We start from the raw sequence: 57,671 nt of genomic DNA on the forward strand, positions 1-57,671 counted from the left end.
GAGACTTCCCGGGGCCGCGAACACGCAGCGCCGCAGGCGCTGCAAATCAAACACAGCGCATGCGACGTAGTCGCGAGTCTCAGCAGCTGCGCGGCCCACAAAGCCGCGAGCCTCCCCGACCCACCCCACAAGCGGACCGGAAACAGGCAACTATCCCGGGCGCTGCCTCAACAACCTCGCAACGACCGAGACGCACCCAACCCGCCGGGGTGCGAGTCTTACGAGCACCGTTCGCGGCCCGTCTCGCACCCGAGTGACCGAAGCGCATGCGACGCAGTCGCGAGTCTCGGTCGCTCGGGTGCGAGACTTCCCGGGGCCGCGAACACGCAGCGCCGCAGGCGCTGCAAATCAAACACAGCAGATTAAACACAGTGCTCGCGCAAGTACGCCAAGTCCTCCGCGAGTCCGTCAGCGGGAGTCTCCAGGACCACCGGCGCGTCCGCGGTCCGGCACACCTCGGCCAGCAACTGCGGGTCGATGGTGCCGTCGGCGAAGTTGGCGTGCCGGTCGGCGCCGGAGTCGAATTCGTCGCGCGAGGAGTTCAAGTGGACCAGGTCGATCCGGCCGGTGATCGCCTTGATCCGGTCGACGACGCCGATCAGCTCCTCACCGCCCGCCCAGGCGTGGCAGGTGTCCAGGCAGAATCCGGCGCCGTAATCGCCGACCGCGTCCCACAGCCGGGCGATGGAATCGAAATGCCTGGCCATGGCGTGATTGCCGCCCGCGGTGTTCTCGATCAGGATCGGCACCGCGAAACCGCCTTTGTCCTGCTGACGCTCGAACAGTTTGCGCCAATTGTCGATTCCGGTCTCCAGCTCGGCGTCGGAACGCACATGGCCGCCGTGCACCACCAGACCGAACGCGCCGAGTTCGGCGGCCGCCTTCGCCTGCTGGGCCACGGCGTTGCGCGAGGGCATGCGCAGCCGGTTGTTCAGGCTCGCGACGTTGATCTGATAGGAGGAGTGCACCACGACCTCGATCGGACTGGCGAGAATCTCCTCGGTCCGCGGATGCGGGGTCGGTTTGTCCCAGCTCTGCGGATCGACCACGAACATCTGGATGACGTCGGCGCCGAGTCTCTCCCCGAAGCCGATCGGGTCGCTGTCGAGCCGGACGTGTGCTCCAATGCGCATGCGGGCCACAGTACTGGCTGCTACCGACGACAATCGAGGTAGCGCCGCGACTGTTGCATCCCGATGGCTCATCGAGATACATGGGTAGTGTCCGCGCGCTCGACTCGAGAAGGGGGTGTACCGGTGTTGCAGACCGGCGATATCTTCGCGGGCTACGTCATCAAACGCGTTCTCGGCCATGGCGGCATGGGCACGGTGTACCTCGCCCAGCATCCTCGGCTGCCCCGCCTGACGGCACTGAAACTGCTGAAACGCGAACTGTACGCCGACACCGACATCCGCCGCCGCTTCGAACGCGAGGCCGATCTGGTGGCGCGGCTCGATCACCCGAACATCGTCACGGTGTTCGATCGCGGCGCCGAGGACCGGCAGCTGTGGATCTCGATGCAGTACGTGCCGGGCTCGGACGCCTCCTGCGCGGACGTCGACGTGCTCGCGCCTCGGCGCGCGGTGCAGATCGCGGCCGACACCGCCATGGCGCTGGATTTCGCGCACGCGAACCAGGTGCTGCACCGCGACGTGAAACCGGCGAACATCCTGCTGGCGAAGGCGCCGATCGGGCAGCCGGAACGGGTGCTGCTCACCGATTTCGGGATCGCGGGCGTCCGTGGGGCGGAGAGCACGATCGGCTCCGGCACGATCACCGCGACACTCGCCTTCGGCGCTCCGGAGCAGCTGGTCGGCGGGCCGCTGGACGAGCGTGCCGATCAATACTCGCTGGCGTGCACACTGTTCTGGATGCTCACCGGCGCGCCGCCCTATCCGGGCGCCAATCCTGCCGCCGTGGTGAACAGCCATCTCTACGCGCCGATCCCGGTGCTCAGTCGCGCACGTCCCGGCCTGCCGCCCGCGCTGGATCCGGTGCTGGCTCGCGCCATGGCCAAGCGGCCCCAGGATCGATTCGCCAGTTGCGGCGAGTTCGCCACCGCAGCGAAACATGCCCTTGCCGAACCTCACGCCGAGCATCGGACGGCGCCGCACGGCATCCACCCCGACGGGCGCCCGACCGCGCCGACATACCACACGGCCGCGCCGGTTCCGGCGCCGCGGCAACAGCCGATACCGCGGGAAATCCCTCGGCCGTCACCGCGCCCGGCTTTCCTGCCGCCGCGCCGCCCGGTGCCGCCCGGTCTGATCGAATTGCCCGACTTGCCCATGCGCCCGGGCTCGGCGCTGCGACCGCACCAGCAACCTCCGGACCCTCGGCCGCCGCCGGGCGGTCCGGCGCATGTCGATCGCCCGCGCGTCACCACGCTCGACGAGCGATAGGCGAGGCGCGACTACTGCTATGGTTTCGATGTTTTCCGTGGTCGGGCCCATCTCCGGCCATGCGTTCTTTTGCTGTACGCCTGTTCGCCGGTGGGTCCCGGCGGGTGGCGGGAAGTGGAGCAGTCATGCTGGCCAGCGGTGACGTTTTCGCCGGCTATGTCATCGAGCGGCAACTCGGCCGCGGTGGCATGGGCTCGGTCTATTTGGCGAAACATCCGCGGCTGCCGCGGATGACCGCGCTGAAGCTGCTGAATCGGGAGATGTTCTTCGACAAGGAGGTGCGGGCGCGGTTCGAACGGGAGGCGGATCTGGTCGCCCAGCTCGATCACCCGAACATCGTCACGGTCTACGACCGTGGGCTCGAGGACGAGCAGCTGTGGATTTCGATGCAGTACGTCGACGGCATCGACGCCGCCTCGGTGGAACCGAAGTCGCTGCCGCCCGAGCGTGCGGTGCAGATCATCAAGGAGACCGCCGACGCGCTGGATTACGCGCACGGCAACGGCGTGCTGCACCGCGACGTGAAACCCGCCAACATCCTGCTGGCCCGCTCCGGCGCCGGTCGCGGTGAACGGGTGTATCTCACCGACTTCGGCATCGCGCGGCTGCGCGACGACACCGGTCATCTCACCCAGACCGGGACTTTCACCGCGACGCTGGCCTATGCCTCACCCGAACAGCTCACCGGCGCGTCGCTCGATCACCGCTCCGACCAGTATTCCCTGGCCTGCTCGCTGTTCTGGCTGTTCACCGGCACCGGCCCGTTCTCCGCGACGAACCCCGCCGCGGTCATCCAAGGGCATCTGCAGGGCACGCCGCCCGCGCTCAGCGGCGTCCGGCCGGGCCTGCCGTTCGCGCTGGACGGCGTGCTGGCCAAGGCGATGGCCAAGCGCCCCGACGACAGGTACGGCAGTTGCGCGGAATTCGCCGCAGCCGCCAAGCAGGCGCTGACCGGTTCCAGCGTGCCATCGATACCGGTGGTGGGCGGTTCCCGTCCGGTCACCGGTCCGCCGCACCCCACGGCGGGGCCCCGCCCGACGACCGGGCCGCAGATTCCCACCACGGGATCGCCGTATCCGGCTGTGCAGGGCCACTACGTCAGCGGCCCTGGGCACCAGGTGCACACCCCGCAGACCAGCGGGCCGAACGTGCTCGCCGCCGCGCCGTCCGCGCCGGTGGTGAACTCCCGGCCGCGCACCGGTCCCGCGCCGCAGCCGACCGCCGCCAATCCGTACCCCCAGCAGCAGACCGGATTCCCCACCTTCGCTGCGCCGCACGGCGCGCACGCGCATCCTTCGGCCGCACCGCCGCCCAAGAAGAACACCGGCCTGATCATCGGGCTGGTAGTGGGTGTGGTGGTGCTGATCGTGGTGGTGCTCGGCATCATCGGCGCCGTCTCCGATTCCGGCTCGAAAAACGCGGGCACGACGACCACGGCGGTGAAGCCGAATATCGTCGACGCGACCCCGGAGTCGGTCAGCGCGGAGTTCCCGCGGATGGTGCCCGCCTCCCAGAGCGAGGAGGTCGGATACAACGGCGCCGAGTGCTGGCTGGCCTCGCCGAGCTCGCCGCCCTCGCCGTCCAAGGGCGAACCGGACTTCGGCGACTGGGCCGCGCAGTGGCGCTGCTTCAAGGGCGGCAACAACGATGATCCGTATTACCGCATCTACGTCTACAAGTCCCCGGCCGATGTCCAGGCGGTGCTGAAGGGCCTGCCCTCGTCGGCCGCGAAGTCCACCGACACCAACGGCGGAAAGTCCTACACCAACTACAAGTACGTCGACGACGGCGCCAAGATGGTCACCGCGTTCACCGGCGATCCCGATCGGACCCAATATCTGATGTACACCGACGGCTTCTCCCACACCACCGTCGACGAGCTGCTGCGCTGGTGGCGCTCGGCTCCGCTGAACTGACCGATGCTGCACACCGGCGAGGTCTTCGCGGGGTACACCATCGAACGCGTGCTCGGCCGCGGCGGGATGGGATCGGTGTACCTGGCCCGGCATCCGCGGCTGCCCCGGTTGACGGCGATGAAGCTGTTGAACCCGGACCTGTTCGACGACACCGAGTCCCGCATCCGCTTCGAGCGGGAGGCGGACCTCGTCGCGCGACTGGATCACCCGAACATCGTCACGGTGTTCGACCGTGGCGTAGAGGGCGACCAGCCGTGGATCTGCATGCGCTACATCGACGGCACCGATGCCGCCGCGCTGGACGCGTGGACGTTGCCGCCGCCACGGGCGGTGCAGATCATCGCCGAGACGGCCAAGGCGCTGGACTTCGCGCACAGCCGCGGCGTGCTGCACCGCGACGTGAAACCGGCGAACATCCTGCTCGAGCGCGTCGACGGCGACCAGGAGCGGGTCTTTCTCTCCGACTTCGGCATCGCCCGATTCCGGGACGACACCGGACGGCTCACCCAGACCGGCACCTTCACCGCGACCCTCGCCTACGCCGCGCCGGAGCAATTGTCCGGTGCGCCGCTTGATCACCGCGCCGACCAGTATTCGCTGGCCTGCACGCTGTTCCGGCTGCTGACCGGCACGGTGCCGTTCGACGCCAGCAATCCGGTGGCGGTGATCCAGGGACATCTCGGCGCACCGCCGCCCGCGGTCAGCACGCTGCGGCCGGGATTGCCGGTGGCGTTGGACGGCGTGCTGGCCAAGGCGATGGCCAAGCACGCGGCCGATCGCTTCGACTCGTGCACCGAATTCGCCGCCGCCGCGTGGCAGGCGCTCGCCGCACCCGCGGCGTGGCCTCCGCCGAGCCACCCGACCCCGCACGACCCACCGGTCCCCGCAACGGGCGTCAGCCTCCGTCCGGAGCGACGTACCCGGCGCAAAGCCCCGATCGGCGCCGGGATCGGTCTGCTGATGGCGCTCGGCGTCATCGGTGTGCTCGTCGCGGCCTCGTTCCGCGACACCGCGTCCGGCTCCGCAGCACCGACCACCACGGTGCCGACACAGCACACCGACTCCACCACGCCACCAGCCACCACGCCACCGGCCACCAAGCGTCCGACGACCAGCGTGTCGGCCACTACGGACCGGGCCACGATCGGCGCCCGCGCGGCCGAATTGAGCGCCGCGTTCCCCGGCATGCTGCCGGAGACCTCCGCCGAGCGCCTGGTGCACTCCGGAACCGGATACAACAAGGCAGGGTGTTTCGCGCACGCACCGGACTCGGCGACAACGCGCGACCACGACGACCCGGATTTCGGCTCCTGGCTGATGATGTGGAGCTGCTTCGGCGGGCCGAACAAGGCGTCCTTCGACTTCTACCTCTACGGCTCCCCTGCCGACGCGCAGGCCGCGCTCGCCGCGCTACCGGCCAACGATCGCGCTACCGCCACCAACGACAGCGGGCACAGTTACACGAATTACACCCTGCGCGACAGCCGCAATCTGCGCCCGCGAATGGTCACCGCCTTCCACGCGGACCCGGGCCGGGCGGCCATGCTGATGTACAGTGCCGGATTCATAGCCACCGAAGCCGAGTTCATGAATTGGTGGAGATCCGCACCGCTGAATTGAGTCTCCCCAGGGGAAGACGCGAGGGCGGCACATGGACGACACCCGCTTCACCATCGGAGCCGTAGCCGAACGAGCGACGAGTCCGGCGCCGGTGTTCGCTGGGTTCACCGCCGCCTGGCGCACCGTCCTGGCAGGCTATTCGAAGACGTAATGCGCGAACTCGTGTGTCGGGTGGAAGCCGATCGCCCGGTAGATCCGGTTGGCCGTGGTGTTGGCGGTATCGGCGAACAGGCAGACGTCCAGGTTCTCGGCTCGCAGCAACTTCGCGACGTGCGCGGTCACCGCGGAGGCATAACCGTGCCCGCGCGCGTCCGGCGGTGTGTACACCGGCCCGATCCGTGACCAGCCCTGGATCGGAATATGGTGCGCGGCAAGGCTGACCGGCTGACCCTCGCGTTCCCACAACCACCAGCGGCCCGCCTCGACGCGACGCCGGATCGCCGCCTCCTCCAGCCCGGTTCCCGCTCCGGACTCCTCCTGCATGGCCGCCATCCAGTCGATGCACAGCGCGACATCGGATTCCCGGGCGGGCTGCGGCTGCCCGGCCACGTCCGGGATCCGCAGCGCGCCGAGCCGGTGCAGCCGGGCAAGGTAGGACTGGTGAAAGCCTTTCCCCAGTAGTCCACACCAGTACTGGGCGAAAGCCGTGGCGTCCGCGACGACACCTTCGACGCCCCCGCTCTCGGGGACGATCTCGGCCAGCGCGCGGGCCACCGCGGGAATGCCGTCGGGCGGTAGCGCGCCGAGATACACGTCGCGGCCGGCCACCCGCATGGCGGCACCGACCACCGCGGCGTCCTCGTCGTGGACGGAGAGAAACCGCGATGCCCCGGCCGGGGCATCCAAGCCGGTGACCTGGTTGGCGACGCTCGTGGTGAGCACGGTGTGCCGCAGCGGATCGCGCAGCAGGAACGCCCCCGCGACCGAGCGGAACTCGGCGGCGTCGGTGGTGATCTCGATCCTCATACAGATCACGGTAAGCGCCTGTAGTGTTGCGCGCCTTCGTTTCTCACGCCCGGAGCCGGGCCGCTCGGCGAGCGACCGGCCGGTTTCCGGTCAGTCGGCTCCGCCGCCACCCGCGCGGAGTTTGAGCAGAACCAGTCCCGCGGTGCAGGCCAGAATGAGTCCGGCGACCGTGATTTCGACGTGCAGTCCGGCGATGCCGAGCACCGCCCCGACGAGTCCGCCGATGAAGATCAGCCAGGCGAGCGTCCGCGACACGATCGTGGACAGCGAGCGGCCCGAGCGGCCCTTCTGGTTCGACGCGGGATGCTGTGCCGTTGCCGACACGGCATCTTCTGCGGCGCGGGACGAACCACGCCGCGACGCTGTCGAGTAAGCTCCCATCATCTACTCCTCGATGACGCCGATCAGAGAACCACAATCACGTTCTCACACAACGTGTCTCTCATCCTTGAACCGGCGTCTCACGCGTAACTTTGCTCACACACGCTACGACTCCGGCACGCCGGAAGATAGCGACACGTGCCCGCGACACGCCGAAGAGACCAATTCGATATCTGAATCAGAACTGTTTCGGATGCGCCGCCCGGCGCATCCTCAGCGACCACTCGCCTCGCCGGCCCGACCGGCCTCGAGTAAGGTGAGTCCACTCGATACCCACGAGGAGCGTCACCGTTGGAAAGCAGCAGGGCCAAGATCGCCGGTCCGGCGATCGCCGCGGGAGCGGTTTCCATCGGACTTGTCCTGATCGGCGTCTGCGGCGTCGGCAAGCAGGACACCTACGTGCCGCCCCCGCCGCTCGAGGCGGGCGGGTACGCCGAACCCGTTGTCCGTGAAAGCGCCACCGGCTCGACGACGCCCAAGGTCGTCATCCCGCCGTCACCCACCTGGCGGATCGCACCGGCCGATCAGCGGCACCCGACGCCGTTCGCGGGCTTCATGAGCAGCACCACCGCCGAGCCGTCCCCGGGAAATCCGCATGAGGACACCTCGCAGGCGGCAGCGCCGCCGGAGGAGCCGAAGCCGACCGCCGCGCGAGCGCCGACGAGCGACTCGACGGACGACGCGCCCGTACAACTGCGGACGACGCCCCAGGACGACGAATGACGCGGTGGTGCGCGAAACGCACCACCGCGGTCCTGCTTACAGTTCGGGCAGATCGTAGTCAGCGACCCGCGAGCTGAGCACCCGCAGGTGCTCGAGCCCGCCGCCGAGCGTGCGTTCGATCGCGGTCAACCGGGCCACGTAGTGGCTCACCGGGTACTCCGCTGTGACGCCGATGCCACCGTGCATCTGGATCGCCTCCTGTCCGATGTGCCGGGCCGCGCGGCCGACCTGCAGCCGGGCGCGCGACGCGATCACCGGATCGCCTGCCCCGTCCGCCAGCGAGGCGGTGGCGTACAGGCTCATGCTGCGCGCGAGTTCCAGCGAGACGTACATGTCGGCCGCCCGCTGCGTGAGCGTCTGGAACTTCGACAGCGTGACCCCGAACTGCTTGCGCTGCTGGAGGTATTCCGTGGTCAGTCGCAACGCCTCTGCCATCGCGCCGATCGACTCCGCGCACAGGCTCGCCTGCGCGTGAGTCAGCACCGATTCGATCGCCTCGGCCGCGTCCGCGGCGCCGAGCCGCTCGGCGGGCGCGGCGGTCAGCTCCAGCTGAGCGCCGCGCCGGCCGTCCACCGTGCGGTAGGACTTGCGGACCACACCCGGCGCGCCCGGCGCGACCAGGAACAGGCCGACACCGCCCTCGGGCAGCACGGCGCTGACCACGAGCTCGTCCGCGCTGTCGCCGTGCGCGACGGGGTTCTTCACCCCGGTCAACGTGTACGAATCGCCCTGCGCCGTCGCGGTGGTCGCCAGTTCGGTCGCCGGCCAGCGCACCCCGGGCTCGGCGTGGGCGAAGGCGAGCAGCTTCGCGCCCGAGGCCACCTCGGGCAGGATCCGCTGCCGCTGTTCGGCACTGCCCGCCGCGGCGACCAGACCACCGGGGATCAGCACCGCGTCCAGGATCGGTTCCGGCGCGAGCCTGCGGCCCACCTCCTCGAGCACGACCATGGTCTCGACGGGACCGGCGCCGACGCCGCCGTCCTCCTCGGCGAAGCTCAGGCCGAGCACGCCCAGTTCGGCGAGCCGGCGCCACACGTCGCGGCTCCAGCCCAGTTCGGAGTCGACCACCTTCAGCCGTGATTCGGCGTCGTAGGCGCGGGCCAGCAGGTCACGCACCGTGTCGCGGAGCATGACCTGTTCATCGGTGAGATCGAAATCCATGGCGTCGCCTCACAATCCGAGGATCGTGGAGGCGATGATGGTGCGCTGCACCTCGCTGGAGCCTCCGTAGATGGTTGTCTTGCGGTAATTCAGGTAGGAGGGGCCGCTGCGCTGCGCCCAGCCGGGCGAGACGATGTCGTCCGCGCGTACCGGGATGGCGTCCGGTCCCGCGATGTCCAGCAGCAGCTCGGTGACGGCCTGCTGGAGTTGCGAACCGCGCAGCTTCAGCACCGAAGAGGCCGGATTCGGCTTGCCGTCGGCGGAGTTGGAGACCACCCGAAGCTGGGTGAGCTCCAGTGCGAGCAGCTCGTTCTCCAGTTCGGCGATCCGCGCCGCGAACACCGGGTCCGAAAGCAGCGTGCCGCTGCCCGATCTGGTCGTGGCGGCGTACTGCTTCGCGACACCGAGCTTGACCTTGGTCCGGCCGACACCGGTGATGCCGGTGCGCTCGTTGCCCAGCAGGAACTTCGCGTAGGTCCAGCCCATGTTCTCCTCTCCGACCAGCTGGTCGGCGGGGACTCGGACGTTCTCGAAGAAGACCTCGTTCACCTCGTAACCGCCGTCGATCAGTTTGATCGGGCGGACGGTGACACCGGGCGACTTCAGGTCGAACAGCAGAAAGGAGATGCCCGCCTGCTTCTTCCGCGCGCTCGGGTCGGTGCGCACCAGGCAGAAGATCCAATCCGCGTACTGGGCCAGCGTGGTCCAGATCTTCTGGCCGTTGACGATGTAGGAATCACCGTCGCGGACCGCGGTGGTGCGCAGCGACGCCAGGTCGGAGCCGGCGTCCGGCTCGGAAAAGCCCTGGCACCACCAGATGTCCAGCGCCGCGGTGGCCGGCAGGAAACGCTCCTTCAGCTCCTGCGAGCCGAAGTGGGCGATCACCGGGCCGACCATCTGAGCGTTGAACGTCAGCGGCTCGGGCACCGAGGCCAGCTGCATCTCGTCCTGCCAGATGTGGCGCTGCATCGGCGTCCAATCCTTGCCGCCCCACCGCACGGGCCAGTTGGGCACCGCGAGGCCGTGCTCGTCGAGGATCTTGTGCGCGGTGACGATGTCGTCACGGGTCAGCTCACGGCCGGCCCGGACGCGCTCGCGGATGTCGGCCGGGATCTCGGTCCGATAGAACCCGCGCAGTTCGTCGCGGAAGGCGACGTCATCGGGGGACAAGGATAGTTTCATACGCATCTCCCTGCGTGTCTCGTACGTCCGGGTCAAACTTACCCCTCGGTAATGCCCCATTACCGAAGGATCACAGGAGGCGGGACACCGGCGTCGTTCACGGCGTCCGGTTTCACCCTGGTCCCCGGGGACGGCGACCGCCGCGAACTGGTACGTTGCTGCGGGTGGGTCGGGGGCCACAGGGTTCGGTATCGAGGAGAACGAGTGAACGGCAGGACCATCGCACGCGCCGCGGCCGCCGCGGCATCCCTCGGCATCGGCGCGGTGCTCACCTTCTCCGCGCCGGCCACCGCCGACCAGACCCCGGAACCGGTGGACACCGGCCTGGCCCATCTGACCGACATCGCCGGCTCCGACCCGTCCGCACAGGAGGGCGTCGCCGCGCTCACGCGCTACGTCGGCTTGATCGACGCCGCGCGCCTGCGCGAGGTATCCAGCGTGTTCACCCCGTTCTCCTACGCCGCGCCCACCTTCGGCTGCGGCAGCAACGGGCCGATCACCACGATCATCGCCGCCGCGACGACCGAGGGGCCGGGCAGCGGCCGCGACCTGAACGTCGAGCCCGGCGAGCTGCGGTTCAGCGCGACCCCGTCGCACTCCGGCGCTCCCTTGGCCTCCGGTCTCGTCGTCGCCTGGGTGAACGTCAACACCGGCGCCAGCGGCATCGACCCGCTCGACGACGTCACCGAGTACCGCCAGCCCACGTTGTCCAAGACGGTCAACAGCGGACCCGGCACGGTGCTGGCTTCGATGTGGGGCATCATCGACTACCCGTTCGCCCACTGTGTGATGACTCCCACCGTGGGGCTCGTCACGGTCCCGGACAACCCGGCTCCGCCGCCGGTGGCCCCCGCTCCAGCCCCGGCTGCTCCCGCTCCGAGCGGCTCCGGCGGCTAATCCACCCCGTAGCCGGGCGGGGAAGTCAGCTCGGCAGCTGGATTCGCAGCAGAGCGCCGGATTCCGTGCTCGCCGTCAATTGGTCCGGACGGCCGGGGGTGGCGGCTACCGCGGTGAGCGGCTGGCCGTTGCGGACCGCGCAGGTGGCGCCGGTGGTGGGATCGACGCGGACGAGCCGGCCGGTGAGGGTGGTGACGTAGAGGATGCCGCTGGGATCGGCCAGTAGATCGTCGGCGAAGTCCGGGAGACCGGCCGGCTGCGCGGAAAGGTCGGCGACCGTGCTGCGGGACGCGGGCGCGTCGAGCGGGATCCGGACGATCCGGCCCAGCGGACCGCCGTTGGCGGTCACATAGAGCATGCCGTCGTGCACGACCACGCCGTTGGCGGCGGCCGGCCCGGCCGGCTGCGCGCCCCACGCGGTGTCGATGGCGGCGTCCGGACGAACCTTGACCACACCGGACCAGGTCGCCACGTACAGGTTCCCGCTCGGATCGAACGCCGCGCCGTTGGGCATGGTGAAGCCGGAGACGAAGACCTCCGGCTCGGGCACGGCCGCGGCCGGATCGAACCGGAGCACACCGCCGGGACGGCCGACGCCGACCGGCGCGTCGCCGTAGACGACATACAGCAGTCCGTCGGGACCGAGCCGGACCGCGCCGGGGAACTCCACCGGGACGGTCGCGGTGCGTGTGCCCGCGGCGTCGTAGCGCTGCACCTCGTTGCGGTAGAGCCGCGAGACCCACAGGTTGCCCTGCGCGTCGTAACCAAGGTTCTCCGCCCAGTCGAGCAGCGGCACCTGCGCTGGAACGGCGGTGACCGCGACAGCGGGGTCACAGGCGGCGACCGGTGGCGCGGCGTCGGCGGCCGGCGCGAGCACTCCGGCGACGGCCGGCGCCAGGACGGACAGCAGGAGGGCGACTCGACGGCAGCGAGTTCGCAACGCGGGCACCTCCCGCTCGAGTAGGTATGAGTCGCCGCGGATCTTAGCCGTTTCCCGCGCGCAATCGTGCGGTTCCACCCGCGACACGATCTTTGGCACTATCGGTACATGCCATTCTTCGACGGCGCGCGCGGCCGGATGCATTATCGGCGGTGGCCGAGCGAGAACCCGCTGTACACCGTGGTCCTGCTGCCCGGAATCGGTCAGCACAGCGGCCACTACCACCGCTTCGCGCGCGCCTTGCGACCCGCCGGTGAGGTCTGGGCGCTGGATACCTCCGGGCAGGGGCTCAGCGAAGGCGATCCGGAGCAGCCCGGCACGCTGGCCGAGCTGGTGGCGGACGCGGTGCGGCTGGTCGAGCTGGCCGGTAGCGACCGGCCGCTGATCCTGATGGGGCACTCGCTCGGCGCGGTGACCGCGCTGGGCATGCTGGGGGCGGCGGTGCCGGAGGGTGCGGCGACGAGTTCGACGATGCTGGACCGGAACTATCCACTGCGGCCCGCCCTGCCCGCGGACGCGCTGGCCGGCCTCGTGCTGTCGGGCGTCTCGAAACGCGCACTGGGAGGCGGTGTGCCGGGCGCACCGGGAACGCCCCTGCCGCAGCGTCTTCCGGTGCTCGCGGTGCACGGCGTGGATGACCGGCGCGCGCCGATCGACGCGATCAGGGTCTGGACTAGCCGCCACGAATCGGTAGATTTACGGGAGTACATCGACGCCGGGCACGACCTGCTGCACGAGCCGGTGCACGCGCGGGTCACTGCCGACATCGCGGATTGGATACAGGGTGTCGTCGTGGGGTTGGCACGGCATCCGTAACCGCATTTCGGAACAGGAAGGGGGACGGCGCAGATGCCATCGCAGGAGAACGGGTACGGCGGAGAACCGCCCGCGGAGGTCACCGCACCCGGCGTCGACATCGCGGCGCTGAACCGCGCGGTCGACGACGGCTCGCTGTGGATCGACGGCCTCCTGGTCGCCGACGGCGCGCACGAAAGGTGCGCGCGCCGCTACGAATTGCTCGCCGATCGGGTCGACGAGCAGATCCGCATCCTGAGTGGCGCCACCGCGCTGCCCGGCTTCGGCGGATTCGCCTCCGGCGACGCACTGCGCGCGGGATTCGAGCGCAAGGCCGACGGCGCGATCGCGCGACTGATCGAATACGCCGCCGGCGCACGCGAACTCGCTCAGACCTTCCGCGCCGCAGCCGCCGTCTACCAGCAGGCCGACCAGGCGCTCGCGCAGGCGGTCGAACGGATCGACGTGACGGGAGCCGCGCATGCGTGAGATGCCGCGCGCCGGCGAGCGGGCCACCCACCGGCGCACCGACCCCGCCTACGCTCCGAACGTCGAAGTGTTCGACAACCTCACGCACGACGAGATCCACGCCAAGGTCCAGTTGCTGAACCCGGCCGTGCTGGCGGGCGGCCGACAGGCATGGAGCGACGCGGCGGCTCAGCTCGCCGACGCGGTCTTCCAGGCGCACACCGAGATTCGCGCGGCCATCGCCGACGGCTGGCGCGGCTCCGCAGCAAAGAGCGCGGACGCGGTGGTGCGCGTGTTCGAACAGAGCGGCCAGGATCTGGCCGACGTGTTCGCGGTCGTCGCACAGCGTCTCGGCCGAGCGAGCGACGCGGCGGAGGCGCTGCGGGCCGCGGTGACCGAGCCGCCCACCGGCGCACCGGATCTGGGCGCCGCGCTGCTCGACCCGTCCCGTGCGACCAGCAATGTGGAGGGGCAGAAGGCGAGCGAACACGCCCGCCAGGACGTCGTGCGCGCGATGAACGACATCTACGCAGGAGTTTTCGCCCCTACCGGCACCGACGTGCCCGCCTTCCCCGACGAATCGGACCAACCGGCCGCCCCGCCACCCACCGCCACACCGACGAGCAAGATCGTCGGCATCGTTCCGGCCGCATCGGACGCGCAGCCCACGTCGCTCGGCGCACACGCGCCGACGTCGATCCACACGGTGCGGCAGAGCGGCCCACCGGCGTCCGCCGATCCGGCACCCGCCGCGCAGACGCCCGCCACATCCGCCGCCGCTGCCACGCCGACGACCGGCGCCGCGGTCGCGGACGAGACACCGGCCCCGGCCACGCCCCGAGTCGCACCCGCCGCGGCGGCGGCGCTCCCGACGTTTACGGCCGCCGCCGACCTCCGCACCGCGACCACCACCGGGTCGCCGAGCCCGGCGACCGTGCCCGCCGCGGCGACGAGTACGCCCCTGACCTTGCCCGCCGTGCCCGGTGTCGGCAGCCAGGTTCCGCCCGAGGAACAGCGCAAACGCGACGAGCGGCGCAAGAACGACGACAGCTCCGACGCGGCGGTCACCGGTATCGGCGCCGGCGCGATCGGCGGTCTGATGGGCGGCGCGGTCGCCGCCGTCGACACCCCACGCGCGGGTTCGAGCGTGGCCGCGCACGCCGCCGCCGCACGCCCGGCGCCGATCGATGACGAGGACGAGGAGTTCGACCTCGACGATCTCCCCACCTACCTCGAGCCCGCCGACGACGGCGGCGAACTCATCGGGTCGCTCGATCCGACCACACCGCCCGTGCTCGGCGAATGGACCGAGTACGAGTGAACTGGACGCTGACCCCGGATCAGTTCGCACTGGCCTGGTCACGCACAGACGGCGACCGCATTCCCTATCCACTCGCCGTGCGCCTGTCGGCGCGCGACACCGCGGAACGCACCGCGCAGCTTCCGGCGCTCGATCGCTGGTGTGATGAGGTGCTGGACGCGGATCTGGAGGCGGCGCTGCGCGTCCTCGCCCAGCCGGACCTGCGCGTGGAGGTGTTCGGTCAGCGTGCGACGGCGCCCGACCCGGCACCGCCCGAAAACGGCGGTCCCCGCCCGCCTGCGGGCACCGGGCGGGGACCCGAGTCGGCGGCGCGGCCGATCCGTATCCTCGGCGCCGCCACCGGGAACGTCGCGGTGGTCGCGGCGCAGCGCCCCGGCGCGACACCCGATCGCGGCGGCGACGTGCGATTGTTCGCGGGCAGTTCGAAAACCCTGTGCCCGCGGATCGTCTCGATGCTCCCGGAGAACGCCCCCGGCATGCTCCCACGCCTGACCGCTCCCCTGTCCCAGGTCGGCGAGGACAGCCGCAACCTGGTCACCGTTCCGGTCGCCGGTCCGTCCACCCCGTCCCGGATCCGCAAGCTGCTCAGGCAGCCGCGCGAAGGCATCGGCCAGATGGTCGTCTCGGCTCGCCGCGGTGCGGGGGAACTGCGCCCGTTCGGCGTGCTGTGCTGGATCGACGTGGTCGCCGACGGCCGGTACGCGGTGCGCACCGGCACGGACGTCGACGTCGTCGCGGTGAGCGCGGAGCGTTTGGCCGCCCAGCTGCGACCGCTCGTCGCCGCGGCCGCGCGCACCTCGACGGCCTACGCGGGGCGCTGAGCGTCTCGCCCACGCGCGATCGGACCGTCGAAATCTGTTCAGCACAGCAACGCGGTGACCTCGGCGTCCTCGAGCTGATGGAAATCGCGGTACGCGCCGCCGACGCCGCCGAGCGAGCGCGGCACCCACGGGCAGATCGCCTCATCGGCCTCGTCGGCGACCCGGCGCATCGCTTCGGTCGAGGAGACCGGCACGGCGGCCACGACTCGCGCGGGCCGGTGCAGGCGGGCGACCCGGCAGGCGGCCACGACCGTGGCGCCGGTCGCCATGCCGTCGTCGACGATCACCACCGTGCGCCCCGTCAGCGGGATCGGCCGCGATCCACCGCGCAGCACCTGTCTGCGCCGCTCCAGCTCGGCGCGCTCCCGTGCCGCGATCGCGTCGACCTTCTTCGGCGTTATCCCGGTGTGCGCCAGCACATCCTGGTTCAGCACCCGGACCCCGTCCTCCCCGATGGCGCCGAGCGCCAGCTCGGGCTGCCACGGCACACCCAGCTTGCGAACCAGCAGGATGTCGAGGTCACCGCCGATCACCTCGCGTACCGCGGCGGCCACCGGAACTCCACCGCGCGGCAGCCCGAGCACCAGTGGGTCCGACGCGCGTAGGTGTTCCAGATGCGCACCCAGCGCGCGACCGGCCGAGGTCCGATCGGTGTACACCATCGATGTCGAACGCTACTCCGGTCCGCGCTCGGTGATCGCGAATCGACGCAACGCGAGACTCGGGTTCGCCGTGCGCACCTTGCTCAGGTACGCCAGGTCGATTCCGGCGGTCAGCACGCCCGATTCGTCACCGAGTTCGGCGAGCACCGCGCCGGCCGGGTCCACGATCATCGACGCGCCCGCACCCCGGGGTGCGGCCTGGTCGGCGGCCGCGACGTAGACGGTGTTCTCGATCGCCCGCGCCCGCACCAGCGTGGTCCACTGGTCGACCTTGCCCGGTCCCGGGATCCACTGGGCAGGCAGCAGCAGCACCTGCGCGCCCGCCGCGGCGACCCGGCGCACGCCTTCCGGGAAGCGCAGATCGAAGCAGGTCTGCATGCCGAATGTGACATCGCCGACGGTGAAGGTGGCGGGCGCCTCGATCACGCCCGGCTCGACCACGTCGGATTCGAAGTGTCCGAAGGCGTCGTAGAGGTGGACCTTCCGGTACCGGGTGACGAGGGAACCGTCCGGGCCGAGCACGACCAGGGTGTTGCGAATCCGGTCGCCGCCGGGCTCGACCTGCTCCACGGTTCCGGCGACCAGGAACACGTCGAACTCGCGGGCGATCGCGCCGAGGCCGGTGACGAATGGGCCGGTCAGCGGTTCGCCGACGGCGACGACCCGCTCGTCGAGCCGGGTCACGGCGAACATCGCGTATTCCGGTGCGACGACCACGCGCGCGCCCCGTTCGTGAGCCGTTCGCACGTGTTCGCGCACCGCGACGAGGTTCTGCGCCGGGTCGGTCGAAGGGGCGAACTGGACGACCGCCACGTCCAGTTGATCCGGCGGCGCATCCCGGTGCGCGAGCGAGGTGTCCAGTTGCATAGGTCTCACCGTATTGGGGCGGTGGCCGGGACGAACAGCCCCACACAGTAAACTCCTGCTCAATGAGCACTAATCAGGTCGACAGCGTTCCTGGCGACGACGACAGGGACACCGACGGCCCGTCCTTCGCCGATCTGGGTATCGATGACCGCATCCTCGCGGCCATCGCCGATGTCGGTTACGAATCGCCCTCCCCCATCCAGGCCGCGACGATTCCCCCGTTGCTCTCGGGCGCCGATGTCGTCGGTCTCGCACAGACCGGCACCGGCAAGACCGCCGCTTTCGCCATCCCGATCCTGATGGGGCTCGAGCCGGTCGGCCGCAGTCCGCGCGCCCTCGTGCTCGCGCCGACCCGTGAGCTCGCGATCCAGGTCGCCGAGGCCTTCGGCCGCTACGCCGCGCACATTCCCGGCCTGCACGTGCTGCCCATCTACGGCGGGCAGAGCTACGGCGTGCAGCTGTCGGGGTTGCGCCGCGGCGCGCACGTCGTGGTCGGCACACCGGGCCGGGTGATCGATCACCTGGAGAAGGGCACGCTCGATCTGTCGCAGCTGCAGTATCTGGTGCTCGACGAGGCCGACGAGATGCTGAAGATGGGCTTCCAGGAGGACGTCGAGCGCATCCTCGCCGATACGCCCGCCGACAAGCAGGTGGCGCTGTTCTCCGCGACCATGCCCGCCGCGATCCGCAAGATCTCCAAGCAGTACCTGCACGAGCCGGTGGAGATCACGGTCAAGGCGAAGACCTCCACGAACACCAACATCACCCAGCGCTGGGTGCTGGTCTCGCACCAGCGCAAGCTGGACGCGCTCACCAGGGTGCTCGAGGTGGAGTCGTTCGAGGCGATGATCATCTTCGTCCGCACCAAGCAGGCCACCGAGGAACTCGCCGAAAAACTGCGCGCCAGAGGCTTTTCCGCCGCTGCGATCAACGGCGACATCGCGCAGAACCAGCGCGAGCGCACCATCGGCCAGCTCAAGTCCGGCGCACTGGACATCCTGGTCGCCACCGATGTGGCCGCACGCGGACTGGACGTGGACCGCATCTCGCACGTGGTCAACTACGACATCCCGCACGACACCGAGTCCTACGTGCATCGCATCGGCCGCACCGGCCGGGCCGGGCGCAGCGGCGAGGCACTGCTGTTCGTCGCGCCGCGCGAGCGGCATCTGCTCAAGTCGATCGAGCGGGCCACCCGGCATCCGCTCACCGAGATGCAGCTGCCCAGTGTGGAGGATGTCAACGCGCAGCGCGTCACCAAGTTCGGCGACGCCATCACCGAGAACCTCACCTCGTCGAATCTCCCGCTGTTCCGCAAGCTGATCGAGGATTACGAGCGCGAGCACAACATCCCGCTGGCCGACATCGCCGCGGCGCTGGCGGTGGGCTCCTACGACGGCGACAACTTCTTCATGGAGCCCGAGCCGGAGCCGGTGGAGCGCCCGCAGCGTGAGCGGACTCCACGCGAGCGTCCCGCTCGCCGCTTCGACGAGGAGCGGTCCGGCGGCTCGGCCCACCGGGTCACCGGAACCGAGCTGGCGACCTACCGGATCAGCGTGGGCAAGCGGCATCGCGTGGTGCCCGGCGCGATCGTCGGCGCCATCGCCAACGAAGGCGGCCTGCGCCGCAGCGACTTCGGGCACATCAGCATCCGGCCCGATCACAGCCTGGTGGAACTGCCCGCACAGCTGCCGGAGGAAACACTGGAAGCGTTGCGGCGCACGCGGATCAGTGGGGTGCTCATTCAGCTGCAACTGGATCAGGGTCCGCCGCAGCATCGCACGTTCAGCCGCGGCCAGCGCCGGGAGCGCGAGGGCGGCAAGCGGCCGGAGCGCCGTAAGCCGCGTTCCTGAGCCGGGCAGGGTAGGTCGAGGTCAGGCGCGCTGGCTACAGTGTTGCGGGTCCGTGTGTAATTCGGCGCTTGCCGGCAGCGGGTGTCCCGCGAAGACACAGGAGGGCCGCGTTTGTTCGTGTTCGGTGATCGTGTCGTCTGCACCGCCGTCGATCTCGTCCGCGCGGCGCACTGCGAGTTCGCCCTGCTGCGCGCCCTCGACGCCGAACTCGGCACCATCCCGGCCGACCCCGACCGCACCATACCGGGGTGCGAGCCCGCGCCGGGGACCGATGACGTCCGGCGCCGCCTGCTCGACGACTACCGCGCGCGCTTCGCCGGCGCGGTGGTCGAGATCGACCGCCCGCCGGACGAACCGGGCGATCCCGGCCGCCATGTCGCGGCACTCACCGCCGCGCACGCCGACACGGTCGCAGCCTTGCGCTCCGGCGCACACGTGGTGCACGGCGCCACCTTCTTCGACGGCCGATTCCATTGCTCCGCCGACTTCCTGGTGCGGGCCGAACATCGGGTCCGCTATACCGTGCACGGCATCGCGCCCACGACCGCGGATCGGGTGTCCGCCGCCCTCGAACTCGCCGCGTGCGCCGACGCGCTCGACCACTCGGGCGCGCTCACCGCGCCGCTGGTCCGGCTGCATCTCGGCGCGGAGAGCAGCGCCCGAACGCTGAGCGAGCTGCTTGCGCTGTATCGGGCGCGCCGGAGCCGGGTGGAGCGCATCGTGGACGAAAAGCTCGCCGAACTGTTGCCCGTGCAGTGGGGCGATCCCCGCTATCTCGCCTGCGGCCGCTGCCGCGGCTGCGCCGCCGCCCTCTCCGCCGCGCGTGACCTGCTGCTGGTCGCCGGCATGCCGCCCGCCGCGCGCGCCCGCCTGCGGGAAGCGGGGGTGAACACCATCGATCGGCTGGCCGGCGCCGAGATCGCGGTTCCCGGTGTGCCGCCGCGCACCGTCTCGGCGCTGCGCCGCCAGGCGGAAATCCAGCTGCGGCGGGAAGTTTCGGGCCGGCCGACCTACGCGGTGCTCGACGCTACCGTGCTCGGGGCGCTGCCCGCACCCTCCCCCGGCGATCTCTCGCTCACCATCACGGGCGGCGGACGGACTCCGCTCGTCGTCGAGGTCGGCGGCCCGGACATGGTGCATCTCTCGTTGCGCGGACCGAGCGGTTCGAGCGAGCCCGGCCGCGCCGCGGCCGCCGAACGCCACGTGCTCGAGCAGGTGCTCGATTATCTGACCCAGCGCCGCCGGATCGATCCCGGCCTGCACGTCTACCACTACTCCGCGGCGGTGCGGACCGCGCTGCTGCGCTGCACCGGACGGCACGGCGTCAACGAGGAACTCGTGGACGAGCTGTTGTGCGAGGGCGTCCTGGTCGATCTGTATCCGATCGTGCGCGGCGCGCTGCTCATCGGAGAGACTTCCTACCGGCTCCGCGAGCTGCGCCGACTGCTTCCCGGCGCGCCCGCCGAACACGATTGCCACACGGTGCTGCGGTTGCGCGACTGGCTGCTCGATCGCGCGGCCGAGCAACGCGTCGCCACGCCGACCGGGACACCGGACACGTGGTGCGCCCCGGCGGTGCCCGGCGAGCCGGCGCCGCCGTCGTCCCGGCCGTCGTCGCTGGAGGCCGCGCTCGCGGAATACGCTGCCGCGCAGGGTGATCCGCTGCATCCCGCCGCGCTGATGGCCGCGACGCTGGGTTACCACCGGCGCGAGCGGCAGCCGCTGTGGTGGGCGCATGCCGACCGGCTCAGTCACCCGGTGCGGGAATGGCCGGAGGCCCCGGGAGTGCTGGTGGCCGACTGGGGCACCGTCGACACCAAATGGCATCGCCGCCCCGACCGCCCGGCGATGCGGCGCTATCTCACCCTGACCGGACGAATCGGCACCGGTTCCAGCGGCGCCCCCGGTCCGAGCGTGCTCACTCCGGGTACCGCCGTCTACACCTTCTACGATCAGCCGATGCCGGGCGGCATGGTCACCGCCGCGGGTCAGCGGGCCACCGCGACGGCGACGGTTCTCGGCTGCTCGGTGGACACCGAATTCGACGACACCGTCCGGCTGGAGGAATCGCTGCCCGAAGGCTGCGAACCCTACGACGAACTGCCCTCGGCGATCGCACCCGGCCTTCCGGACTGGGACGAGAACGCCGAACTAGCCATCGAACTCGCGGCGCAGCAATTGCTGATGACCTTGCCGGACACGCCGCGCACGGCCGTGTTCGACATCCTCGCGCGTCAACCGCCCCGGCAGCACGGCGCCGCCCGGTTGCCCGAGGTGCACGGTGACTACGCCGCCGCGATCACCGCCGCGCTGTGCGCTCTCGATCACTCCTACCTGGCGGTGCAGGGTCCGTCGGGCACGGGGAAGACCGCGACCACGGCCCGGGTACTGGAGCGCCTGATCACTCGGAACAAGTGGCGGATCGGCATCGTCGCGCCATCGCCCGCCATCGTGGAGAACCTGCTCGACGCGGTAGTGCGGGCGGGTGTGCTGCCGGAGCTGGTCGCCAAGAAGGACGCGGCGACGGTCGCGCCGGAGTGGGTGGTGATCGACGCCGCCCGCTATCCGCGGTTCCTGGACAACGCGATCAGCGGCTGCGTCCTCGGCGGCGACCCGGCCGATTTCACGAACGAGGATCTCGTACCGCGTGCGGGTCTGGACCTGCTCGTGATCGCCGACGCGGGCCGCTTCCCGCTGGCCGAGACGGTGTCCGTCGCGGGGTGCGCGCGTAATGTGTTGCTGCTCGGCGACCCGGTGGCGTCCACCGCGCGCGGCGCCCATCCCGCGCCCGTCGGTGAATCGGTGCTCGGGTGGCTGGCCGATGGACGACAAACCTTGCCCGCCGAACGCGGGTACTTCCTCGACCGCACCTGGCGCATGCACCCGGCGGTGTGCGAACCGGTCTCCCGCCTGTATTACGACGGCCGCCTGCGCGCCAACGAAACGGTCACCCTGGCCCGGCAACTCCACGGCGAAGAGCCCGGGGTGGACACCGTCCTGGTGGATCACTACGGCAACGCCACCGAGTCACCGGCGGAGGCGCGCGAAGTGGTGCGCCGGGTCCGCGCGCTGCTCGGCAGGTCCTGGACCAGCGGCGCGACCACGCGCAGACTGCATCCGCACGACATCTTCGTGGTCGCTCCGTACGCCGCTCAGGTGGGGCGCATCCAGACGCTGCTGGCCCGCGCCAAGATCGAGGACGTCCTGGTGGGCACGCCGGATCGCTTCCGCGGCCGGGAGGCGGCGGTGGTGCTGCTGTCCATGACCACCTCTTCCCCCGCCGACGCGCCCAACGGCATGGCGTCGCTGCTGTCGCGCGGCCTGATCCACGCGCTGTGCCGCGCCATGTGGAAGGCGATCGTCATCCGCTCACCGCTGCTGACCGAATATCTGCCCGCCGACCCCGACGAACTCGCCGATCTCGGGGCGTTTCTGCGGTTGACCGGCGCCGGTCAACCGAAGCAGACACCCTCGCCCCGATAGGTCGGCACACGCTCGCGGTGGCCGCCCTCGTCGACCAGATACACGGCGTCGAACCGCTCGCACAATTCACCGGCCTTCGCGTGCCGGAACCACACCCGGTCGCCGATCCGCAGTTCAGCGGCGCCCGACAGCGGGGTCTGCACCTCGCCCGCGCCCTCGGTGCCGAGCAGCTTCGCTCCGCGCGGCCACACCGGTTTGGGCGCTCGCGACCGCCCGGCGGGACCCGAGGCGATGTAGCCGCCCGCGAAGACGGTGGCGATATCGTCCGCCGGACGCCGCAGCACGGGCATCGCGAAGTACAGCGACGCTCTCGGCTCGAACGACCGATAGTCGTCGAACAGCGTCGGCACATACAACCCGGATCCGGCGGTCACCTCGGTGACGTCCGGATCGGCGACGCTGACCTCGATGGATCCGCTGCCGCCGCTGTTGACGATCTCGAGCTCGCCGGTCACCGAGCGGACCGCGGCGAGCACCGCGGCCCGGCGCTGGCGGATCTCCGCCGCGGACGCCCGCTTCACCGCGCGCACCGCGACGTTCGCGTCCGGCAGCCCCGCGATCTGCGCCTCGTAGGTCATCACGCCGACCACGTCGAAGCCCCGCCGCCGCGCCTGGCCCGCCAGCGTGGCAGCCTGCCGCGGCGTGCGAACGGGAGAACGCCGCACCCCCAGGTGCAGCGGCCCGATCCGCAGGGAGGCGTCCACGTCGAGGCAGATTCGCGGCCGCACCCGGTCGGAGCCGACGGCGGCGCGGAACAGGTCGAGTTGGGCGGCATCGTCGATCATCAGCGTGATCGAGCGCAGCGCGATATCGTCGGCCGCCAATTCGGCCAGCGCGGCACGGTCCACACTCGGATAGCCGAGCAGGACATCGCGCGCCCCGTGCCGCACGAGCCACAGCGCCTCGCGCAAGGAGTAGGACATGATGCCCGCGAAGCCACCCGCGGCGGTGAGATCGGCGCCGAGGACTTCGGCGAGCACTGCACGGCAGCGCACGGATTTGCTGGCTACCCGCACCGGTGTGCCACCGGCTCGCCGCACCAGGTCAGCGGCGTTCGCGCGCAGAGTGGACAGGTCGAGGGCGGCCAGTGGCGGGTCGAGTTCGGCGGTGGCCGCGTGCAGCCCCGCGATCGGCGACGTCTCGGTCACCCGACAACTCAACCACCAAGTTGGTCAGACGTCCAGAAGTTGTCAGAGCTCCGCGGCCTTCGCGGCCAGTACGCTGACCATCTCGTCGAGCACCACAAGCATGGTCTCGTCGTTGCAATCGACCAGCCAGCGCAGCATCGTGCCCTGCATGATCGACACGACATTGCAGGCGATCGCCTCCACCGGCTCCAGCCACTGCGTTCCCGACAATCCGGCACACATCTGCAGGAACGCGACGACTTCGGCGTCCTTCTCCCGATAGAACTCCGTGGTGATCGGGTCGGGGAAGCAATCGGCCTTGACCGCCCAGCGGGCGCGCAGCGCCTGCAGGGTCATCTCGTACGACCGGATCTGCTTGTCCGGGGCAGCCTTGATCAAGGGCCAGTACGCACTGACACCGGCGTGCAGCAGCACCCGCAACGCGCGCAGGCCTGTGTAGTCGAGCGTGGCCGCCGCGGCTTCGACCGCATCGGTGACGGCGGGTTGTAGCCGGATATCTGTTATCACTTCTCCACGTGCGCTCAACGACGACTCCCTCTCGGCGAAAGAACTCACGCACCTGCGTTGGCGCGACTCGCTGAACAGGGCGGGCAACATCGGGAAATACCCACGCTGCCCGGTCCAACGTTCACCAATGGTAGAGCGTTTTCGGGGCTTAAGAACGGGTTGGATCGGCAATTCCAGACTGGAGGAATGTTTTGTTACCCAAACGGAATGGGTATGCGATCGCACCGTGCCGCCCGGAAATCACGCCATGACGGCGGAACTCGGCGGCGCCCGGCCGGGAGACAGACCGTTGACCACGGTACGGTGCAGGCCCCGAGCAGCCCAAATTCTGTGGCGAATCCCACAGTGAAAAAGTCCGAAATGGTCAGCCTGTCGTGGTGGGTACGACCCGCTGTCGACACCCGTTCGTTCCGCGCGGCGGATAACCTGGGTCGGTGACTCTCTCGCCCCCCGCCGACCAGTACTTTCTCTCCGGCACGTTCAACTTCCGCGACACCGCTGGTCTGCGCACCGACGACGGCGCCAAGGTCCGCCCCGGTGTCCTGCTGCGCTCGGCGCAACTGAGCGGACTCGACGACGCGGGCCACGTCACGCTGCGCGAACTTGGCGTCAGCGCCGTCCACGACCTGCGCGGACATCGCGAGATCGACCACATCGGCGCCGACCGGCTGCCCGCGGACGTCCGGCTGGCCATCACTCCGTTCGACTCCCGCATGGCCGAGGCGCCGCCGCACGAGGCGAGCGCGCAGAACGCCTACACCCACATGCTCGAGGTGTATCGGATGTTCCCGGCACTCCCCGAGGCGCACGCCGCCATCGCCTCCCTCGCCGAGTCCGTCCTGCGCGGCGACGGCGCCGTGCTGGTGCACTGCGCTGCGGGCAAGGACCGCACCGGGTGGGCCGTCGCGACGCTGCTGCGCGCGGTCGGCGTCACCGAAGCCGACATCCGGGCCGACTATCTGCTCAGCAACGGGGCCGTCCCCGCGCTGCGCGCCCTGATGACGGCCAAGCTGCTGGGCGGCGAGGAACTCTCCGTCGACCTGCTCGGAGTGCGGGAGGAATACCTGGATATCGCCACCGCCTCGATGCGCGAGTTGCACGGCGACCTGGACGGCTATCTCGCGACGATCGGACTGACACCCGGCCTGCTCGGGCGGCTGCGTGAGCGAATGCTGGAGTGAGACGATCTCACTCGACGGGCACCACTGCCCTGCACACCAAACCGTCGGCGTCGATCGTCACCTGATCGCCGGTGTGGAACCAGGTTCCGGTGAACCGCGCCGCGGTCGTGGTGGGGTCGTCCCAGTAGCGCGGGGTGACATTGGGCCCGCGGCACAGCAGTTCGCCGTGTCCCGCCGTCGCCCGCGGACCCCACAGCGCCAATTCCGTTCCGCCGAAGGGAAATCCGAGCACCGCGGCGGCATCCGACGAGTCCGGACGCTGGGCGTCGTCCACCGCGAGACCGATGCCGCTGGTTTCGGTTGCGCCCCACACCGACCACTGCCGGGCGGCGGGGAACACGCCGCGCAGTCCGGCCGCGAGGTCGGCCGGCGAGGCGGCGCGGTGACCGGCTTTGCTGATCCGTGCGATGCCCTCGGTGCGCAGTCCGTCGGCGCGCAATTCCGCGAGCCGGGGCAGCAGGCCCGCGAAGATCCGCGGCGTCGCGGAGACCATGTCGATGCGCTCGGCGGCGATGGCTTCGGCCATGCCGCGGGTGTCGCGGGTGAGCACCACGGTGCCGCCGACGGCGAAGGTCGGCAACAGCTGATCCACGCAGCCGCCGGCGTGGGCCAACGGCAACAGCACCAGGTTGCGCAGGCCGTCGGTCGGCAGGTCCAGCGCCGCGACCACCGAACGCACAGCCGATAGCAGATTCTCGTTGGTCAGCTCCACACCCTTGGGCGTGCACGTCCCGCTCGTGTAGCACAGCAGCGCCAGATCGCCCAGCGCGGCGCCGTCGTCGATGTAGGCGGCACCGTCGGGCAATTCGGTCCCGGCGCCCTGGTCGCCGAGCACGAAATCGGCGCGGCTGTCGGCGATCACGCGCTCGGCGACCGATTCCGGGAGCGCGTCGTGCACCAGCACCGGTACCGCGCCGCTGAGCAGGGCGCCGAGGAATGCCTGCACCCACCGCGCGCCGGAGGGCATGTGGACGGCGACCCGATCGCCGTAGCCGATGCCGTGCTCCTGCAAGCCGCCCGCGATCCGGGACGCGCGGTGCCACAGCTCCCGGTAGGTCAGGCGCGGGCCACCGATCTCGACCACGGCTTCGCGGCTGCCGAAGGCGTGCACCTGCAAATCGAGTAGTTCGGTCAGCGCGGGTGTGAGGTTTCCGTAGCGCAGCACTCCGTCGGCGCCCCGGGCCAGCGGGTTGTCCCAGACGTGCGGGCCGGCGAGGGGATATTCGACGAGCAACTGCGACAACATTCGTCCTCCGCGTGCCTCGAGTGATCAGGCACTGCGACTATATGACGCATCTCACAACTTCGCTGGAATAGACGATGAACGAGTCCTAGCTGTCACCGGCCCGCGTAGCGCGCTTTCCCAGGACCGTGCTCGAGGAAACTCCGCACACCGCCCCGCAGATCCTCGGTGTCGAACAGCGCGCCGGACACCTCCGGCGTCACCGAATCCGCATGTGCCACCCCGCCGGAACGCCAGGCCCCGATGATCTTCTTGGTCGCCGCGTTCGCCTTCGTCGGGCCCTCGGCCAGCCGGTGGGTCAGCGCTCGCGCCGCGGCGTCGAGATCCTCGTGCACGGCGTTGACCACGCCCCACTCGGCCATGGTCGCCGGGTCGTAGAGGTCACCGGTCAGCACGAACTCGCGTGCCCGTCCCGAGCCCGCGCGCTCGGCGAGGCGCTGCGGACCGCCCATCGACGGGGTCAGCCCGACCACGATCTCCACCAGTCCGAACTTCGCCTTCGGCGCCGCGAGCAGGATGTCGCAGGCGAGCGCGATCTCGAACGCGGCGGTCAGGGTCAAGCCGTGCGCCGCGAACACCACGGGGCACGGCAGCGCCTCCAGCGGATGGATGATCTGCGCGAACAAGGTGCGCCACAATTCCGCGCCCTGCTCCGGCGTCAGGCCGTCGAAGATGTGCACGTCGACGCCGCCGGAGACCACCGTGCCCTCGGCGCGCAGCAGCACCGCGCGCGGCGGCCGCGCCGACAGCTCGGCGATGTCCGCGATCAGCGCGTCCAGCATCGACCGGTCGAAGAGGTTGAGTGGCGGATGCGCGAGCGTGAGGGTCGCCACCTCCGCTCCGCCGTCGGTGACGTCGCGTTCCAGGCGACTGGCCTTCGTTTCACTCATCCGGTCAGCGTACGAGGTCGATCTGCAAGACTGTCGCAGTGACCAAGTCGGCCAGTCAAAGCGGTTCCTACGTCGAGCCCGGCGAGTTCAAGCGGGACACGAACTACATCACCACCCGGATCACGGCCGACGGCCGCGACGGTTACCCGGTCGAGCCGGGGCGCTACCGGCTCGTCGCGGCACGGGCCTGCCCGTGGGCCAATCGCACGCTGATCGTGCGCCGTCTGCTCGGGCTGGAGCCGGTGCTCTCACTGGGCCTGTGCGGACCCACGCACGACAAGCTGAGCTGGACCTTCGACCTGGATCCCGGTGGGGTCGACCCGGTGCTCGGTATCCCGCGGCTGCGCGACGCCTACCTGGCCAGGTTCCCGGACTACCCGCGCGGCATCACCGTGCCCGCCATCGTGGACGTGCCCACCGGCCAGGTGGTCACCAACGACTACGCGCAGATCACGCTCGATTTCTCCACCGAGTGGACGGCGCACCACCGGCCCGGCGCGCCGCAGCTGTACCCGGAGCCGCTGCGCGCGGAGATCGACGAGGTGAACCTCGCGCTGTTCCGCGACGTCAACAACGGCGTCTACCGCTGCGGGTTCGCCGGGGCGCAGGACGCCTACGACTCCGCCTACGACCGGCTCTTCGCCCGGTTGGACCAGCTCTCCGAACGCCTTGCCGCACAACGCTATCTGGTCGGCGACACGATCACCGAGGCCGACGTCCGGCTGTTCACCACGCTGGTCCGCTTCGACGCGGTGTACCACGGGCACTTCAAGTGCAACCGGTCCAAGCTCAGCGAGATGCCGGTGCTGTGGGCGTACGCGCGCGACCTGTTCCAGACCCCCGGCTTCGGCGACACGATCGACTTCGGGCAGATCAAGACGCATTACTACGTCGTGCACCGGGACATCAACCCGACCGGGATCGTTCCCAAGGGCCCCGATCTGGCGAACTGGCTGACCCCGCACGGCCGAGAGGCCCTCGGCGGCAAACCATTCGGCGACGGAACCCCGCCGCCCCCGCCGCCGTTGGGCGAACGCGTGCCCGCGATCCACACTTCCGGGTAAGAGCGCACCCGTCCGGGTCGAAAGCCAGGCAGCCGCCGCTGGAACCGATGCGGCTGGGTACTTCGTTGTCATGACGAGCTGACGGCGACCGGTGCCATACAGTTCTATCCAGCAGACCGGAAGAGGAGGATGCCGCCGATGCTCAAAGGCGCGTTCGAGAAGACGGTGATCGAACTGCTCGACACCGGGTCCCGCCTGCAGGCCCCCGCGGTCGCCAAGTACGTGGACCGTATTCGCCGCTCCCACCCCGACGAAAGCCCAGCGCAGATCATCGACCGGCTGGAGAAGCAGTACCTGCTGGCGGTGACCAGCAGCGGCGGCGCGGTCGGCGCGACCGCGGCTCTGCCCGGCGTCGGCACCGTCGCGGCCATCGCCGCGGTGAGCGCGGAGACCACCTTCTTCATGGAGGCCTCGGCGGTGTTCACGCTCGCGGTGGCCGCGGTACACGGCGTCACGCCGGAAGACCGGGAGCAGCGCAGGGCGCTGGTGCTGGCGGTCGTGCTGGGCGAGAGCGGTATGGAGATCGTGCAGAAGAGCGTCGGCACGTCGGCGAAGAACTGGGGCACGGCCTTCGCCAACCGCATCCCCGGGCTGTCGAGCATGAACGACTCGCTGCTGAAACGGTTCATCATCCGGTTCATCACCAAGCGCGCCGCGCTGATGGCAGGCAAGGTTCTGCCCGCGGGCATCGGCGCGGTGATCGGCGGTGCCGGTAACCGCGCTCTCGGAAAGGCCACGATCACCAACGCGCGCAAGGCATTCGGACCGCCGCCCGCCACCTGGCCGGTCGACCGCCACCTGGTCGTCGAGGCCGATCCGCTCACCGCGATCGATCCCGCGAAGCCACGACCTCCGGCCACTCCGCGATGAGCGCGACACGGCCGATCGCGTTCGCGGTCCGGGGATTGACGAAGCGGTACGAGCAGGCGACCGCCGTGACGGACGTCAGCTTCACCGTGCCCTCCGGCACCGTCGCCGCACTGGTGGGTCCGCGCGGCGCGGGCAAGACGACCATCCTGCGGGTGCTGCTCGGGCTGCTGGCTCCGACCTCGGGGACGGCGTCCGTCGGCGGGCCCGGTTCCCGGCCGGACGGCGCGGGCTCCGCGGGCGTGATCGGCGGCGTCCTCGCGCCACGCGGACTGCATCCGGCCCGGACCGCGCGCGAACACCTGTGGATCTACGCCGCCGCGGCGAACGTCGTCGACAGCCGGGTGACCGAAGTACTCGAGCTGGTCGGCCTGGCCGAACACGCCAGGACGAGGATCCGCGTCCTGTCGACCGGGCAGCAGACCCGGCTGGCGCTGGCCACCGCCCTGCTCGGCGACCCCCCGCTGCTGGTGCTGGACGATCCGATGGACGGACTCGACCCCGCCGAACGCGGCTGGCTGCACGACTTCCTGCGCAAGCACAGCCGTCGCGGCGGCACTGTCCTGCTGACCAGCGAAAGCCTCGGCGCCGTGCTGCCCGCCGCGGACCAACTGGTCGTGCTGAGCGAGGGCGCGGTGGTGTACCAGGGCACCCCGGCTCGCTTGCGGCGCGGCCATCCGGACCGGCTGGTCGTCGCCGCGTCCACCCCCATCGCACTGGCCACCATGCTCGCGGCACAAGGATTCACCGACGCGGTGATCCGGCCGGACGGCCGCCTCGCCGTCGCCGAAGCGAGCGAGGCGCAGATCAGGACAGCGGCCACGGCGGCGCACGTGCGCATCGACGGCATCGTGCCCGATCCGATCCATCCCGATCGCGTACTCGCGTCGCTGACCACATCGACCGCCGCGCCCGCGCCGCACTACCCGGGCCTCGCCGCGCCCCGCGCCCAGCCACCTTCGCCGACGCCCTACGGAATCCCCCGATGATCGCCATCCTGCCCGCGGACCTGGTGCCGAACGTCCACTCCGAGGTGCGCAAGGTCGTCACCCTGCCGCGCGGCCGGGCGCTCGCCGCCACGCCGCTCGTCGTGGCGCTGCTGGCGAGCGTCGCGTCGGCGAGCCTGGCCGGGCCGCCGGATCCGCGCGGGCAACCCGCCACCGGCGCGGCGACGATCGGGCTCTACGTCGGCCTCGCTGTCGTCGTGCTGGCGGCGGCGGTCTTCGGCGCGGTGGCGACCGGTGCGGAGTACCAGTACCGCGGTATGGCCGTGACCACCCTGTTCAGTCCCGACCGCGATCGGCTCGCCGCCGCGAAGTTCCTGGTGGTCGGGGCCTGCGCGCTGGCGGCGGCGGTGGCGGTGGAACTGGTTTCGGTCGGTGCCCTCTTCGGCGTCGGCCACAGCAAGATCCCCGTCACCGGGGAGTTCTTCGCGGTGCTCGGCGGCGGGCTGCTCGCCGCGGTCTGCTGGTCGCTGATCGGCGCGAGCGCAGGCATCCTGCTGCGGTCCTCGACCAGGGCGGTGGCGCTGCTGCTCGGCTGGAGTGTGCTCGCCGAGCCCGTGATCTGGCTGATCGCGCGCGGGCTCGGCATCGCGGGGGTGGTCACGCTGCTGCCGGTCTCCGCCTGCGTCGGCACCGTAGCGGTCGGCTCCTATCCCGACAGCGACTTCCTGGCCCCCACCCCGGCCGCCGTGGTGGTCCTGCTGCTGTGGACCATCGGTCTGGGCGCCGCGGGCTGGTGGCAGCTGCGCACCCGCGATCTGTGATCCGAGCGTCCGCGGGGAACAACGACTTGTCGGCCGGTGTCGGTACCGTCGATGACGAATCCGGTACGACGAAGGGGGCGAGCGAACGACGTGGACGGGGGAAGCAGTCCGGGCTGGATACGCAGGCTGTGGGCCGAATGCCTACCGCACCGCGCGGTGCTGGGCGGCCTGGCCGCGGCGGTGCTGGGCGGGGCGGTCGTCGAGACCGCGGGGCCATTGCTGACCAAGCGGGCCGTCGACGCGGCCGGGATCGGTGACACGGCGACGATCAGCGTTGTCGCCGGGTTGATCCTGGTAGTGGCCGTAAGCCGGTCCGGAGCCGGGTTCTGGCGGCGCTGGCTGGCCGGGCGGCTGTCCCTGGACGTGCAGCACGCGCTGCGAGTGCGGCTGCTCGGCGCACTACAGCGACTCGACGGCGTCGGGCAGGACACCCTGCGCACCGGGCAAGTGGTGTCGCGATCGATCACCGATCTGCGGCTCGTCCAAGGCCTGCTGGCGATGGTGCCGCTGTCGAGCATGGCGCTGCTGGAATTCGGGCTAGCCGCCGCGGTCATGATCTGGCTGTCCCCGCCGCTGGCCGCCGTCGCGCTGCTGGTGGTGCCCGCGGTCGGCCTGGTGGTCTACCGCGTGCGGCCGCGCCTGCACGCGGCGACCTGGTCCGCGCAGCAGCGCGCCGCCGATCTGGCCCAGCACGTCGAAGAGACGGTCACCGGGGTGCGGGTGGTCAAGGGCTTCGGCCAGGAAGCACGGATGGTCGATCTGCTGGAGCGGCACGGTCGCACGCTGTTCGCGGAGCGGATGCGCGCCGCGCGGATCGACGCGGGTTTCGCGCCGACCATCGCGGCGATCCCACAGCTCGGGATGGTCGCGGTCATCGCGCTCGGCGGACTGCTCGCGCTGCACGGCAGCATCGGCATCGGCACCTTCGTCGCGTTCGCCGCCTACGTCGCCGTGATGACCGGCACCGCGCGCATCCTCTCCTCGGTGATCGTGATGGCGCAGCTGACCAGAGCGGCGGCCGAGCGGGTTTTCCAAGTGATCGACACCGCGCCGGTCATCGCCGATCCCGAGCGTCCGGTCGAGCTGCCGGACGGCCCGCTCGGCATCGAGATCGACGCGCTGAGTTTCGGATTCGATCCCGATCGACCGGTGCTGCGCGAACTGGACCTGCGCGTACGGCCCGGTGAGACAGTGGCGGTCATCGGCCCGGCGGGCTCGGGCAAGTCCACGCTCGCCCTGCTGCTGCCACGGTTCTACGCGCCGGACGCGGGCCGGATCCGGCTGTTCACCGACGCCACCGCGTCACACGCGGGCGCGGTCGACGCCGCGACTTCGCCTGCCGGGACGCCAACCGCCGTCGACATCGCCGATGTGCGCGCCGCCGACCTGCGCGCCGCCATCGGCGTCGTCTTCGACGATCCGTTCCTGTTCTCCGACACCATCGCGGCCAATATCGCGCTCGGGCGACCGGACGCCACCGACGAGCAGATCAGGCAGGCGGCCGTGCAGGCCGCGGCGGACGACTTCATCGCCGAACTGCCCGACGGCTACGACACGGTGGTCGGCGAGCGCGGCCTCACCCTCTCCGGCGGCCAGCGGCAGCGGATCGCGCTGGCCAGGACGCTGCTGGCCCGTCCGCGCATCCTGGTGCTCGACGACGCGACCTCCGCGGTGGACGCGGTGACCGAGGCCGCGATCTTCGACGCGCTGCCCGATCAGGGCGGACGGACGACGCTGATCCTCGCGCACCGGGAGTCGACGCTCGCCCACGCCGATCGCGTGATCCGGCTGCCCGCGCCCGCCGGGCACCCCGCTCCCGAGCCGGACGCGACCTCGGCCCCGGACCGGCGAGTCGGCGACGGCGCCGCCGGTCGGCGCTTCGGCGCCGCGGCGGCCGACATCAGCGAGACGCCCGAACTACGCCGGACCATCGCGCAGCTGCCGCCCGCCACCGAGCAGCCGGGAATCGACACCGAACGCGTTCGCGACCCCGATCCGCGTTTCCGGCTGACCCGCCTGCTGCGCCCTGTCCGCGGGCTGGTGCTGACCGTGATGGCGCTGCTGGCCGCGGACGCGGTGATCGCCATCGCGTTCCCGCCGCTGGTGCGCTACGCGATCGACGGCGGTGTGCTCGGCGCCGACGCCGCCGCGCTGGTCCGCGCGACGCTGCTGGGCGCGGCCCTGGCCGCGGCGGGACTGGCGGTCGGCGCGGCCACCACGGTGCTCACCGCGCGCACCGGGGAACGGGTGCTGTTCGCCCTGCGGGTGCGCAGTTTCGCGCATCTGCAACGGCTCGGCCTCGACTACTACGAGCGCGAGCTGTCCGGGCGGATCATGACGCGGATGACCACCGACGTCGACGCGTTGTCGACCTTCCTGCAGACCGGCGTCGCCACCAGCCTGGTCGGGCTGCTGACGCTGGTCGGCATCACGGTCGCGCTGCTGGTCATCGATGTGTCGCTGGCTCTGGTCGTGCTGGCGACCGTGCCCGCCCTCGCGATCGCGACGGTGCTGTTCCGGCGGGTCTCCTCCACCGCCTACACCGTGTCGCGGGAACACGTGTCGGCGGTCAACGCGGATTTCCAGGAGAACGTCACGGGCCTGCGCGCGGTGCAGGCGAACCGGCACGAGCCGCGCGCCGCCCGCCGCTTCGCGGAGTACTCGCAGCGCTACCGCAACAGCCGGTTGCGGGCGCAGCGGGCGATCGCGCTGTACTTCGCGTTCGTCGTCGGATGGGCGGACATCGCGTTGGGGGCGGTGGTGTTCTTCGGTGCGCGCGAGGTCGCCACCGGCGCGACCAGCGCGGGCACGCTGGTCGCGTTCGTGCTGTATCTCGAGCTGCTGTTCGTGCCGATCCTGCAATTGTCCCAGGTCTTCGACAATTACCAGCAGGCCAGGGTCGGGTTGCGCCGGATCGGTGACCTGCTGCGCACCCCCTCCTCGATCGCCGCCGACCCGGCCGACCCGGTCCCCATCGGATCCGGGCTGCGCGGTGAGGTGGCGTTCGACGACGTCCGCTTCCACTACCCGGGCAGTCAGCTTCCCGCGCTGGACGGCGTCTCGCTGCGTGTTCCGGCGGGCTCCACCCTGGCCCTGGTCGGTCCGACCGGCGCGGGCAAGTCGACCGTCGTCAAGTTGCTCGCTCGGCTGTACGACCTGCCCGCGGACTCCGGCGATCGCACGCGGCCACGGGAGCCCGTCGCCGCGCCCGAAGGAAGCGCTTCGGGCGCGATCCGGGTGGACGACGTCGATGTGCGCCACTACCGCCTCGCCGACTATCGCTCCCGGCTGGGCATCGTCCCCCAGGAAGCTCACCTGTTCAGCGGGGATGTGGCGAGCAACATTGCATTCGGGAAACCATCCGCGACGCTGGAGGAGATCGCCGCGGCGGCCGCGGCGGTGGGCGCGACCGAGATGATCGCCGGCCTCCCGCTCGGCATGAACCAGCCGGTCGGCGAGCGCGGCCGCGGCCTGTCGGCCGGGCAGCGGCAGCTGATCGCGCTGGCCCGCGCCGAACTGGTCGCTCCTGACTTGCTGCTGCTCGACGAGGCCACCGCGACGCTCGACCCGGACACCGAGGCATCGGTGCTGGCAGCCAGCCGATCACTGAGCCGCGACCGCACCACGGTGATCGTCGCGCACCGGCTCGGCACCGCCGCGCGCGCCGATCGGATCGCGGTGGTCGACCATGGGCGAATCGTGGAATTCGGCGAGCACGCGGAGCTGATCGTGGCGGGCGGGCCCTATGCTCGACTCTGGGCGGCGGCGCAGGCGGCGGAGGGAATATTCTCGGGTGACGCCGGGTCATCACCAATAGGGTCGGGGGTGTCGGGTGGTCAGTGAATCGGCCGATTTGCTGCTGGGCCTATCCTCAGATAGGGCGCATCGGCGCGCAACGCTGATACCCGTGCCGGGCACGTCACAAACGTCGCAGCGCGAAGAACGAAATGAGGCGAACACCTGCTGTGAGCAGCTCAACATCCCAGTTCGGACAGAACCAGTGGCTAGTCGACGAGATGTATCAGAAGTTCAAGCAAGATCCATCCTCGGTCGACGAGAGCTGGCACGAATTTCTGGCCGACTACACGCCTGACGCGAGTGGCGACTCCGGCAACAGCCAGTCCGCCCCGGCGCCCGCGCAGGCTGCCGCTCCCACACCGGCGCCGACGGCCGCCAAGCCCGCCGCCCCGCGCAACGACGCCAAGCCTGCCGCCCCCGCGGCCCCGATAGCGCCCGCCCCGGCTGCCGCCAAGCCCGCGGCGGCCGCGGCCAAACCGGCCGCTGTGACCACACGCACACCACAGACCACCCCGGCGCCGACGTCCAATGCCGCGCCGACCTCCGGCCCGAAGCAGGCCGACACCGCCGCCGACGAGTCCAAGGTGCTGCGCGGCGCCGCCGCCGCGGTGGCGAAGAACATGTCCGCCTCGCTGAGCATCCCCACCGCGACCAGCGTGCGCGCCATCCCGGCGAAACTGATGATCGACAACCGCCTGGTCATCAACAACCACCTCGCTCGCACGAGGGGCGGCAAGATCTCCTTCACCCACCTGCTCGGCTACGCCATCGTGCAGGCGGTGAAGGCGTTCCCGAACATGAACCGGCACTACGCCGAGATCGACGGCAAGCCCAACGCCGTCACCCCCGCGCACACCAACCTCGGCCTGGCCATCGACCTCCCCGGTAAGGACGGCAGCCGTTCGCTGGTCGTCGCGGCCATCAAGGGCTGCGAGGCGATGACCTTCGGGCAGTTCCACACCGCCTACGAGGACATCGTCCGCCGGGCCCGCGACGGCAAGCTCACCGCCGAGGACTTCTCCGGCGTCACCATCTCGCTGACCAACCCGGGCACCATCGGCACCGTGCACTCGGTGCCCCGCCTGATGAACGGTCAGGGCGCGATCATCGGCGCGGGCGCGATGGAGTACCCCGCCGAGTTCCAGGGCATGAGCGACGAGCGCATCGCCGATCTGGGCGTCGGCAAGCTGATGACGCTCACCTCCACCTACGACCACCGCATCATCCAGGGCGCGGAGTCCGGTGACTTCCTGCGCACCATCCACCAGCTGCTCATCGCCGACGAGTTCTACGACGAGATCTTCCACGGTCTCGGCGTGCCGTACGAGCCGATCCGCTGGCGCAAGGACGTCCGCGAACGCGGTGTCGACAAGAGCGCGCGCGTGCTGGAGATGATCGCGGCCTACCGCAACCGCGGCCACCTGATGGCCGACACCGACCCGCTGCGGCTGGTCAAGGACAAGTTCCGCAGCCACCCGGACCTGGACGTCACCCAGCACGGCCTGACCCTGTGGGACCTGGACCGCACCTTCAATGTGGCGGGCTTCCACGGCCAGGACCAGATGAAGCTGCGCGACGTGCTGTCGGTTCTGCGCGACGCCTACGTCCGCCACGTCGGCGTGGAGTACACCCATATCCTCGAACCCGAGCAGTTGCAGTGGATCCAGGAACGGGTCGAGCAGAAGCACGCGAAGCCGACGGTCGCGCAACAGAAGTACATCCTGAACCGGCTGAACGCCGCGGAGGCCTTCGAGACCTTCCTGCAGACCAAGTACGTCGGGCAGAAGCGCTTCTCGCTGGAGGGCGCCGAGGCCGTCATCCCGATGATGGACGCGGTGATCGACCAGTGCGCCGAGCACAGCCTCGACGAGGTCGTCATCGGCATGCCGCACCGCGGCAGGCTCAACGTGCTGGCCAACATCGTGGGCAAGCCCTACTCGAAGATCTTCACCGAGTTCGAGGGCAACATGAACCCAGCCGCCACCCACGGCTCCGGCGACGTGAAGTACCACCTCGGCGCGCAGGGCACCTACCTGCAGATGTTCGGTGACAACGAGATCGAGGTCTCGCTCACCGCCAACCCCTCGCACCTGGAGGCGGTCGACCCGGTGCTCGAGGGCTTGGTCCGCGCCAAGCAGGACCTGCTGGACAAGGGCGACGGCCCGGAGGGCTTCTCGGTCGTTCCGCTGATGCTGCACGGTGACGCCGCGTTCGCCGGTCAAGGCGTGGTCGCCGAGACGCTGAACCTGTCGGGTCTGCGCGGCTACCGGGTCGGCGGCACCATCCACATCGTGGTGAACAACCAGATCGGCTTCACCACCGCTCCGGAGAACAGCCGCTCCACCGAGTACTCCACCGACATCGCGAAGTTCATCGGCGCGCCGATCTTCCACGTCAACGGCGACGACCCGGAGGCGTGCGACTGGGTGGCGCGCCTGGCGGTCGACTTCCGGCAGAAGTTCCGCAAGGACGTCGTCATCGACATGATCTGCTACCGCCGTCGCGGCCACAACGAGGGCGACGACCCGTCGATGACCCAGCCGTACATGTACGACGTCATCGACACCAAGCGCTCGGTCCGCAAGGCGTACACCGAGAGCCTGATCGGCCGTGGCGACATCTCGCTGAAAGAGGCCGAGGACGCGCTGCGCGACTACCAGGGCCAGCTGGAGCGGGTGTTCAACGAGGTCCGTGAGCTGGAGAAGTACTCGCCGGGGCCGAGCGAGTCGGTCGAGGGCGACCAGCCGGTGCCCGCGTCTGTCGTGACGGCGGTGGACAAGTCGATCCTGCAGCGCATCGGCGACGCGTTCCTCGACGTGCCCGACGGCTTCAACGTGCATCCGCGCGTCAAGCCGGTGCTGGAGAAGCGCCGCGAGATGGCCTACGAGGGCAAGGTCGACTGGGCCTTCGCCGAGCTGCTCGCGTTCGGCACGCTGATCGACGAGGGTCGCGCGGTGCGCCTGACCGGTCAGGACTCCCGCCGCGGCACGTTCACCCAGCGGCACGCGGTGATCATCGACCGCAAGACCGCCGAGGAGTACACCCCGCTGCACAACATCGGCAGCGAGAATCCGGGCTGGTTCGCCGTGCACGACTCGGCGCTGAGCGAATACGCCGCCGTCGGCTTCGAATACGGCTACTCGCTGGGCAACCCCAACGCGCTGGTGTTGTGGGAGGCGCAGTTCGGTGACTTCGTCAACGGCGCGCAGTCGATCATCGACGAGTTCATCTCCTCCGGTGAGGCCAAGTGGGGCCAGCTCTCCGACGTCGTGCTGCTGCTGCCGCACGGCCATGAGGGCCAGGGCCCGGACCACACTTCCGGCCGCATCGAGCGCTTCCTCCAGCTGTGCGCGGAAGGCTCGATGACCGTCGCGGTGCCGTCCACCCCGGCGAACTACTTCCACCTGCTGCGCCGCCACGCGCTCGACGGCATCCGCCGCCCGCTGATCGTCTTCACCCCGAAGTCGATGCTGCGCAACAAGGCCGTGGTCTCCGACCTGAAGGACTTCACCGAGAGCAAGTTCCGCTCGGTGTTCGACGAGCCCGCCTACGAGCAGGGCATCGGCGACCGCGACAAGGTCAAGCGGGTCCTGATGACCAGCGGCAAGCTGTACTACGAACTCGCCGCCGAGAAGGCCAAGCAGAAGCGCGAAGACGTCGCTATCGTGCGGATCGAGCAGCTCTACCCGCTGCCCACCCGCCGCCTCAACGAGGCCCTGGAGGGCTACCCCAACGCCACCGATCTGGCGTGGGTCCAGGAGGAACCGGCCAACCAGGGCGCCTGGCCCTTCTTCGGCCTCAACCTCCCCGAAACCCTCCCGGCCCGCTTCGCCGACAGGCGCCTGCGCCGCATCTCCCGCCGCGCGATGTCGGCCCCGTCCTCGGGGTCGAGCAAGGTGCACGCGGTGGAGCAGGCGGAGATCATCGCGGAGGCGTTCGAACCGACGGTGTAATTCCCTGAACCGATACCGGGCCGAATCACTCTCTCGCACAGAGTGATTCGGCCCGGCTCGCGTTTCACGCAGGTATGTCCGCGCGGGGCGGTGACAGCCTCGAGCCGCGTCCAGGTCAGAGGGTGATGACGGTGGCGCGCACACTGAGCCGGCGCTGCGCGGCACCGAAACAGAACACCTCGATGTCGCGTCTCGTGATCGGCGGCGACCTCGTTCATGCGTTGCGGGAGCCGCGTGCCGATGATGAGGTCGTCGGAGCTGTCATGGAAGATGTGGATCACGGTCTTCGGTCGGGTCGTGCGATCGTAGAATCCGAGCAGAGTGACCGTCCGGATGCGGCATGTGGCGGTCATGGAAGGAGCGCCGGTGACGCTGACGATATGGGTACCGTTCGCGGACTTGACGCTCCCGCCGGATGTCGATCGCGACCGAGTCGGTGTGTTCACCGACAGCAGCGGCGCTCCGGGGCCGGCCGGTGCGGTCGAGTTCTGGGCACTGCCCCACCCGGTCGCCTCGAGTTCGGCAGCGATGCTCGCCGATATGCCCAACCTCCGTGTTCTGCAACTGATTTCCTCAGGTGTCGACCACGTGCTGCCATACCTGCCGCCGGGCGTGGCAGTGCACAACGCTCCGCACCTTCGCGCCGAATCCACTGCGGAGGCGGCCGTTTCCCTGATCCTGGCCTCGCTCAACAACATGTCCGACTGGTTCGCGCTGCAGCGGCGGAAACAGTGGGAGTGGTTGCCGCCCAGGCGCTGCCTGACCGGCAAAACGGTGCTGCTCGTCGGCTATGGCGCTGTCGGGCAGCAGATCCGTCGGATGCTGTCCGGGTTCGACGTCGATGTGGTTGTGGTGGCCCAGCATCCACGACCGGGAATCGCCAGCGCCGAACAACTGGACACGCTTGTGCCGACTGCCGATGTGGTGGTGCTGGCTCTGCCGCTGACCGAGCGGACGCGGCATCTGTTCGGTCGCGAGCAGATCGGCAACATGAAGGACGGCGCGCTGTTGGTCAATGTGTCGCGTGGGGAGATCGTGGACACCGCCGCGCTCCTGCACGCCCTGTCCACGACCCGAATTACCGCCGCTCTCGATGTGACCGACCCGGAGCCGCTGCCCGACGGTCATCCGCTGTGGAGCGCACCGGGCCTGCTCATCAGTCCACATGTCGGTGGAAACCCGTTGCACATCGAGGTCGCGGCGCGCGCCTTTCTCACCGAACAAATCGACCGTTTCGTATCCGGCCGAGAGCTGGAGTTCCCGGTTTCGCTCGCTACGTGATCGGTGACCGGTCGGGGCCGTATATCAATCGCAGGTATTCACCGTAGTGCGCTCGGTCCAGCAGAAAGCTCTTTCTGTCGAATGCACTCAGATCGCCGCCGTCGAGATCGGCGCCGTCATTTTCCAGACCGTCCGCGGCGCCCTGTGGCGAGTACATCGTCGGGCGGATTCGAGCACCGAGTTCGGTGACGAAATCTATGGTGCGCCGGATATCATCGGGCCTTTGCCCCGGCAAGCCCAGCATGATATACGCCTTGACTGCTATCCCGGATTCGACGAGCATACGGATCGCCAAGGCCATCTGCGACTCTCGTATCCCCTTTTTTATCGCCGACAACGCCGGACCCAACGTCTCGATTCCGAGCCCGACCATCGAGCAGCCCGAAGCGGACATCGCCTCCACGAGCTCCCGATCGAGCCTGTCCACACGCGTGGTGCAACGCCAGTCGACGTCCACGCCCCGCTGTCTCAGGTGCTCGAAGAATTCCATGCACCAGCGCCGGTCCAACGTGAAGGTCGGCGAATAGAGCTGCCAGTGCGTATAGCGTTGATTCTGCTCGATGTACTCGGCCAGCGATTCGGGGTTTCGGCGACGATCCGGTCGGCCCTCGAGTTCCGGTGTGGCACAGAAGGTACAGCGATACGGGCAGCCGCGTGAGGCCGTGACCGCGACTGTCAACGGCTGTTGCTTCATCGTGTAGATCCGGGCGATATCGGCCATGGGCATCTCATCCAGCGGCGGAAACGCCCAGTCGTGTTCAGCGACGAACTCCACCGCACCGGAGGGCTCGTCCCATCGGCCGCTGGAACATACGGCTATGTTGCTCGAAGTCGTTCGAACTCCTGACATCAGATCGAGGAACTGACGGAGCTGAGCGTCGTGGTCCCCTCTGCACCCGATCGCGTCGACCGGCAGGCTCCGCGTCTGCCGTGGAAAACACACTGTCGCCGGACCGTATACGAGAATCTTCGTCTCCGGATCCATGTGCTTGAAGCGATCCACGAATTCTTCGACGTCCGGGAACATCTGTGGTTCACAGTAAATGGCTACGGCATCGTATCCGGTCGCGAACTCATCGAGGACCTGCCCCTTCAGCATGTTCAACAGCCCCGCGTCGACTATCTTGGTTTCCGGGTAGCGATTTCGCAAGTAGACGCCCGCCTCCCACAGCCTCTGAAATCGATGGTGGAGGGTGTAGCCGAATGGCAGAACCGGTGGGTGAAGGACCATAGTTCGCATGGGACCCCTTGACGCAGATGGATCGTCCAGTGCTCGAAATCCGGTGGTGTGGGCTCGACCTCGCTCGGCCCCGATGAATTTCAGCCGTGGCACCAGATCACGCGCCGACCGACACCAGGGTAGCCCGTTCGGGGCACGCTGACATGCGGAATCGATACCACCGATACCTCTACCCGCGCGGGTAGCGCACCCGGGATACCTCGAACAGGGCCGACCTGGGTCCCCCGACGGCAGGCAAGACGTAAGCTCGAAGTGGGGACTCGCCGGGGACACCGAGAACTCGCACCAGCGCTAGCGCGAGTCGGCGGCGGGCCGTCGTAGTGCACGATGAACCGGAGGAGCGACGTGTCCGCGATCAATCCCACCGGCGAACGGCACGCCCCTCCGCATACGCCCGGCTACCTCGGCCGGGTGCTGGACGATGACGGATGTGCCACCGGCACATGCTTTCAGACCGCACCCGGCGTCCTGGTCACCGCGTGGCACGTGCTGGATAATCTCGGTCGCGGCGAGGTAGGCGCTACCGTCACGGTCGATGCCCTGAACGGCACGCACGGCACACTCCGGGCAGTGGTCGTCGCCACCGATTCCGCGCATGACCTGGCGGTACTGCGATCCGACGGCGCTCTGCCCCAATCCGCCACGGGCTGGACCGCTTCGGATCACGTCCCACTCAACGAACCGGTGGTCGTGACAGGTGTTTCGCAGGTCGATGATCCCGGGCACAGTTACCGGCAACTGGACGCACCCGGCACCTGGGCGGGGCAGACCGTTCGGGACACGGCGGTGCGGTTGGGACGAGTCAACTCCACCTCGGTCATGCCGGGCATGAGCGGCGGCCCTGTTCGTTCGATTTCCAGCGACCACGTTGTCGGCGTGGTTTCCGGACGCTACAACAGCGTCGACAACTGGCTGGTTCATTCGGTGTGGGTCGCACGCACCGAGGACGCGCGCAGGCTGCTCGACGAGGTGGCGCCCGGCGAATGGACTATCGGCGGGATCGGCTGGGTCTACTCGGGAGGACAAGGCAGGCACCACTTCCAGCGGTACGCACTCGGCCGGCGGCATCCCGCGTGGCGGGGCGATCTGTATACCGGTCGCCGGCAGGCGATTCGACGCATCGTCGACCACTGCGCTTTCGATGACGGCCCGAAGCCGCCGCTTGTCGTGACAGGCCATCCGGGGTCCGGTAAGTCCAGTGTCCTTGCCCGAGCACTTCGAACTCTCGCGAGCGACCACCAGTGCGGTGTCGCGGTGCACGCGCGCGACGCCGGCAGCGCCGACATCGTGAGTGGAGTCGCCGAAGCGTGCCGGATCTCCGCGAGCAGCGGCGCGCAACTCGTCCACCGGCTGGCCGAAGCGCCCCCGCGCGGCCTGGTCGTCCTCGTCGACGCGCTCGATGAGATGCGCACCGCGCAGGATCGCGACGAGTCCGCGCAACTACTGAGCGAGTTGTCCTCCTTCCACGGCATCAGGGTCGTCGTATCCACCCGTGCGCTGGCGACCGAACGTCATGCCGACGCAGCGTCCTGGCGGCGCTCCGATCTGGTTCGACGCCTGACCGCCGACACCGTCGGTGACCACAGCGTCATCGATCTGGACAGCGACGAATACTTCGCACCTGACGACCTGACCGATCTGATCGAACGAATACTGGCAGGCGAAGGGATCACGCACTCGCCCACCGCATCCGCGGCGTGGCGTGCTTACCAGACCGATCAGCGACTGCGCCATGCTGTCGCGCGGATGGTCCAGCGCAGCGCCGGGCGCAACTACCTCGCCGCGGTCATGACCGCCGGAATCCTCGCCAGCGACGCCGAGGCCATGTCGCCGTTGTTGAATATGACTGCTGGACAAGCTCTTCCGAGCGGTGTCGGTGACATCTTGGACAAGGTGCTGCTCCGCTTGACCGACGCCGACCGAACCCGGGTCGGTGGCCTGCTGGTCGCGTTGTCCTACGGGCGGGGCAGCGGATTGACCGACGCGCGGTGGATCTCCTTCGCACACGCTCTCGGTTGGAGTCATCTGGACTCGGCCGACATCGAGGAGTTGCGACGCAGCTCGATCGCCGACTACCTGCTCGAACGGGTCGAGAAGGACGGACGTCTGCTGACCGGCCTGTTCCATCGCTCACTATCCGACCACCTGCTCGGCACCCGGGATGCCGTGCGAGATGAGGGGCGCCTGTGCGACACCTTGCTCCGCGAGGCGCGGGAAACATCCTGGAAAGACGGCTATATCCGACGGTTCCTGCCATCGCATGTGCTGGTCGCGGGGCGGAGCGAAGAATTCTTGTCCGATCCGCATTTCGTCACCCGCTGCTATCCGTCATCGGTCTGGCCTGTCGCGATGGCGGTGCGCACCGCACGAGGCACCGACCCGGCTGCGGTATTGCGTCTCGCATTGCCTTTCATGGAAAGCGCGATCGGATACAACGCGTTGACGCTCGAGGTCACGGCCCGAACGCAGGGCTCGGACCGGTTCGCCGACGCTATTCGCGCGGTCAGTTCCTACGAACATGTGGCGCTGGAATGCGTAGAAGCTTTCCCGAGCCAAGTACCGGCCCAAGTTTTCGTCCGGCACAGCGGCAGCGTGCGTGCCGTCGCCGCGCTTGCCCGGCCCGGGAACCGGTCACCGGTCGTGGTCACTACTTCGAACGACGGCACCGCCCGCGTCTGGGACCCCTACGACCCCCAACTCACCCAACTCGCCGTCTTCCACGGCCACACCGACTGGGTCGGCGGCGTCACCACACTCCCCTGGCCCGACCGCGACCACCACGTCATCGTCACCACCTCCGGCGACGGCACCGCCCGCATCTGGGACCCCCACCAACCCGGCACACCCGAACTCGCCATCTTCCACGGCCACACCGACTGGGTCGGCGGCGTCACCACACTCCCCTGGCCCGACCGCGACCACCACGTCATCGTCACCACCTCCGGCGACGGCACCGCCCGCGTCTGGGACCCCCACGACCCCCAACTCACCCAACTCGCCGTCTTCGACCGCCACACCGACTGGGTCGGCGGCGTCACCACACTCCCCTGGCCAGACCGCCAACATCACGTCATCGTCACCACCTCCGGCGACGGCACCGCCCGCATCTGGGACCCCTACCAACCAGAAACACCGGAACTGGTGACATATCGCGGGCACCGGGGCCGCGTTCGCGGAGTGACAGTCCTTACCAGCGGCCCGGAGCCCGTCTGCGTCACGAGTTCCGATGACGGCACCGTCCAGATCTGGGCGCCACACGCGGATTCGCCGCAGACGGTCACAACCTACGATGCGCATGCCGGCGGGGTGCACGCCGCTGTCCACGTGTCGTCGGGCACGTCAGCGGAAATGATGGTCTCGGTCGGCAGCGATTACAAGGCCCACGTGTGGGATCTCGACCAGGGAGTTCCGCAGCGTCGCAGCGCGAGGGGTCATAACGGTCGCGTGCGTTCGGCAGCGTTCCTCCCCAACTCCGGCCCGGACAGCGACCTGCTCATCACCACGTCCAACGACGCCACGGCTCGTATCTGGCAGATCGAGGAAGGAAAGGCCAAGCAGTTAGGGCTTTTCAGCCGCCACACCGACTGGGTGCGCCACCTCGATCTCCTGCCATGGCCCGGACGGGCGAACCCGGTCGCCGTCACCGCCGGCGGCGACGGCGCCATCCGCATCTGGGATCCGATGCACCTCGAAGACGGTGAGCTGATGCGGCTCGACCATTATCAGCAACCGGTCCGCACCGTCCGCACCGTAAACTTCCGCGAATTCCCGCTTCCGCTGCTGCTCACCTCATCGGCCGACCATACTGTTCGCCTGATCAACCCCTACGGCTTCGGCGACAACGAGATTCTGGTACTTCAGCACCCCGATATCGTGCGATGCGCGATCACCGTCCCCGCCGCGGACGGTCGTGCACTCATCGCGGCGGCAACGGGCAATGAAGTCTACGTATGGGATGTGTGGAAAGACCGCGAATATCCCCTCGGTGTCTTCGCTGGTCACACCGACTGGGTCCGCGACCTCACAGCGATCGAGGTCGGCGGTGGGACCAGAGTGTGTTCGGTCGGCAACGACGCCACGGTCAGACTGTGGAATCCCATGCGCCCCGATGACAGGGATCATCAGCTCGGCGTGGGTCACACCGACTGGATCTGGGGAGTCGCCGGCGCCGAAGTCGACTCCGGGCACGTGGTCATCACGGCCTCGTCGGATGGGACCGCACGATTCTGGCAACCGCGATACCACGAACTCGTAGAGACACACCGGCTGCCGCTCACGGCCAGCGGCCTATCCGCACATGTCCACCACGACCGGCTGGTGATCACCACGAATCGTGGCTTCATCATCTATCGGCTCGGCCGCGACCTCGGCTGTGCGACGCCACCTGCCGTACCACCCGATTGAACTCCACCGGATTCGCGCGTTCGAGCTCGTCCAGTCGATCGTGGCGTCCGATCAGCACGGCATCCACTGCGGCGGAGAGGTATTCCTGGCATCGCGCGATACCGAGCTCGACTTCATTTTTCTTCGACCCCAAGAACAGGCAAGAGTTGTCGATGACGATATCGAACAGCGAATAGTCGGGACTGTACACAGCGCCGAATGTTTCGGCGACGCGAACCACATCCTCCAGGTCTTTTCGGTCGATACCGACCGCGCATTGCGGGATGGACGGAGCATCCGGTCCCAACGAGACTGCGCACTTACGAGCGCGCGAGAGCAAGTCGGACTCGAGCCAGACGCGAACGACACCGTCGAGATCGAATGCCCACGGCAAGAAACGCGCATCGAAGACGGTATCGTCTTCCGACGCCGCACGAGATACCAGGTACTGATCGAGATCGGTGTCCACGTTCGCCGCCGACCGGCGCCGGGCGACTTCGTCATACCGATGGAACCACAGATGGCTTTCATCCTGGACGTCGAATCCGAGACGTTCCAGCAAAAGACCTGCGGCCCACACAGTCTGATACCCCAAGGAATCGGCAAGAAGCCGAGCGTGCGTGGTCTTACCCGCCGCAGTGTATCCAGCGATCATGATGTGTGCCACGACGGTATCTCCTGACCGCGATCCGGAAGGCCGGACCCGGCCGGCGATACTCCACTCCGGATGCATCCGTTCGGCTAACATAGCATCAGCAGAACCGTTGCGGGAGAAGAGGTTGCGATGACGGGACGGGTCGTTCCGATGAAATTCGCCGGGCTCGACGTGCTGGTGGAGACCGTCCAACTACCAGGATCGCAGCAGACCTCCGCTGTCGACCGAGCGACCGAGCGAGTCGGCGACGCCTTCGACAGCGCCCGCGACGTCATTGTCGCGGCTGCGTCCGCGACACTCGACGCGATCGAAGAAATGGGGCGACGCTCCATTCGACCCGACCAAGTAGAGGTCGAATTCGGTGTATCCATCACAGCCAAGGCCGACATCGTGATCGCGGGCGCCTCGGCCAATGCCGCCCTGAAGGTCAGACTAGTCTACAAAAACACAACCAACTGACCAGAACACTCGAAAGTGGCGGATCGCTCCAGCGCTTCCGCGGTATGACTCCACCCTGCCGCCAGGTTCAACCGTATCGAGAAACGGTCATCCGGATCAGTTGCCCGCTGTCAGGGCACCCATGATCGCCCGATGCCGTTGTCGGTCGGCCGCCCGTCGCGTCCAGATAGGTGGCTACGGTGCGGGAATGAGGCCCGGTCCATGCGGGTCCGGCACAAGAACAGAATGAGGCGTGAGTTCGGGTAGACGCCCCAGACTCAGCAGGCTTTGGTCCAGTGACCATCTCACGGCCTGCACCGGCTTGCCGTTCGCGAGGAAGAGGTAGTAGCCCTCCGGTACGGCGTCGTCGGTATATTTTCGTGTGGGCCAGTTTTTCCAGCAAACCTGGTCTTTGGTTGTGTGGGCGGCATTGTGTAACTCTTCGGCGGTGGTCGGTGAGAACACGTCGATCATGCGGTCCCAGCCGTCGGTCCACCCGGCCGCGCGGGTGACGTCGCCGAGCGTAACCGGGTTCGGCGCTTTCCCCGCTTCGCTCAGCGCCTTATTGAAGCTGCTGTACGAGCCGAGTGGCTCCTCGCCGCTGCCGAAACTGAAGATATTTGTGTCGCAGGGTTCTTCCTGAGCAACTGTGGAGTAGCAGCCGCTCAGCATCGGCACTGTCAGGGCCGTGACGATGAGGTATCTGATTTTCATAATTTGTTTATCGCTTTCCTGGCAGCGGCACACCGACTCCGGACTGGGTCTTGGTCTGACCGGGTTGGACTTCGTTGCTCCAGCACGGCGATGTCGACCACCACAGCTACGCGGTTCGATGCCGAACTGGGTCGGAGGCCCGTCCAGCTCGCCACGGGTACTTCTGGTTCAGCGGCGGCTGAGCCGCACACGCGACCAGGCGCCCCACGCAAACGAACCGTTCACACCTTCACGATTTCGATCTCCGGACCGCACAGCAACGCCATATCCTCCGGGTCCGACGTAGCCACCGTTGCCAACCCCCGGACCGAACGGGCCGATGCCGCCAGAACGGCGTCGATCGCGTACTTGTGTCCACCATTACCGATCAAAACGAAAAATACGATCCTGCGGACGAATTCGCGCAATGCGGCGGAATCACGACCGCGATAGGCCAGCGACGCGACAGTTTCGAAGTTTCCCTCATACTTCTGCCCCGGATACACACCACGGACTTGAGCGAAGTCCTCGATATGGACAAGTCGCCGCTGCGCGCCACGATCGAAACGCTCGACAGCGTAAGCGAATTCCTCGTTTGCCGGCCACACGTTCGCGGGCACACCGATGACGTTGTCCCGATGAACAAGGGCGACCTGTGGCACATCGATTCCGACGGCTTTCGCGAACCTCATCATCGTGTACTCGTTGCGAGGGACATCCGGAAACTGCCGGTCGGGCAATTTGAGAATCCAATCGCCGCCCTCGCCGGTCGCGGTGCAGGTGAACTGCTTCCCGTCGCGCAGAGTCGAGAACTTCAGGCCGACACCCGCGAGCGAGAACTTCCATGGCGAATCGACGAACTCATCGGCCGACGACACGGACGCGGATTCGAGCACGCCGGCGACATCCGGCACCGAATCGAACTCAGCGGGCAGGACGCGGACCGCACCGGGCAGATCGTGACCGACCCTGGCGATCAGCTCCATCTCGCGTTCCGGTGCGACATCACGCTCCGCAGCGATCCACTCACGCATGGCACCCTCCGGCAGGAGATTGGAAAACCATTGCGGAAGTCGAACGTTCGCCGCGAACTTCGCTCTGGGCCGTTCCTCGAAACGCAGGCCGAGGACCGGCCGGTTCGGATCAGCGAGGTATTCGTCGATGAATTCGAACCACGTGTAGTTGTCGTGATGAAACAACCAGCCGACGCGCCGAGCGCTAGCTTTGCTAGCAAGATATGACAGCTACGCTAGCACCGGCCACGACGCCGCGCACAGGTGGCGGGCCACTCGACCGAGTCCACCGCGTTCGACGAGTGTAGGTTGCGGGTGAGGATACGGCCGAGTTCGGCGGCTACGTCGTCAGCACTTGGGCGTGAACGGGGTGCACAACGGCAACAGGTTCATGTGGGCTGGAGTTTCCCTGGCAGGCGGCGGTGGGGGAACCGCCTCGGTGGTGAGCACAGGAATTTGTGTGGGTTGCACAGCGCCGCCGGTGGGCGTCGAGCAGGAGGCGGCCAGCATCCAGATCGTGCCGATGACCAGCAGAATCAGCGCCACCGCGGCGATCTGTTGCGGGCGGTGGCCGCGTGGCTTCGCTTGGGGACGGCGCTCCGGGGCAGCGGTCGGCGTGGGTCGGCGCAGGGGCTGGGGTTCGGGAGTGGGTGTGGACCACGATGTGGGCCGGCTCGGCGCAGGAGCCTGCGCCGGGCGTGGGCGCGGCCGCCGGTCGGGGGTGGGCTCGATCCACGACGACCACCGGTCAGTGAACGACGATGGTCCGGGGCCAGAGCGCGAAGCCGGATCGTCATCCTCATCGGCGGCTGGGAACTCGGATTCGGCCTGTTCCGGCGGGGTGGATTCCGCTGCGGAGGGCGGTATCGACGCGGCGTGGCCCGTGGCGAGGCCCCGCGCGGGACTCGCCGCGAGGCGGCCTTCGAAGCGAGGCGGCTCGAGGTGAGCGTCTTCTGGCGCACCCGGCTCGAGCAGCCGCGCGCCCGTGGGGTACGACGCCGACCGGCGCTGTCCTTCGCGGGCATACGAATGGACTGTCGGGGCTGCCGACTCGGGCATCGGGACGGGCTCGGGCGCAAGGAATTCCGGCGCGAAAGGATCCGCCTCGATAGCCTGCGCCGACCCGGCAACAGGTGCCTGCTCCGAGGCGTCGGTCGGCTCCGGCTCAGGTAACCGACCCGCCTCCGGGACTTGCTGATCGTCTTCGTCTGGCTCGGCACCGATTTCGGAGTTCGGCGTCGAGCTGGATTCGGTGCGTCGCGCCGCATCCGGAACTGCGTCGGGCGGCTCGGGCACGGCATCAACCGGTGGCGCGGCCGAACCGGCCGACACCTCGTCGCTGTCCGAATCTTCGCTGGGGGTCCTGTCCTCGAGCTCAGGAACCTTTCGCGTGACGCTCTCCAGCGCCGCCTGCGTCCCCGCTCGCAACTTTTTCTCCGCCGGAAAGCCATCCGCCACCAGATCGTCGACAGTGACCTGATCGCCCAGGTTCAAGTCGGTGAGCAGGGCGTGGGTGCGTTCGGCGGTCCAGCTGAGCTTGCGGCTCGCGGTGCGATGGAACCAGGCGCGCAGATCGGCCTGCCCGGCTCCGAGCACCACCGCGCAACCGCGCCTGCGTGACTCGATGTTCAATGTGAGGTTCGAATCCTTGGGCGGCACCACGACGATCAGGCCGTCGACGAAGGCTTCGGCATTGTGCTTGCGCACCAAGGCCTTCAAGTTGAAAACGTTGTTCGTGACCTGATCGAACGGGCTGCTGTCGTGGTCGCGCACGTGGATCGGGTCGCCCGCGTAGCCGGACAGCCGCCAGCGGCCGTTGGCCTGCACCGACAGGACACCGCTCGTCGCCTCCGGAACGGTGCCCTTGACCTCGACGACGACCGCTGCCCTGGGGGTGATCACCACCAGATCGGCTTCTTGCGTTTCGTCGTTGCGCTCGCGGTCGGGTAGATAACATCCCGAGATCGCCAGTCCCACAATGACGTACTGGCCGGTCCAGGTCCGCATCCAGCCGAGCACGCGCTGCTCCGACCGCGGCGCCGTCGTTCGCTCATTGATGACCAACATCGGCGGGCCTCCATCGCCGTCCCACACCAGTGACCACACAACGGTATGCGCCGGGAATTCCGGCACAAAATCGAAAGGCAATGGAGGAGCACGGTATTGGCAGCGCAAGGGCGTCGACGTGCGGCGTGTGGGCAGCGTCATAGTCGCGGTGCGCGGGTCGGCGGTATGGCGGGGCGGGCACCCGGACTCTTGCGTGAGTCGCAAACGACCCCGAGCAGCCTTCCGATCAGCGCACTGTGGACCACACCGTCACCCTGACGAATCCGACCGATGCAAGCCGGAACTTCCTCAGCTCCGTAGCGCGGATGCCAAAGCCGGGTCGACCGAGAACGCTATGGCGATCAGCGATTCGACGAGCAGGTCGATCAACTCCGCACGCGAGATGGGCTCGGAACGCAGCCAGGTGAGCGTGGACTCCTCGACGAACGCGATCCAGCCGCGCATCGCGAGCATGAGGCGCGGGTGGTCGGCTTCGGCGACCGGAACCGGCGCTTCCGCGAGGATGATCCCGATGATCGCGTCGCGGGTCTGGTCGACCAGCGGGGCCAGCTCGGGACTGACGCCGGCGGAGCCGCGCAGGAGAGCCAGATAGGAGGTCCGATTCTCGGTGACGTACTCGATGTAGCGCTCGATCGAGTCACGCAGCATCTCGAACAGGCCCAGCGAGCGATCCGGGAAGACGCGCTCGAGCAGCTGGGCGTGGGCATGCTGCACGAGCGCGAGCTGGAAGTCCTGCTTGGTCGGGAAGTAGTGGAACAGCAGGCCGCGGGAGATGCCCGCCTCGGCGGCGATCTCGCTGACGGAGATGTCTTCGATGGAACGCTCGCCGAGCATCTTCGTGCCCAGGGTGATCAGCTGCTCGCGGCGCTCATCGGGACTCAGCCGCGTGCGCTTGGGGGCGTCTGCCTGGGTTCTGGTCACGCACCCCATCCTACTGAACACTGGTCAATACCCTGTTGACTCACGCTCAATAGAATCGTAGGCTCAAATATATGAGTCGCAAGGTTACAGACAAAGCCGTCGCGGGTCGACCTGCGCGCCACGCCAGGACGATCATCATCGGCAGCGGGTTCGCGGGTCTGGGCCTGGCCATCCGGCTGACCCAGCAGGGTCGCGACGACTTCCTCGTGCTGGAACGCGGCAGCGACGTCGGCGGCACCTGGCGCGACAACACTTACCCCGGCGCGGCCTGCGACGTGCCTTCGCACCTGTACTCGTACTCGTTCGCACTGAACCCCGAGTGGTCGCGCTCGTTCTCCCGGCAGGACGAGATCCAGCAGTACATCCAGGACGTGTCGAAGCGCTACGGCGTGCGTGACAAGCACATCTTCGACTGCGACGTGACCAGCGCCCGCTGGAACGACGAGACCGCGCTGTGGGAGATCGAGTCGACCACGGGCAGCTTCACCGCGAACACGGTGATCTCCGCGGTCGGCGCGCTGTGCGAGCCCGCCCTGCCCGACATCAAAGGCATCGGCGAGTTCGAAGGCGAGGTCTTCCACTCCGCCCGCTGGAACCACGACGCCGACCTCACCGGCAAGCGGGTCGCCGTCATCGGCACCGGCGCCTCGGCCATCCAGATCGTTCCCGCCATCGCCGGGAAGGTCGGCCACCTGGACGTCTACCAGCGCACCGCGCCATGGCTGCTGCCGCGCCTGGACCGCCCCTACACGACGGCCGAGCGACTGGCCTTCAAACATGTGCCGGGTCTACAGCGACTGTCCCGCGCCGCCATCTACGCCGCCCGCGAGACCCAGGTCGTCGGCCTGGCCAAGCTTCCCGCCCTGATGCGGTTGTTCGAGGCGATCGCGAAGGCGAAACTGCACTCCGAGATCCGCGACCCCGAACTGCGCGCGAAGGTGACTCCGAATTTCCGGATCGGCTGCAAGCGCATGCTGATCTCCAACGACTACTACCCCGCGCTGTCGCGCCCCAACGTCGACGTGGTCACCGACGGCATCGCCCAGGTGCGCGCGAACTCGATCGTCACTCAGGACGGCACCGAGCGCCGGATCGACGCGCTGATCGTGGCGACCGGCTTCCACGTCACCGACTCACCCACCTACAACACCGTCACCGGCCGCGACGGCCGCACCCTGGCGGAAGTGTTCGACGCGATCGGCCAGCAGGGCTACAAGGGCTCGGCGATCGCGAATTTCCCGAATATGTTCTTCCTGCTCGGCCCGAACGTCGGCCTCGGGCACACGTCGATGGTGTACATGATCGAGTCGCAGATCAATTACATCGCCGACGCACTGGCTACCATCGACCGCCTCGACCTGCGTACCGTGGAAGTACGCCGCGACGCGCAGGATGCCTACAACGCCGAGCTACAGGCGAAGCTCGCGCGCAGCGTCTGGCTGACCGGCGGGTGCTCGAGCTGGTACCTGGACAAGCACGGCAACAACACCACACTGTGGCCGGACTTCAGTTTCGAATTCCGTAGGCGGACCAAGACATTCGACGTGGCGGCGTACGACATCTCCATTTCCGGAGCCGACTTGAAAGCAGTGGCATCGTGAGCAGTGACGCTTACTTCGAGAACAAGGTATGTGTGATCACCGGAGCGGGCTCCGGGATCGGCCGGGCACTGGCGGTGAATCTGGCCCGGCGCGGCGCCAAACTGGCCCTGTCGGACATCGATGTCGACGGCCTCGCGCAGACCGTGCGGCGCTGTGAGCAGCTCGGCGCGGAGGTCAAATCCGACCGCCTGAACGTGGTCGAGCGCGACGCGGTGATCCGCTACGCCGACGCGGTGAAAGCGCACTTCGGCACGGTGCACCAGGTGTACAACAACGCGGGCATCGCCCACCACGGCGAGGTCGTCCGCTCGGAGTTCAAGGACTTCGAGCGCGTGATGGACGTCGATTTCTGGGGCGTCGTCAACGGCACCAAGGCGTTCCTGCCGATGGTCATCGAGTCCGGCGACGGCCATATCGTGAACGTGTCCAGCCTTTTCGGCCTGATCGCGATCCCCGGGCAGAGCGCCTACAACGCCGCGAAGTTCGCGGTGCGCGGCTTCACCGAGTCGCTGCGCCAGGAGATGCTGATCGCGCGGCACCCGGTCAAGGTCACCTGCGTGCATCCGGGCGGCATCAAGACCGCCGTCGCCCGCAATGCCACCTACGCCGAGGGCATCGACGCCGAGTCGGCCGCGGCGATGTTCGACCGGAAGCTGGCCATCCACACCGCGGATATGGCGGCGCGGACCATCGTCGACGGCGTGCGCAAGGGGCACGGCCGCGTGCTGATCGGCTGGGAGACCAAGCTGCTGGATCTGTTCGTCCGGGTCACCGCGTCGGGCTACCAGCGGATCGCGGCCAACGTCGAACGCCGCTTCCTGCCCTGACCCGATCGCCGAGTTCCTGCGCGAAGGCGTTCAACCAGCGGACCCGCGCGAACTAGGATGATATTGGAGCGGGTCCGAGCCTGCGGTGATGTACGGAGGCGGTCGGCGGTGGTCCGCCTCACGTCCCTGGCCCAGGTGTCGTAGATTACTGGCGAGTAAACCCACGTGGAAGGGCACTGATGCGAGAGTTCGAAGTCCCGGCTTCCTACACCATTCCGGATGACGCGAACAATTCCGACAACGTCTTCCGCCACGCCGAGCAGTCGCCGGACGCGGTGTTGTTCAACGTGCCGAACGGCAGTGGCGGCTGGCGGGATATCACCGCCGCCGAGTTCGCGAAAACCGTTACCGGGGTGGCGAAAGGCCTGATCGCTTCGGGTATCGGGCTCGGCGATCGGGTCGCCATCATGGCCCCTACCCGCTACGAGTGGGCCGTCCTCGATTTCGCCATCTGGGCCGTGGGCGGCTGCACGGTCGCGATCTACGACAGCTCCGCCGCCGAGCAGGCCAAGTGGATCCTGCAGGACTCGGCCACCACACTGCTGATCGTGGACAGCGACAAGCACCGCAAGGTGATCGACGAGATCGAAGCCGGGTCGCTGCCGGACCTGCGGGAGACCCTGCAATTCGACCAGGACGCGATGGGCGAACTGCTCAGCCGCGGCGCTGACCTGGACGACCAGGCTGTGCACGAACGCCGCGCGCAGGTCGGTGCGCAGTCGCCCGCCACCCTGATCTACACCTCCGGCACCACGGGCCGCCCGAAGGGCGTCATGCTCACTCACGCGAACCTGTACGCGGAATCGAAGTCCGATCGGATCGCGCTGCGCGAGTACGTCACCGAGGGCAAGAAGACCCTCATGTTCCTGCCGCTGGCGCACGTCTTCGCGCGTGGCGTCGCACTGGCCGCGTTCGACGCGAAGGTGACCGTCGCGCACACCGCCGACTGGTCCACCTTGGTCGATCAGTTCGGCAGCTACCGGCCGCATTTCATCCTCTCGGTGCCCCGGGTGTTCGAGAAGGTGTTCAACAGCGCCAAGCAGAAGGCGCACGACGGCGGCAAGGGAAAGATCTTCGACGCCGCCGCCGCAACCGCGATCGCCTGGAGCGAGTCGCTCGACAACGGCAGGCCGGGCGTGGTGCTCCGGCTGAAGCACGCGTTGTTCGACAAGCTGGTGTACGCGAAGCTGCGCGCCGCGCTCGGCGGCCAGTGCGAGGCCGCCGTCTCCGGTGGCGGTCCGCTCGGCGCGCGGCTGGGGCACTTCTTCCGCGGTGCCGGCGTGACCATCTACGAGGGCTACGGCCTCACCGAGACCACCGCGGCCATCGCCGTCAACACCCCGGAGCACATCCGGGTCGGCTCGGTCGGGCGGCCGATCGAAGGTCACGCGGCCAAGATCGCCGAGGACGGCGAGCTGCTGCTGCGCGGCTCGGTCGTGTTCGACGGCTACTGGGGTAACGCGGAGGCCACCGAGGACGCGTTCGAGGACGGCTGGTTCAAGACCGGTGACCTCGGCGCCATCGACGGCGACGGCTTCATCACCATCACCGGCCGCAAGAAGGAGATCATCGTCACCGCCGGTGGTAAGAACGTCTCGCCCGCGCTGCTGGAGGACTCGCTGCGGGCGCACCCACTGATCAGCCAGGTGATGGTGGTCGGCGACGGTCAGCCGTTCATCGGGGCGCTGATCACGCTGGACCCGGAGTCGCTGCCCGGCTGGAAGGAACGCAACAGCCTGCCCGCCGACACCCCGATCGAGAAGCTGATCGAGCACCCCGCCCTGCTCGCCGAGGTGAACGCGGCGGTGGCCGAGACCAACAAAAAGGTCTCGCACGCCGAGCAGATCAAGAAGATTCGTCTGCTGACCATCGACTGGACCCAGGAGACCGGCGAACTCACCCCGAAGATGTCGCTCAAGCGCGCGGTCGTGATGAAGCAGCACGCCGACGACGTGGCGAGCATCTACAACTGAGCCGATCGCCGAGCGGCGCCGGCCGTTCGCGGGCAGCGCCTTTCGCAGATCGCGGCTGCGCGGCGACGAACTGCGGCAGTACTCTCGATGCCATGGCCGATCTGCGACTGCGTGTGGTGGCCGGGATCGTCTCGGCGGGTCTCACGCTGGGCGTCGCCGAATTGCTCGCGGCTTTCCTCGGGCCCGACAGCGCGCCGCTGCACCTGCTCGGTTCAGCTGTGGTCGACCAGACGCCCGACGGGGTGCGGGAATGGGCCATCACCACTTTCGGCACCGACGACAAGACCGCGCTGTATGTGATCATGGGCGTGATCGCCCTGCTGGTCGCCGCAGCGGCCGGAGCGATCGAGCGGACCACCCGCGCCGCCGGATCATGGTTGTTCGTCGTGTTCGGGGTGATCACGGCATGGGTCGCGGTGGCGGGTACCGGTCTGTCCGCCGCGCTGCCGACCGTCGTCGGCGTCGCCGTCGGCATCTACTCGCTGCGGGCGCTGACCCGTCGCATCGACGCGGCAGCCGAAAACGCGGGTCCGGACGTACCGGCAAACGCGGCGAGTACGGAATTGCCTGCCCCGCGAGACCCGGAAACACCCACGGAGGCAGGCACATTCGCGCGGGCCGACAGCGCCGCCGCGCAGCCTGCCTCGAGCCCCACCGAGTCCTCCGCCGACCGATCCCGCTCCCCGGCGCGCAGGCAGGTTGTGCAGGGACTGCTGGCGGCCGGCGGATTGGCCGTGGTCACCGGAGTCGGCGGACGCGTGCTGGGCGCGCGCCGCAGCGATGTATCCGGTGAGCGAGCCGCGGTGCAGCTGCCGGAACCGTCCGCCCCTGCCGAACCGGTCGTGCCGGGCGTGGATCTGCGCGTCCCCGGGCTGACGCCGTACCTCACCGCGAACAACGACTTCTACCGGATCGACACCGCGCTGATCGTGCCGCAAGTGTCCAAGGACGGATGGTCGCTGCGCATCCACGGCATGGTCGACCGCGAGATCCGGCTCGATTGGGCGGATCTGGCGCTTCGTCCGGTGGAGGAACACCTGGTCACGCTGGCCTGCGTGTCGAATCCGGTGGGCGGCGACCTGATCGGCAACGCGCGCTGGCTCGGATACCGAGTGGATCAGCTGCTGGCCGAGGCCCGACCGCACCCCGACGCCGACATGGTCCTCTCGCACAGCGCCGACGGCTGGACCGCGGGCACGCCGCTGGCGGTGCTCACCGACGGCCGCGACGCGCTGCTGGCGGTCGGCATGAACGGCGAACCCCTTCCGGTGCAGCACGGCTACCCGGCCCGGCTGGTCGTTCCCGGTCTCTACGGCTACGTTTCGGCCACCAAATGGGTGACCGAACTGGAAGTCACCCGCTTCGACCGCGCCACCGCGTACTGGACCCGGCGCGGCTGGTCGGCACGCGGACCGATCAAGACCGGCACCCGCATCGACACTCCGCGCGCCCGCGGCCGCCTCCAGCCGGGTCGCGTCCCGATCGCCGGAGTCGCGTGGGCACAGCATCGCGGCATCCGCGCGGTGGAAGTACAAATCGACAACGGCCCATGGCAACAGGCCCGCCTCTCCGAAGAACAGTCCATCGATACCTGGCGCCAGTGGGTCTTCGACTGGGACGCCACCTCCGGCCCGCACACCCTCCGCGCCCGCGCCACCGACGGTGCCGGCGAAACCCAAACCGCCGAACGCCGCGACGTCAT

Annotated in this window: 43 protein-coding genes (1 of these 43 running past the window's edge); 25 read left to right on the forward strand and 18 right to left on the reverse strand. The window is 68.8% G+C overall.

Features of this window, described 5'->3' with window-relative positions:
- Positions 1-362: 362 nt before the first annotated feature.
- Entirely contained in the window at positions 363-1,133 is a 771-nt protein-coding gene (locus tag ACT89H_RS10005) for a deoxyribonuclease IV (protein WP_445108279.1), read from the reverse strand.
- Positions 1,134-1,256: 123 nt separating this feature from the next.
- Between ACT89H_RS10005 and ACT89H_RS10010 the strand changes: the two genes are divergently transcribed.
- From ACT89H_RS10010 to ACT89H_RS10020, 3 genes are all read left to right on the forward strand, one after another.
- On the forward strand, positions 1,257-2,402 hold the full coding sequence (locus ACT89H_RS10010; RefSeq protein ID WP_445108280.1) for a serine/threonine-protein kinase: 1,146 nt from the start codon (positions 1,257-1,259) through the stop codon (positions 2,400-2,402).
- Positions 2,403-2,527: 125 nt separating this feature from the next.
- Positions 2,528-4,318 carry a serine/threonine-protein kinase gene (locus ACT89H_RS10015; protein WP_445108281.1) on the forward strand — a complete coding sequence of 597 codons (1,791 nt, stop codon included), beginning with the start codon at positions 2,528-2,530 and terminating at the stop codon, positions 4,316-4,318.
- A gap of 3 nt (positions 4,319-4,321) precedes the next feature.
- Positions 4,322-5,938 (forward strand): serine/threonine-protein kinase, encoded by a 1,617-nt coding sequence (locus ACT89H_RS10020; RefSeq protein ID WP_445108282.1) that lies wholly within the window; start codon positions 4,322-4,324, stop codon positions 5,936-5,938.
- A gap of 135 nt (positions 5,939-6,073) precedes the next feature.
- Here the strand turns inward: ACT89H_RS10020 and ACT89H_RS10025 are convergent, their stop codons facing one another.
- Positions 6,074-6,904 carry a GNAT family N-acetyltransferase gene (locus tag ACT89H_RS10025; protein WP_445108283.1) on the reverse strand — a complete coding sequence of 277 codons (831 nt, stop codon included), beginning with the start codon at positions 6,902-6,904 and terminating at the stop codon, positions 6,074-6,076.
- A 90-nt stretch (positions 6,905-6,994) separates the two neighbouring features.
- A complete protein-coding gene (locus ACT89H_RS10030; protein ID WP_445108284.1) occupies positions 6,995-7,228 on the reverse strand; it encodes a hypothetical protein in 234 nt (77 codons plus the stop codon).
- Positions 7,229-7,576: 348 nt separating this feature from the next.
- Here ACT89H_RS10030 and ACT89H_RS10035 point away from each other — a divergent pair, with 348 nt between their 5' ends.
- Complete coding sequence (locus tag ACT89H_RS10035) at positions 7,577-8,008, forward strand: hypothetical protein (RefSeq protein ID WP_445108285.1); 432 nt, start codon at positions 7,577-7,579, stop codon at positions 8,006-8,008.
- Positions 8,009-8,044: 36 nt separating this feature from the next.
- On the opposite strand, the gene ACT89H_RS10040 is transcribed toward ACT89H_RS10035, so the two are convergent.
- Together ACT89H_RS10040 and ACT89H_RS10045 are read right to left on the reverse strand one after the other, a co-directional pair.
- Entirely contained in the window at positions 8,045-9,169 is a 1,125-nt protein-coding gene (locus tag ACT89H_RS10040; protein ID WP_445108286.1) for an acyl-CoA dehydrogenase family protein, read from the reverse strand.
- Positions 9,170-9,178: 9 nt separating this feature from the next.
- On the reverse strand, positions 9,179-10,351 hold the full coding sequence (locus ACT89H_RS10045) for an acyl-CoA dehydrogenase family protein (protein WP_445108287.1): 1,173 nt from the start codon (positions 10,349-10,351) through the stop codon (positions 9,179-9,181).
- A gap of 204 nt (positions 10,352-10,555) precedes the next feature.
- Between ACT89H_RS10045 and ACT89H_RS10050 the strand changes: the two genes are divergently transcribed.
- Positions 10,556-11,248, forward strand: a complete 693-nt coding sequence (locus ACT89H_RS10050) for a hypothetical protein (protein WP_445108288.1) — start codon at positions 10,556-10,558, stop codon at positions 11,246-11,248.
- A 25-nt stretch (positions 11,249-11,273) separates the two neighbouring features.
- On the opposite strand, the gene ACT89H_RS10055 is transcribed toward ACT89H_RS10050, so the two are convergent.
- Positions 11,274-12,188 carry an SMP-30/gluconolactonase/LRE family protein gene (locus ACT89H_RS10055; RefSeq protein ID WP_445108289.1) on the reverse strand — a complete coding sequence of 305 codons (915 nt, stop codon included), beginning with the start codon at positions 12,186-12,188 and terminating at the stop codon, positions 11,274-11,276.
- Positions 12,189-12,296: 108 nt separating this feature from the next.
- On the opposite strand from ACT89H_RS10055, the gene ACT89H_RS10060 reads away from it, so the two are divergent.
- Genes ACT89H_RS10060 through ACT89H_RS10075 form a run of 4 tightly spaced genes read left to right on the forward strand, consistent with a single transcriptional unit; the run spans position 12,297 to position 15,593 of the window.
- On the forward strand, positions 12,297-13,004 hold the full coding sequence (locus ACT89H_RS10060) for an alpha/beta hydrolase (protein ID WP_445108290.1): 708 nt from the start codon (positions 12,297-12,299) through the stop codon (positions 13,002-13,004).
- A gap of 33 nt (positions 13,005-13,037) precedes the next feature.
- Complete coding sequence (locus ACT89H_RS10065) at positions 13,038-13,472, forward strand: hypothetical protein (RefSeq protein WP_445108291.1); 435 nt, start codon at positions 13,038-13,040, stop codon at positions 13,470-13,472.
- A complete protein-coding gene (locus ACT89H_RS10070; protein ID WP_445108292.1) occupies positions 13,465-14,772 on the forward strand; it encodes a WXG100 family type VII secretion target in 1,308 nt (435 codons plus the stop codon). The genes ACT89H_RS10065 and ACT89H_RS10070 overlap by 8 nt, the downstream gene beginning before the upstream one ends.
- Positions 14,754-15,593, forward strand: coding sequence for an ESX secretion-associated protein EspG (locus ACT89H_RS10075; protein WP_445108293.1), 840 nt, complete (start codon positions 14,754-14,756; stop codon positions 15,591-15,593). Before ACT89H_RS10070 ends, ACT89H_RS10075 begins: the two co-directional genes overlap by 19 nt.
- Positions 15,594-15,631: 38 nt before the next feature.
- On the opposite strand, the gene ACT89H_RS10080 is transcribed toward ACT89H_RS10075, so the two are convergent.
- On the reverse strand, positions 15,632-16,255 hold the full coding sequence (locus ACT89H_RS10080) for a phosphoribosyltransferase (protein WP_445108294.1): 624 nt from the start codon (positions 16,253-16,255) through the stop codon (positions 15,632-15,634).
- A gap of 12 nt (positions 16,256-16,267) precedes the next feature.
- On the reverse strand, positions 16,268-17,122 hold the full coding sequence (locus tag ACT89H_RS10085; RefSeq protein ID WP_445108295.1) for a carbon-nitrogen hydrolase family protein: 855 nt from the start codon (positions 17,120-17,122) through the stop codon (positions 16,268-16,270).
- 62 nt (positions 17,123-17,184) lie between these two features.
- Between ACT89H_RS10085 and ACT89H_RS10090 the strand changes: the two genes are divergently transcribed.
- Positions 17,185-18,975, forward strand: a complete 1,791-nt coding sequence (locus ACT89H_RS10090; protein WP_445108296.1) for a DEAD/DEAH box helicase — start codon at positions 17,185-17,187, stop codon at positions 18,973-18,975.
- A 117-nt stretch (positions 18,976-19,092) separates the two neighbouring features.
- Positions 19,093-22,458 (forward strand): AAA domain-containing protein, encoded by a 3,366-nt coding sequence (locus ACT89H_RS10095; RefSeq protein WP_445108297.1) that lies wholly within the window; start codon positions 19,093-19,095, stop codon positions 22,456-22,458.
- Here ACT89H_RS10095 and ACT89H_RS10100 read toward each other — a convergent pair.
- Both ACT89H_RS10100 and ACT89H_RS10105 read right to left on the reverse strand, forming a co-directional pair.
- On the reverse strand, positions 22,428-23,606 hold the full coding sequence (locus tag ACT89H_RS10100) for an alanine racemase (protein ID WP_445108298.1): 1,179 nt from the start codon (positions 23,604-23,606) through the stop codon (positions 22,428-22,430). The genes ACT89H_RS10095 and ACT89H_RS10100 overlap by 31 nt on opposite strands.
- Positions 23,607-23,648: 42 nt before the next feature.
- The gene (locus tag ACT89H_RS10105; protein ID WP_445108299.1) at positions 23,649-24,131 is read right to left on the reverse strand and encodes a TetR family transcriptional regulator; all 483 of its coding nucleotides are present in this window, start codon (positions 24,129-24,131) and stop codon (positions 23,649-23,651) included.
- Positions 24,132-24,547: 416 nt separating this feature from the next.
- On the opposite strand from ACT89H_RS10105, the gene ACT89H_RS10110 reads away from it, so the two are divergent.
- Entirely contained in the window at positions 24,548-25,294 is a 747-nt protein-coding gene (locus ACT89H_RS10110) for a tyrosine-protein phosphatase (protein WP_445108300.1), read from the forward strand.
- A gap of 7 nt (positions 25,295-25,301) precedes the next feature.
- On the opposite strand, the gene ACT89H_RS10115 is transcribed toward ACT89H_RS10110, so the two are convergent.
- On the reverse strand, positions 25,302-26,540 hold the full coding sequence (locus tag ACT89H_RS10115) for a class I adenylate-forming enzyme family protein (RefSeq protein WP_445108301.1): 1,239 nt from the start codon (positions 26,538-26,540) through the stop codon (positions 25,302-25,304).
- Between the two features lie 92 nt (positions 26,541-26,632).
- Positions 26,633-27,427, reverse strand: a complete 795-nt coding sequence (locus tag ACT89H_RS10120; protein WP_445108302.1) for an enoyl-CoA hydratase/isomerase family protein — start codon at positions 27,425-27,427, stop codon at positions 26,633-26,635.
- Between the two features lie 38 nt (positions 27,428-27,465).
- On the opposite strand from ACT89H_RS10120, the gene ACT89H_RS10125 reads away from it, so the two are divergent.
- From ACT89H_RS10125 to ACT89H_RS10155, 7 genes are all read left to right on the forward strand, one after another.
- Complete coding sequence (locus tag ACT89H_RS10125) at positions 27,466-28,491, forward strand: glutathione S-transferase family protein (RefSeq protein ID WP_445108303.1); 1,026 nt, start codon at positions 27,466-27,468, stop codon at positions 28,489-28,491.
- 138 nt (positions 28,492-28,629) lie between these two features.
- A complete protein-coding gene (locus ACT89H_RS10130) occupies positions 28,630-29,361 on the forward strand; it encodes a hypothetical protein (RefSeq protein WP_445108304.1) in 732 nt (243 codons plus the stop codon).
- A complete protein-coding gene (locus ACT89H_RS10135) occupies positions 29,358-30,347 on the forward strand; it encodes an ABC transporter ATP-binding protein (protein ID WP_445108305.1) in 990 nt (329 codons plus the stop codon). Before ACT89H_RS10130 ends, ACT89H_RS10135 begins: the two co-directional genes overlap by 4 nt.
- Positions 30,344-31,126: an ABC transporter permease gene (locus ACT89H_RS10140; RefSeq protein WP_445108306.1), complete on the forward strand. Its 783-nt coding sequence runs from the start codon at positions 30,344-30,346 to the stop codon at positions 31,124-31,126. Before ACT89H_RS10135 ends, ACT89H_RS10140 begins: the two co-directional genes overlap by 4 nt.
- 51 nt (positions 31,127-31,177) lie before the next feature.
- The gene (locus ACT89H_RS10145) at positions 31,178-34,969 is read left to right on the forward strand and encodes an ABC transporter ATP-binding protein (RefSeq protein WP_445108307.1); all 3,792 of its coding nucleotides are present in this window, start codon (positions 31,178-31,180) and stop codon (positions 34,967-34,969) included.
- Between the two features lie 104 nt (positions 34,970-35,073).
- The gene (locus tag ACT89H_RS10150; RefSeq protein WP_445108308.1) at positions 35,074-38,877 is read left to right on the forward strand and encodes a multifunctional oxoglutarate decarboxylase/oxoglutarate dehydrogenase thiamine pyrophosphate-binding subunit/dihydrolipoyllysine-residue succinyltransferase subunit; all 3,804 of its coding nucleotides are present in this window, start codon (positions 35,074-35,076) and stop codon (positions 38,875-38,877) included.
- Between the two features lie 366 nt (positions 38,878-39,243).
- The gene (locus tag ACT89H_RS10155) at positions 39,244-40,158 is read left to right on the forward strand and encodes an NAD(P)-dependent oxidoreductase (protein ID WP_445108309.1); all 915 of its coding nucleotides are present in this window, start codon (positions 39,244-39,246) and stop codon (positions 40,156-40,158) included.
- Here the strand turns inward: ACT89H_RS10155 and ACT89H_RS10160 are convergent.
- Positions 40,151-41,389, reverse strand: a complete 1,239-nt coding sequence (locus tag ACT89H_RS10160; protein ID WP_445108310.1) for a B12-binding domain-containing radical SAM protein — start codon at positions 41,387-41,389, stop codon at positions 40,151-40,153. The genes ACT89H_RS10155 and ACT89H_RS10160 overlap by 8 nt on opposite strands.
- Before the next feature lie 354 nt (positions 41,390-41,743).
- Here ACT89H_RS10160 and ACT89H_RS10165 point away from each other — a divergent pair, with 354 nt between their 5' ends.
- Positions 41,744-45,802, forward strand: coding sequence for a trypsin-like peptidase domain-containing protein (locus ACT89H_RS10165; RefSeq protein ID WP_445108311.1), 4,059 nt, complete (start codon positions 41,744-41,746; stop codon positions 45,800-45,802).
- Here the strand turns inward: ACT89H_RS10165 and ACT89H_RS10170 are convergent.
- Positions 45,741-46,628: a hypothetical protein gene (locus ACT89H_RS10170; RefSeq protein WP_445108312.1), complete on the reverse strand. Its 888-nt coding sequence runs from the start codon at positions 46,626-46,628 to the stop codon at positions 45,741-45,743. The genes ACT89H_RS10165 and ACT89H_RS10170 overlap by 62 nt on opposite strands.
- Between ACT89H_RS10170 and ACT89H_RS10175 the strand changes: the two genes are divergently transcribed.
- Positions 46,608-46,895, forward strand: coding sequence for a CU044_2847 family protein (locus ACT89H_RS10175; protein WP_445108313.1), 288 nt, complete (start codon positions 46,608-46,610; stop codon positions 46,893-46,895). The genes ACT89H_RS10170 and ACT89H_RS10175 overlap by 21 nt on opposite strands.
- Before the next feature lie 174 nt (positions 46,896-47,069).
- On the opposite strand, the gene ACT89H_RS10180 is transcribed toward ACT89H_RS10175, so the two are convergent.
- The 4 genes from ACT89H_RS10180 to ACT89H_RS10195 all read right to left on the reverse strand — a co-directional run bounded on the left by ACT89H_RS10180 (position 47,070) and on the right by ACT89H_RS10195 (position 51,577).
- On the reverse strand, positions 47,070-47,588 hold the full coding sequence (locus ACT89H_RS10180) for a hypothetical protein (RefSeq protein WP_445108314.1): 519 nt from the start codon (positions 47,586-47,588) through the stop codon (positions 47,070-47,072).
- Positions 47,589-47,809: 221 nt separating this feature from the next.
- Positions 47,810-48,766, reverse strand: a complete 957-nt coding sequence (locus tag ACT89H_RS10185) for a type II toxin-antitoxin system HipA family toxin (RefSeq protein ID WP_445108315.1) — start codon at positions 48,764-48,766, stop codon at positions 47,810-47,812.
- A 162-nt stretch (positions 48,767-48,928) separates the two neighbouring features.
- A complete protein-coding gene (locus ACT89H_RS10190; RefSeq protein WP_445108316.1) occupies positions 48,929-50,647 on the reverse strand; it encodes a nuclease-related domain-containing protein in 1,719 nt (572 codons plus the stop codon).
- Between the two features lie 288 nt (positions 50,648-50,935).
- Complete coding sequence (locus tag ACT89H_RS10195; RefSeq protein WP_445108873.1) at positions 50,936-51,577, reverse strand: TetR/AcrR family transcriptional regulator; 642 nt, start codon at positions 51,575-51,577, stop codon at positions 50,936-50,938.
- Between the two features lie 62 nt (positions 51,578-51,639).
- Here ACT89H_RS10195 and ACT89H_RS10200 point away from each other — a divergent pair, with 62 nt between their 5' ends.
- From ACT89H_RS10200 to ACT89H_RS10215, 4 genes are all read left to right on the forward strand, one after another.
- Positions 51,640-53,169: a flavin-containing monooxygenase gene (locus ACT89H_RS10200; RefSeq protein ID WP_445108317.1), complete on the forward strand. Its 1,530-nt coding sequence runs from the start codon at positions 51,640-51,642 to the stop codon at positions 53,167-53,169.
- Positions 53,166-53,996 (forward strand): SDR family NAD(P)-dependent oxidoreductase, encoded by an 831-nt coding sequence (locus tag ACT89H_RS10205; RefSeq protein ID WP_445108318.1) that lies wholly within the window; start codon positions 53,166-53,168, stop codon positions 53,994-53,996. The genes ACT89H_RS10200 and ACT89H_RS10205 overlap by 4 nt, the downstream gene beginning before the upstream one ends.
- Positions 53,997-54,175: 179 nt before the next feature.
- Positions 54,176-55,969 (forward strand): AMP-dependent synthetase/ligase, encoded by a 1,794-nt coding sequence (locus tag ACT89H_RS10210; protein ID WP_445108319.1) that lies wholly within the window; start codon positions 54,176-54,178, stop codon positions 55,967-55,969.
- 92 nt (positions 55,970-56,061) lie between these two features.
- Positions 56,062-57,671, forward strand: the 5' portion of a protein-coding gene (locus ACT89H_RS10215) for a molybdopterin-dependent oxidoreductase (protein WP_445108320.1). 49 nt of this gene lie beyond the right edge of the window; the window shows 1,610 of its 1,659 coding nt (coding positions 1-1,610); the start codon lies at positions 56,062-56,064; its stop codon lies off the right edge, out of view.

This window comes from Nocardia aegles (assembly GCF_052545135.1).

Coding starts and splice junctions, on each gene's coding strand:
- ACT89H_RS10020 (WP_445108282.1), top strand. CDS start 4,322: ATGCTGCACACCGGCGAGGTCTTCGCGGGGTACACCATCGAACGCGTG.
- ACT89H_RS10200 (WP_445108317.1), top strand. CDS start 51,640: ATGAGTCGCAAGGTTACAGACAAAGCCGTCGCGGGTCGACCTGCGCGC.
- ACT89H_RS10180 (WP_445108314.1), bottom strand. CDS start 47,588: ATGAAAATCAGATACCTCATCGTCACGGCCCTGACAGTGCCGATGCTG.
- ACT89H_RS10145 (WP_445108307.1), top strand. CDS start 31,178: ATGACGAATCCGGTACGACGAAGGGGGCGAGCGAACGACGTGGACGGG.
- ACT89H_RS10045 (WP_445108287.1), bottom strand. CDS start 10,351: ATGAAACTATCCTTGTCCCCCGATGACGTCGCCTTCCGCGACGAACTG.
- ACT89H_RS10210 (WP_445108319.1), top strand. CDS start 54,176: ATGCGAGAGTTCGAAGTCCCGGCTTCCTACACCATTCCGGATGACGCG.
- ACT89H_RS10085 (WP_445108295.1), bottom strand. CDS start 17,122: ATGCAACTGGACACCTCGCTCGCGCACCGGGATGCGCCGCCGGATCAA.
- ACT89H_RS10135 (WP_445108305.1), top strand. CDS start 29,358: ATGAGCGCGACACGGCCGATCGCGTTCGCGGTCCGGGGATTGACGAAG.
- ACT89H_RS10115 (WP_445108301.1), bottom strand. CDS start 26,540: ATGTTGTCGCAGTTGCTCGTCGAATATCCCCTCGCCGGCCCGCACGTC.
- ACT89H_RS10005 (WP_445108279.1), bottom strand. CDS start 1,133: ATGCGCATTGGAGCACACGTCCGGCTCGACAGCGACCCGATCGGCTTC.
- ACT89H_RS10195 (WP_445108873.1), bottom strand. CDS start 51,577: ATGGGGTGCGTGACCAGAACCCAGGCAGACGCCCCCAAGCGCACGCGG.
- ACT89H_RS10190 (WP_445108316.1), bottom strand. CDS start 50,647: ATGTTGGTCATCAATGAGCGAACGACGGCGCCGCGGTCGGAGCAGCGC.
- ACT89H_RS10065 (WP_445108291.1), top strand. CDS start 13,038: ATGCCATCGCAGGAGAACGGGTACGGCGGAGAACCGCCCGCGGAGGTC.
- ACT89H_RS10090 (WP_445108296.1), top strand. CDS start 17,185: ATGAGCACTAATCAGGTCGACAGCGTTCCTGGCGACGACGACAGGGAC.
- ACT89H_RS10160 (WP_445108310.1), bottom strand. CDS start 41,389: ATGGTCCTTCACCCACCGGTTCTGCCATTCGGCTACACCCTCCACCAT.
- ACT89H_RS10025 (WP_445108283.1), bottom strand. CDS start 6,904: ATGAGGATCGAGATCACCACCGACGCCGCCGAGTTCCGCTCGGTCGCG.
- ACT89H_RS10060 (WP_445108290.1), top strand. CDS start 12,297: ATGCCATTCTTCGACGGCGCGCGCGGCCGGATGCATTATCGGCGGTGG.
- ACT89H_RS10120 (WP_445108302.1), bottom strand. CDS start 27,427: ATGAGTGAAACGAAGGCCAGTCGCCTGGAACGCGACGTCACCGACGGC.
- ACT89H_RS10015 (WP_445108281.1), top strand. CDS start 2,528: ATGCTGGCCAGCGGTGACGTTTTCGCCGGCTATGTCATCGAGCGGCAA.
- ACT89H_RS10150 (WP_445108308.1), top strand. CDS start 35,074: ATGAGGCGAACACCTGCTGTGAGCAGCTCAACATCCCAGTTCGGACAG.
- ACT89H_RS10140 (WP_445108306.1), top strand. CDS start 30,344: ATGATCGCCATCCTGCCCGCGGACCTGGTGCCGAACGTCCACTCCGAG.
- ACT89H_RS10075 (WP_445108293.1), top strand. CDS start 14,754: ATGGACCGAGTACGAGTGAACTGGACGCTGACCCCGGATCAGTTCGCA.
- ACT89H_RS10070 (WP_445108292.1), top strand. CDS start 13,465: ATGCGTGAGATGCCGCGCGCCGGCGAGCGGGCCACCCACCGGCGCACC.
- ACT89H_RS10040 (WP_445108286.1), bottom strand. CDS start 9,169: ATGGATTTCGATCTCACCGATGAACAGGTCATGCTCCGCGACACGGTG.
- ACT89H_RS10080 (WP_445108294.1), bottom strand. CDS start 16,255: ATGGTGTACACCGATCGGACCTCGGCCGGTCGCGCGCTGGGTGCGCAT.
- ACT89H_RS10130 (WP_445108304.1), top strand. CDS start 28,630: ATGCTCAAAGGCGCGTTCGAGAAGACGGTGATCGAACTGCTCGACACC.